Annotated in this window: 50 protein-coding genes, 9 tRNA genes, 3 rRNA genes and 1 other annotated feature (1 of these 63 cut by a window edge); of the genes, 59 read left to right on the top strand and 3 right to left on the bottom strand. The window is 47.0% G+C overall.

The features are described from left to right. The 43 genes from MHI48_RS24170 to yajC all read left to right on the top strand — a co-directional run. On the top strand, positions 1-157 hold the 3' portion of the coding sequence (locus MHI48_RS24170) for a DUF4321 domain-containing protein (protein ID WP_036605903.1). 86 nt of this gene lie to the left of the window's left edge; 157 of the gene's 243 nt are visible here — the last part of the coding sequence; its start codon lies beyond the left edge, outside the window; its stop codon occupies positions 155-157. 94 nt (positions 158-251) lie between these two features. Further along, a complete protein-coding gene (locus MHI48_RS24165; RefSeq protein WP_036605904.1) occupies positions 252-863 on the top strand; it encodes a nucleoside triphosphate pyrophosphatase in 612 nt (203 codons plus the stop codon). A 37-nt stretch (positions 864-900) separates the two neighbouring features. Further along, complete coding sequence (gene radC / locus MHI48_RS24160) at positions 901-1590, top strand: DNA repair protein RadC (protein WP_017692611.1); 690 nt, start codon at positions 901-903, stop codon at positions 1588-1590. Positions 1591-1772: 182 nt separating this feature from the next. Next, positions 1773-2807 (top strand): rod shape-determining protein, encoded by a 1035-nt coding sequence (locus MHI48_RS24155; protein ID WP_017692612.1) that lies wholly within the window; start codon positions 1773-1775, stop codon positions 2805-2807. A 185-nt stretch (positions 2808-2992) separates the two neighbouring features. Further along, positions 2993-3865 carry a rod shape-determining protein MreC gene (gene mreC / locus MHI48_RS24150; RefSeq protein WP_036605905.1) on the top strand — a complete coding sequence of 291 codons (873 nt, stop codon included), beginning with the start codon at positions 2993-2995 and terminating at the stop codon, positions 3863-3865. After that, a complete protein-coding gene (mreD, locus tag MHI48_RS24145) occupies positions 3865-4398 on the top strand; it encodes a rod shape-determining protein MreD (RefSeq protein WP_036605906.1) in 534 nt (177 codons plus the stop codon). Before mreC ends, mreD begins: the two co-directional genes overlap by 1 nt. 74 nt (positions 4399-4472) lie before the next feature. After that, complete coding sequence (gene minC, locus MHI48_RS24140; RefSeq protein ID WP_036605907.1) at positions 4473-5135, top strand: septum site-determining protein MinC; 663 nt, start codon at positions 4473-4475, stop codon at positions 5133-5135. Positions 5136-5138: 3 nt separating this feature from the next. After that, the gene (gene minD / locus MHI48_RS24135; RefSeq protein ID WP_036605908.1) at positions 5139-5933 is read left to right on the top strand and encodes a septum site-determining protein MinD; all 795 of its coding nucleotides are present in this window, start codon (positions 5139-5141) and stop codon (positions 5931-5933) included. A 149-nt stretch (positions 5934-6082) separates the two neighbouring features. After that, complete coding sequence (locus MHI48_RS24130; protein WP_076320302.1) at positions 6083-6934, top strand: M23 family metallopeptidase; 852 nt, start codon at positions 6083-6085, stop codon at positions 6932-6934. After that, on the top strand, positions 6927-7787 hold the full coding sequence (locus MHI48_RS24125) for a M50 family metallopeptidase (RefSeq protein ID WP_076320301.1): 861 nt from the start codon (positions 6927-6929) through the stop codon (positions 7785-7787). Before MHI48_RS24130 ends, MHI48_RS24125 begins: the two co-directional genes overlap by 8 nt. A 106-nt stretch (positions 7788-7893) precedes the next feature. Then, positions 7894-9144 carry an Rne/Rng family ribonuclease gene (locus MHI48_RS24120; RefSeq protein ID WP_036605911.1) on the top strand — a complete coding sequence of 417 codons (1251 nt, stop codon included), beginning with the start codon at positions 7894-7896 and terminating at the stop codon, positions 9142-9144. A gap of 56 nt (positions 9145-9200) precedes the next feature. Next, positions 9201-9285 (top strand) — a sequence feature (ribosomal protein L21 leader region). Between the two features lie 14 nt (positions 9286-9299). Next, entirely contained in the window at positions 9300-9611 is a 312-nt protein-coding gene (gene rplU / locus MHI48_RS24115) for a 50S ribosomal protein L21 (RefSeq protein WP_017692620.1), read from the top strand. Between the two features lie 14 nt (positions 9612-9625). Then, complete coding sequence (locus tag MHI48_RS24110; protein WP_036605912.1) at positions 9626-9955, top strand: ribosomal-processing cysteine protease Prp; 330 nt, start codon at positions 9626-9628, stop codon at positions 9953-9955. Between the two features lie 23 nt (positions 9956-9978). After that, positions 9979-10290 carry a 50S ribosomal protein L27 gene (rpmA, locus tag MHI48_RS24105; protein ID WP_017692622.1) on the top strand — a complete coding sequence of 104 codons (312 nt, stop codon included), beginning with the start codon at positions 9979-9981 and terminating at the stop codon, positions 10288-10290. A gap of 90 nt (positions 10291-10380) precedes the next feature. Further along, positions 10381-11178, top strand: a complete 798-nt coding sequence (locus tag MHI48_RS24100; RefSeq protein WP_235193928.1) for a Spo0B domain-containing protein — start codon at positions 10381-10383, stop codon at positions 11176-11178. Between the two features lie 17 nt (positions 11179-11195). Continuing rightward, positions 11196-12506, top strand: coding sequence for a GTPase ObgE (gene obgE, locus MHI48_RS24095; RefSeq protein WP_036673545.1), 1311 nt, complete (start codon positions 11196-11198; stop codon positions 12504-12506). A gap of 229 nt (positions 12507-12735) precedes the next feature. Next, positions 12736-13173 carry an ACT domain-containing protein gene (locus MHI48_RS24090; RefSeq protein WP_017692625.1) on the top strand — a complete coding sequence of 146 codons (438 nt, stop codon included), beginning with the start codon at positions 12736-12738 and terminating at the stop codon, positions 13171-13173. Between the two features lie 58 nt (positions 13174-13231). Continuing rightward, positions 13232-14518, top strand: coding sequence for a homoserine dehydrogenase (locus tag MHI48_RS24085; protein WP_017692626.1), 1287 nt, complete (start codon positions 13232-13234; stop codon positions 14516-14518). 115 nt (positions 14519-14633) lie between these two features. Next, the gene (gene thrC / locus MHI48_RS24080; protein WP_036673546.1) at positions 14634-15704 is read left to right on the top strand and encodes a threonine synthase; all 1071 of its coding nucleotides are present in this window, start codon (positions 14634-14636) and stop codon (positions 15702-15704) included. Further along, on the top strand, positions 15701-16669 hold the full coding sequence (gene thrB, locus MHI48_RS24075) for a homoserine kinase (RefSeq protein ID WP_076320300.1): 969 nt from the start codon (positions 15701-15703) through the stop codon (positions 16667-16669). Before thrC ends, thrB begins: the two co-directional genes overlap by 4 nt. Continuing rightward, positions 16666-17538 (top strand): prephenate dehydratase, encoded by an 873-nt coding sequence (pheA, locus tag MHI48_RS24070; RefSeq protein ID WP_076320299.1) that lies wholly within the window; start codon positions 16666-16668, stop codon positions 17536-17538. The genes thrB and pheA overlap by 4 nt, the downstream gene beginning before the upstream one ends. Positions 17539-17686: 148 nt before the next feature. Then, positions 17687-18571, top strand: a complete 885-nt coding sequence (ilvE, locus tag MHI48_RS24065; protein ID WP_017692630.1) for a branched-chain-amino-acid transaminase — start codon at positions 17687-17689, stop codon at positions 18569-18571. A gap of 195 nt (positions 18572-18766) precedes the next feature. Further along, entirely contained in the window at positions 18767-20395 is a 1629-nt protein-coding gene (locus tag MHI48_RS24060) for a LysM domain-containing protein (protein ID WP_076320298.1), read from the top strand. Between the two features lie 546 nt (positions 20396-20941). Further along, positions 20942-22494: ribosomal RNA gene (locus tag MHI48_RS24055) — 16S ribosomal RNA — on the top strand. Between the two features lie 310 nt (positions 22495-22804). Beyond that, positions 22805-25730: ribosomal RNA gene (locus tag MHI48_RS24050) — 23S ribosomal RNA — on the top strand. A gap of 79 nt (positions 25731-25809) precedes the next feature. Beyond that, positions 25810-25926 (top strand): 5S ribosomal RNA (rrf, locus tag MHI48_RS24045). The 16S, 23S and 5S rRNA genes sit together here with 9 tRNA genes alongside, the layout of an rRNA operon. Positions 25927-26009: 83 nt before the next feature. Next, positions 26010-26085, top strand: a tRNA-Asn gene (locus MHI48_RS24040). Between the two features lie 4 nt (positions 26086-26089). After that, positions 26090-26161: transfer RNA gene (locus MHI48_RS24035), tRNA-Glu, on the top strand. A gap of 6 nt (positions 26162-26167) precedes the next feature. Next, a tRNA-Val gene (locus MHI48_RS24030) sits at positions 26168-26243 on the top strand. A 17-nt stretch (positions 26244-26260) separates the two neighbouring features. Continuing rightward, positions 26261-26334 (top strand) — tRNA-Met (locus MHI48_RS24025). A gap of 27 nt (positions 26335-26361) precedes the next feature. Further along, positions 26362-26439, top strand: a tRNA-Asp gene (locus MHI48_RS24020). Positions 26440-26462: 23 nt separating this feature from the next. Continuing rightward, positions 26463-26537: transfer RNA gene (locus MHI48_RS24015), tRNA-Gly, on the top strand. A gap of 6 nt (positions 26538-26543) precedes the next feature. Further along, positions 26544-26620, top strand: a tRNA-Arg gene (locus MHI48_RS24010). A 16-nt stretch (positions 26621-26636) separates the two neighbouring features. Further along, positions 26637-26715, top strand: a tRNA-Leu gene (locus tag MHI48_RS24005). Between the two features lie 7 nt (positions 26716-26722). Continuing rightward, positions 26723-26796: transfer RNA gene (locus tag MHI48_RS24000), tRNA-Pro, on the top strand. 202 nt (positions 26797-26998) lie between these two features. Continuing rightward, a complete protein-coding gene (locus MHI48_RS23995) occupies positions 26999-27691 on the top strand; it encodes a BofC C-terminal domain-containing protein (RefSeq protein WP_076320342.1) in 693 nt (230 codons plus the stop codon). Between the two features lie 308 nt (positions 27692-27999). Then, positions 28000-28503, top strand: a complete 504-nt coding sequence (ruvC, locus tag MHI48_RS23990; RefSeq protein WP_017686765.1) for a crossover junction endodeoxyribonuclease RuvC — start codon at positions 28000-28002, stop codon at positions 28501-28503. Then, on the top strand, positions 28500-29114 hold the full coding sequence (gene ruvA / locus MHI48_RS23985; RefSeq protein ID WP_036616866.1) for a Holliday junction branch migration protein RuvA: 615 nt from the start codon (positions 28500-28502) through the stop codon (positions 29112-29114). The genes ruvC and ruvA overlap by 4 nt, the downstream gene beginning before the upstream one ends. Before the next feature lie 55 nt (positions 29115-29169). Then, complete coding sequence (ruvB, locus tag MHI48_RS23980; protein ID WP_036616868.1) at positions 29170-30180, top strand: Holliday junction branch migration DNA helicase RuvB; 1011 nt, start codon at positions 29170-29172, stop codon at positions 30178-30180. 105 nt (positions 30181-30285) lie between these two features. Further along, positions 30286-32373, top strand: coding sequence for a SpoIID/LytB domain-containing protein (locus MHI48_RS23975; protein WP_143781167.1), 2088 nt, complete (start codon positions 30286-30288; stop codon positions 32371-32373). A 6-nt stretch (positions 32374-32379) separates the two neighbouring features. Then, a complete protein-coding gene (gene queA / locus MHI48_RS23970) occupies positions 32380-33408 on the top strand; it encodes a tRNA preQ1(34) S-adenosylmethionine ribosyltransferase-isomerase QueA (RefSeq protein WP_076252968.1) in 1029 nt (342 codons plus the stop codon). 35 nt (positions 33409-33443) lie between these two features. Beyond that, positions 33444-34580, top strand: coding sequence for a tRNA guanosine(34) transglycosylase Tgt (gene tgt, locus MHI48_RS23965; RefSeq protein ID WP_036616872.1), 1137 nt, complete (start codon positions 33444-33446; stop codon positions 34578-34580). Between the two features lie 67 nt (positions 34581-34647). Continuing rightward, positions 34648-34959, top strand: a complete 312-nt coding sequence (gene yajC / locus MHI48_RS23960; RefSeq protein ID WP_036616875.1) for a preprotein translocase subunit YajC — start codon at positions 34648-34650, stop codon at positions 34957-34959. Positions 34960-35084: 125 nt separating this feature from the next. Here yajC and MHI48_RS23955 read toward each other — a convergent pair whose 3' ends face one another. Continuing rightward, positions 35085-35477 carry a TIGR04086 family membrane protein gene (locus tag MHI48_RS23955; RefSeq protein ID WP_036616878.1) on the bottom strand — a complete coding sequence of 131 codons (393 nt, stop codon included), beginning with the start codon at positions 35475-35477 and terminating at the stop codon, positions 35085-35087. Between the two features lie 228 nt (positions 35478-35705). Between MHI48_RS23955 and MHI48_RS23950 the strand changes: the two genes are divergently transcribed. Then, positions 35706-36419, top strand: a complete 714-nt coding sequence (locus tag MHI48_RS23950; protein WP_076320357.1) for a DUF421 domain-containing protein — start codon at positions 35706-35708, stop codon at positions 36417-36419. A 3-nt stretch (positions 36420-36422) separates the two neighbouring features. Here MHI48_RS23950 and spoVB read toward each other — a convergent pair whose 3' ends face one another. Next, positions 36423-38057, bottom strand: a complete 1635-nt coding sequence (spoVB, locus tag MHI48_RS23945; protein WP_076320344.1) for a stage V sporulation protein B — start codon at positions 38055-38057, stop codon at positions 36423-36425. 227 nt (positions 38058-38284) lie between these two features. Between spoVB and MHI48_RS23940 the strand changes: the two genes are divergently transcribed. From MHI48_RS23940 to MHI48_RS23915, 6 genes are all read left to right on the top strand, one after another. Then, positions 38285-38524: a post-transcriptional regulator gene (locus MHI48_RS23940; protein ID WP_036617497.1), complete on the top strand. Its 240-nt coding sequence runs from the start codon at positions 38285-38287 to the stop codon at positions 38522-38524. Between the two features lie 91 nt (positions 38525-38615). Beyond that, the gene (gene secD / locus MHI48_RS23935) at positions 38616-39866 is read left to right on the top strand and encodes a protein translocase subunit SecD (RefSeq protein WP_076252966.1); all 1251 of its coding nucleotides are present in this window, start codon (positions 38616-38618) and stop codon (positions 39864-39866) included. After that, entirely contained in the window at positions 39856-40764 is a 909-nt protein-coding gene (secF, locus tag MHI48_RS23930; protein WP_076320345.1) for a protein translocase subunit SecF, read from the top strand. Before secD ends, secF begins: the two co-directional genes overlap by 11 nt. A 73-nt stretch (positions 40765-40837) precedes the next feature. After that, positions 40838-41797, top strand: coding sequence for a cation diffusion facilitator family transporter (locus tag MHI48_RS23925; RefSeq protein ID WP_076320346.1), 960 nt, complete (start codon positions 40838-40840; stop codon positions 41795-41797). A 40-nt stretch (positions 41798-41837) separates the two neighbouring features. Then, positions 41838-44246, top strand: a complete 2409-nt coding sequence (gene recJ, locus MHI48_RS23920) for a single-stranded-DNA-specific exonuclease RecJ (protein ID WP_047844085.1) — start codon at positions 41838-41840, stop codon at positions 44244-44246. A 37-nt stretch (positions 44247-44283) separates the two neighbouring features. Then, on the top strand, positions 44284-44796 hold the full coding sequence (locus MHI48_RS23915) for an adenine phosphoribosyltransferase (RefSeq protein WP_017686780.1): 513 nt from the start codon (positions 44284-44286) through the stop codon (positions 44794-44796). Positions 44797-44949: 153 nt separating this feature from the next. Here MHI48_RS23915 and uraA read toward each other — a convergent pair whose 3' ends face one another. After that, entirely contained in the window at positions 44950-46266 is a 1317-nt protein-coding gene (uraA, locus tag MHI48_RS23910) for a uracil permease (RefSeq protein ID WP_076320347.1), read from the bottom strand. Positions 46267-46639: 373 nt separating this feature from the next. Between uraA and MHI48_RS23905 the strand changes: the two genes are divergently transcribed. From MHI48_RS23905 to MHI48_RS23865, 9 genes are all read left to right on the top strand, one after another. Next, positions 46640-48817 (top strand): bifunctional (p)ppGpp synthetase/guanosine-3',5'-bis(diphosphate) 3'-pyrophosphohydrolase, encoded by a 2178-nt coding sequence (locus MHI48_RS23905; protein WP_036616894.1) that lies wholly within the window; start codon positions 46640-46642, stop codon positions 48815-48817. A gap of 12 nt (positions 48818-48829) precedes the next feature. Beyond that, positions 48830-49291: a D-aminoacyl-tRNA deacylase gene (gene dtd, locus MHI48_RS23900; protein ID WP_076320348.1), complete on the top strand. Its 462-nt coding sequence runs from the start codon at positions 48830-48832 to the stop codon at positions 49289-49291. Between the two features lie 76 nt (positions 49292-49367). Beyond that, positions 49368-49535 carry a hypothetical protein gene (locus tag MHI48_RS23895; protein WP_179086564.1) on the top strand — a complete coding sequence of 56 codons (168 nt, stop codon included), beginning with the start codon at positions 49368-49370 and terminating at the stop codon, positions 49533-49535. Positions 49536-49801: 266 nt separating this feature from the next. Continuing rightward, a complete protein-coding gene (locus MHI48_RS23890; RefSeq protein ID WP_036616900.1) occupies positions 49802-50308 on the top strand; it encodes a type 1 glutamine amidotransferase domain-containing protein in 507 nt (168 codons plus the stop codon). Between the two features lie 104 nt (positions 50309-50412). Next, positions 50413-50859, top strand: a complete 447-nt coding sequence (locus MHI48_RS23885; protein ID WP_036616903.1) for a hypothetical protein — start codon at positions 50413-50415, stop codon at positions 50857-50859. Positions 50860-51490: 631 nt separating this feature from the next. Then, positions 51491-52759: a tetratricopeptide repeat protein gene (locus tag MHI48_RS23880; protein WP_076329185.1), complete on the top strand. Its 1269-nt coding sequence runs from the start codon at positions 51491-51493 to the stop codon at positions 52757-52759. Positions 52760-53581: 822 nt separating this feature from the next. Then, the gene (gene hisS, locus MHI48_RS23875; protein WP_036674544.1) at positions 53582-54835 is read left to right on the top strand and encodes a histidine--tRNA ligase; all 1254 of its coding nucleotides are present in this window, start codon (positions 53582-53584) and stop codon (positions 54833-54835) included. A gap of 213 nt (positions 54836-55048) precedes the next feature. Continuing rightward, positions 55049-56827, top strand: coding sequence for an aspartate--tRNA ligase (aspS, locus tag MHI48_RS23870; protein WP_076329184.1), 1779 nt, complete (start codon positions 55049-55051; stop codon positions 56825-56827). Positions 56828-56845: 18 nt separating this feature from the next. Continuing rightward, positions 56846-57604, top strand: coding sequence for a ThiF family adenylyltransferase (locus MHI48_RS23865; protein ID WP_076329183.1), 759 nt, complete (start codon positions 56846-56848; stop codon positions 57602-57604). The last annotated feature ends 67 nt before the right edge of the window (positions 57605-57671 follow it).

Below are 57671 nucleotides of genomic sequence, written 5' to 3'. Positions count from 1 at the left end.
AAAGGCAGTAGCCTTTCTTACGAAAGCCACGACCATACGTTGGTCGCCACAGGCTGATCTGGATATTATCAGTTATAATATTTCACTTCAATTTCAAATGAGCCTTCTGAGTCTGATCGGTATGATTGCCGCTGTGTGGCTGTATCGCAGACTGTAGGAGAATGACGAGTTATGACGAAAAAAATTAAACCAGTGACATCTATTATCGTGATCCGGACAGGATGTTGCCGTGGCATAAGGAGCCGTTCATTTTGGATAACACTCAACAGCGCCCTATTATTCTGGCCTCCACATCGCCTCGGCGCAAAGAACTGATCGCATCACTCCACCTAGCGTTTGATGTAATACCAAGTCATGCCAATGAAGATACACCACCAGAGTGGACACCTGAACAGACGGTACAGGAGCTTGCATTGCGCAAGGCGCTTGCCGTGTATCGCGGGCTTGAAGGCCGCGAGCAGGAAGCCATTATTGTTGGCAGTGACACCGTTGTTGTTCTGGATGGTGAGATTCTAGGCAAACCCTTAGACGAAGCGGATGCTGAACGTATGTTATCCCGGCTGCAGGGCCGCGTACATCGGGTGTTTACGGGCGTCGCTTGTATTGATGCGGGCAATGGACAGTCGTTAGTTCATTACCGCCAGACTGATGTAACGATGAAAGAGCTGTCGGGTGCTACCATCCGTGCTTATGTGCAGACAGGTGAGCCTTCAGACAAGGCAGGATCATATGCCATTCAGGGCATTGGTGCTTCACTGATCGACCGCATTGAAGGATGTTATTTTAATGTGGTTGGCTTGCCGCTATCTTTGCTAAGTGATATGTTGGACGGGTTCGGCGTACATGTGTTGCCACGAACATGAATGAAGCCAAATGTTGTGAAATGAAAAGAGGGAACATATGGAGTCGCCTCAATACATGATGCGCGACATCCCCCAGGAAGAACGCCCGAGAGAACGCATGATGGAATACGGGGCGGGCGCCTTAAGCCATGCTGAATTGCTGGCAATTTTACTTCGAACAGGCACAAGACAGGAGTCCGCAGTGCATATGGCACAGCGGATTCTGGCCGAAACGGGTGGCATTCGCTCGTTGATGGATTTGAGTCTGGAAGAACTGACCGCGATGAAAGGGATCGGCAATGCCAAGGCTGTGCAATTGAAAGCTGGCATTGAGCTGGGTCATCGGATTGCCAAGAGCAGACTCACACAGTCGACTTCAATTCGTACACCGCGTGATGCTGCTGATATCCTGACCGAACAATTGCGTTACTTGCAAAAAGAACATTTTGTGTGTCTCTTTCTGAATAGCAAAAATCATATTATTGCCCAGGAAACACTCTCCATGGGCAGCCTTAACGCTTCGATTGTACATCCACGTGAAGTGTTCCGGGCTGCCATCAAATGCAGCAGCGCATCAATTGTGTGCGCACACAACCATCCGAGTGGTGATCCTACGCCCAGTCCGGAGGATATCCAAATAACCAAGAGACTGATTGAAGCAGGCGCAATTGTCGGCATTGACGTGCTTGATCATATTATTATCGGAGATGGAACGTACGTAAGTTTGAAGGAGAAGGGCTTAGTATAATATAATGGTTGGCGTTGATGTTTTCCTATGAATGTTAACGGCGTTGTCCGTAAAAGATAGGTTCACTCTACAAATGCAAAAAAACAAATGCGAATATTAGCTCCACGTATTGCGTGGGAATATAATTATTACGCTCTGGATCAGATAGAGCGGCTATATGAGGCAGAAAAGGAGATTATGTTATGTTTGGTGGTTTTACGAAAGATTTGGGTATTGACTTGGGGACAGCTAATACGTTGGTTTATGTACGAGGAAAAGGAATTGTGGTGCGAGAACCTTCGGTTGTCGCTATACGGACAGATACAAATAGCATCGAGGCAGTAGGTGAAGCCGCCAAAAAAATGATTGGTCGTACACCAGGCAACATCCGTGCCATCCGTCCAATGAAAGATGGCGTTATTGCCGATTTCGATACAACGGCAACGATGATCAAATATTTCATCCGTGAGGCACAGAAACAACGCTCCATGTTCCAGCGTCATCCAAACGTGATGGTATGTGTACCATCCGGGATCACGGCAGTAGAACAACGCGCGGTTGAAGATGCAACCAAACAGGCTGGGGCACGTGAAGCCTACACAATTGAAGAGCCTTTTGCTGCTGCAATCGGTGCAGATCTGCCTGTATGGGAACCAACGGGTAGTATGGTTGTCGATATTGGTGGCGGTACAACGGAAGTGGCTGTTATCTCTCTTGGTGGTATTGTAACGAGCCGTTCGGTTCGTGTAGCAGGTGACGAGATGGATGAATCCGTTATCCAGTACATCAAACGCCAATACAATCTGATGATCGGTGAGCGTACATCGGAGCAATTGAAGATGGACATCGGATCAGCAATGCCATTGGAGCAAGTAGAAACGATGGAAATTCGTGGACGTGACCTAGTTACAGGTCTGCCGAAGACAATTACGATTACTTCGGACGAGATCAGTGAAGCGCTGGCTGATACCGTGAATGCAATTGTTGAAGCGGTAAAAGTAACACTGGAAAAATGCCCGCCTGAACTTGCTGCTGATATCATGGATCGGGGTATTGTTCTTACAGGTGGTGGGGCGTTACTTCGCAACCTGGACAAGCTTCTCGCTGGTGAGACAGGAATGCCTGTCATTGTGGCTGAGAACCCGCTGGATTGTGTAGCAATCGGAACAGGTAAAGCGCTTGAGAATATTCATTTGTTCAAAAGCAGAAGCAGTTCGGCAGTTCGTTCCAAACGTTAATTGGTATTTGCCTAACTTGGTATAGCGACCAAGTGGCAAGATATCTTTATAGAGGACCCGGTTAACCCCGGGGATGAGCTATTACCCGCTTAACAGGGGAGGATCGGCTGATATTCTCGCAGGGACTACAGGTCTGACAGTCTCCCCGCCGGGCATGGCTCGGAAGAGAATATGGATGTTAGAGGGTGTTCGAACTGTTTAAACTGCTAGGCAACAAAAGACTTTTTGTTTTGCTGGTGGGCCTTGTTACATTTATCGCGTTAATGGGCTTTACGCTCAGTCCGCGAACCACTCTATCCTGGCCGGAGAAATTCCTGAAGGATTCAGTTGGATTTGTACAATACGTATTTTACAAGCCCGCTTCCTATGTAGCGGGCTTTTTCAAAGATGTAGCGAACATGCGTACGGTATATGAAGAGAATGAAGAGCTCCGCATCGCGATGGGTCACTATACCCGGGATCGACTGAAGTACAATGATATGGAGCAAGTGAATGAGCAGCTTCAGAAAGCGCTCAATTTCACAGAAGAACAGAAGAATCGCTATAATTACGGTTCACGAATTGCTCAGGTTATCAGTGCCAATTCGGATCCAAATAGCAGAACCATTAACATTGATATCGGTGAAAATGCGGGAATCAAGCCGGGGATGGCCGTTACCTCCCAGGAAGGGCTGGTCGGCGTGATCAGTCATGTCAGCTCATATACATCAACGGTTAATCTGTTAACGTCCATGGACGCCAATGATCCGACATCCAATGCCATTGCAGCAACGGCGGTAGGTAAAGAGAAAGTGTTTGGTATGATTGAGAGCTACGATCCGAAGACGGGCATGCTCAAGATGACCAAAATCTCGGAAGATTCTAATATCCAAAAGGGTGATGAGATCATCTCTTCGGGGATCATCAATAACTTTCCCAAGTATATGCGGATTGGTGAAGTGAAGAGTGTCGAGAAAAGTGAGTATGGTTTAACCAAAACAGCTACAATTGAGCCATATGCAAGTTTCCTTGACTGGAAAGAGCTGATTGTCATTATCCCGCCTGAGGTAAAAGAGTAATGGTGACACGCAAGCAAGTTTTGTTCCTGTTACTATTCGTTTTGTTCATTGCGGAAGGCACAATTTTACCGCTGCTCATCCCTTCTGGCTGGCAGATGCGTATTTCTGCCAATCTGGTCTATATCGTAATTTTGTTTATCGCTGTATATCATCATCGACACACGGCACTAGTACTCGGTATATTTTTTGGACTATTGCATGACGTTGTATTCTACGGCGAGATGATTGGACCTTATGGATTCTCGATGGGATTATCGGCATATATGATGGGACTCATTTTTCAAGCACCTCGTGCACCCTTGCCGGTTATGGTATCGGTTGTCATTTTGGGAAGTCTGCTTAATGACACCATGCTATTTTTCCTGTACAAGCTCTTCCAACTTAACCACGTGACCTTTGACTGGGCGTTGATTGAATACATGATTCCTAATTTGTTCATTCATTTTGTGTTTGCCTTGATCATTTATGTCCCCCTTCGGAAACAACTGGAGCGGATCGGCAAGAGACGGAGCAAGACAGAAGAAGCTTCCTAAATACATTTATGGAGCGCAAAGCAGGAACTTGGGGCCCCGGGCACGAAATGTAATGAGATGGGAGGGACAGGCTTATGACGGTAAAATCGAATCACGTAACGATTAAAGGCATCCGAGACGGCCTGGTTTTCCTGTTGGACGATCAATGTGAATTCGAGGAATTGCTCTATGAGCTCCGCTATAAGCTGGAACACAGCCATCAAAATATTTTGACCGGACCGATTGTTCATGTGGATATCAAGTTGGGTGCCCGCGAAGTGACAGAGGAACAGAAAGAAGCAATCCTCGATATATTGAAGCAAAAAGGGAATCTGCTTATTCGATCCATCGACTCACCTGCACTCCAACCGGAGGTTAAAGGACCACCGCCGATTGTAACCATGTGTGGTATGGTGCGTTCAGGTCAGGTGCTTCATCATGAAGGAAATCTCCTGTTTCTTGGGGATATCAATCCGGGGGGCACAGTGACGTGTACCGGAGATATATATGTGTTGGGTTCACTCCGAGGTATGGCTCATGCCGGAATTGGCGGGGACGAGGAAGCAATCATTGCCGCTTCGGTATTTGCACCGACGCAGCTACGGATTGCGGATATCATCAGTCGTCCTCCCGATGAATGGGAGAGCCGAGAGACCGGAATGGAATTTGCTTACTTACAGGACAATCAGATGCAGATAGACAAAATGAGCAATATCGTTCGGTTACGCCGAGATTTTAATGTGTTTAAAGGAGTGTAGCTCATGGGAGAGGCGATCGTGATCACTTCGGGTAAAGGCGGCGTGGGTAAAACAACCACCTCGGCAAACATCGGGACAGCGCTGGCGCTGCTCGGCAAAAAGGTTTGTCTGGTAGATACCGATATCGGCCTTCGTAATTTGGATGTCGTGATGGGACTCGAAAACCGTATTATTTACGATCTGTGCGACGTTGCGGACGGCCGCTGCCGTCTGAATCAGGCTTTGGTCAAAGACAAGCGTTTCGAAGAATTATACATGTTGCCTGCGGCGCAGACGAGAGACAAAAACTCAGTGTCGCCAGAACAGGTCAGAGATATTATCCTTGAATTGAAAAAAGATTTTGAATACGTCATTATTGATTGCCCAGCCGGCATAGAGCAGGGTTTCAAAAATGCGGTAGCAGGAGCAGATCAGGCCATCGTGGTCACTACACCGGAAAATGCTGCAGTACGTGATGCGGATCGTGTCATCGGCCTACTGGAGAGTTCGCACATTCAATCACCAAAGCTGGTGGTGAATCGAATTCGCAATAATATGGTTAAATCGGGTGACATGTTAGATATCGATGGTATTTTACAAGTACTTAATATTGACCTGATTGGCATCGTGCCTGATGATGAACTGGTCATCAAAGCGGCCAATTCAGGAGAACCTACGGTCATGAATCCGGATTCACTTGCGGCAATTGCGTATCGCAACATTGCACGACGCATTCTGGGAGATACGGTCCCATTGATGCAGCTGGAGCAGAAAAAGGGTGCTTTTACTCGTTTCAAAAAGTTCCTCGGAATGGGTTAACTCATTTAAATGGACTTATTCATTATCTGATTACATGACAGCCGTGGCTTATAGCCCGGCTTTTTTTGTTACCTGCGGGCAGGCTTGTTCATATTATCGACCACCTCTTCATAGGATGTAGTAAACAAGCCTCGGCGGGAGGACATTCCATGAACACGAAACTCAGAATCAAGCAGAGACGAGAAGAACGCATTCGGCGACTGATGGATGGTGCCACTGTGGAGGTCTTACAGGAGCAGAAATTAGGTTCACTGTTGGACAAGAATGAGATCATACACCCAAAACCATTTACGCCGCCTAGTGAGGGGACACAGGAAAGAGATCCGGAATGGTTGTGGAAAAAAGAGAATGGTCATTTCGTTCCAGGGGGGCATTCGAGATTTAACCTGTTCAAGTCACTTCTCAAACGGACGGTTATTAGCGCTTTGATATTTGGCGGAGTATGGGGTCTATTTCAGTTGGATACATCGTGGACGACATCACCCAAAACAGTAATTGCGGATGCACTCCATCGGGATATGGATTTTGCCTCAGCAGCGGCTTGGTATGAACGGCATTTTGGAGGAACGCCTTCGTTTCTTCCGGTCCTCGGACATACGACGGATGCTGTGAACGGATTGAAAGTAAGGCAGTTGCTGGGCAAACCGATCTCAGGCACGGTGGTTCAGCCATTTGCGCTGAGCATGAAGGGAATTGAGATCGTTCCGGATGCCGCAGGTGCAGAACTTATACAGGTCGCAAGTTCTGATGCTGGGCGTGTAATGGAGGTTATCGGAGATGCAGCAAGTGGATTCACAGTTGTCATCCAACATACAGGCAATGTCACGGCAATATACGGTCGGCTGAACGAAAGTGAAGTGAGCGTGAATGATTGGGTGGAAGCGGGGAATCCAGTGGGTAGTCTCAAGGCTACGGGTGGTGAACAACCGGCCACGCTCTATTTTGCAGTCAAAGAGGGGGAGGAGTACGTAGACCCGGCGGAAGTTGTTGCCCTTGATTAGGGTGTGGGGAGTCCGTATTACGTTTCATCCGTTTTTTGTAATTATCATGATGGCCTCCCTTCTGACTGGACATTTTATTGAACTTATTACGTTGTTTGCTATCGTATTCATTCATGAATGTGGACATGCTGCGGCAGCGGCACTTCTGGGCTATCGTGTCTTGTCGATCCAGATGCTTCCTTTTGGAGGAGTTGCGGTTATCGAAGATGGAGGTACGATCACGGCCTACCGGGAAATCATGATTGCTCTGGCTGGTCCATTACAAAACATCCTGATGGTTGGCGTGGTTATGCTGTTGCAGTATGGCAATCTGGGCGATCCGGTATTTCTCAACTATATCATTCAGGGGAACCTGCTCATTGCCCTATTTAATCTGCTGCCTGTACTTCCTCTGGACGGAGGTAAAGTTGTTCAGGCACTTGTCAGTCTGTGGGCACCTTACTATACAACATTAATGTGGACTTACAGAATTAGCATTCTGTGTAGCGTAGGGGTTATTTTATATGCTATCAGCCGATGGTTTACTGGAGACTACGGCCTACCGCTCAACATTCTGTTAATCGGCCTTTTTTTGTTCTATTCCAACGTAACGGATTACCGAAATGTGCCCTATCGCTTTATTCGTTTTCTGATGAATCGAGAGGGTGCGTTTGCTCGTCACGCGGCTACTGGCAGTTTGGCGCAGCCAATAATCTCATTCCCGGCGAAACCTTTGGACACTATTTTGCGTCTATTAAAGAGAGAAAGATACCATATGGTATATGTGATGAACAGACAGGGTCGAATTATGGCCGTCTTGCCTGAGCAACGGATTATCGGTTCCTATTTTCAACAAAATGGTAATAAATTGTAGTGTTCTGGTGGACCTGTTCTGAAATGGGTTAATATATGTACAATGAGAATTGAAAAGATACTGAAATGGATGTGGATGATTTGAATTGTCTTCTAGAGGTGAAGCCATGAAACAAATGATAGTACATAATGAACATAACCTCATGCAAATGGCGCTTCTGGAAGAAGGCAAAGCTGTGGAATTTACGGCAGAGCGTACACGCGATCGTGGACTGCTGGGTTCCTTTTTCAAGGGACGGGTCGTGAATGTGTTACCAGGTATGCAGGCTGCTTTTGTGGATATTGGTCAGAAAAAGAATGCGTTCCTCTATGTGGACGATGTGTTGCATCCCCATCTGGAGAAGCAGCCCAAGGTGAAGCCTTCCATCTCGGAGTTGCTTCGTCCGGGTCAGGAAGTCATTGTTCAGGTTCTGAAAGAACCGGTAGGAGGCAAGGGAGCCCGGGTGACGACTCATTATTCACTCCCGGGCCGTTGGCTTGTCTACATGCCTGTTGCTGACTATGTAGCGGTATCCAAGAAAATTGCCCGTGAAGGGGATCGTTCCCGTCTTAAGGCACTTGGGGAGCAACTGAGGCGGGATGAAGAAGGACTTATTATTCGGACCGTATCTGGAGAAGAGCAGCATGAAGCCATTAAGTCGGACTTGGAAACATTACGCGCGCAGTGGTATCTGATTCGTGAAAAAGCGGACAGTTTGCCTTCACCAAGCCTCTTGCATCGGGATCATAGCATGGTACAGCGAATCATCAGAGATGTGTATACGCCAGGGAGTGACGAAGTCATCACTGATAGTGAAGGACAAGCCCGTGAAGTAAAAGCATTGCTCGAAGAGATTAGTCCTGGTCATCAACCTAAAGTACAGGTGTATCGGGGAACAGAATCCATCTTTGCTGCCTATGGTGTGCAGGAACAGTTGAATAAGGATTTTGCCCGGAAAGTGTGGTTGCCCGGAGGCGGATACATTGTTATTGATCATACTGAAGCTCTGACTGTAGTGGATGTGAACACAGGCAAATATACGGGAGCTGGCGGTGACAGTCTGGAAGAGACCGTGACAGAGACCAACATACAGGCAGCAGTGGAGATCGCTCGTCTGATGCGCCTGCGGGATATCGGTGGCATGATTATTGTCGACTTCATTGATATGGAGGAAGCCTCGAATCGGCATGAAGTCGCGGCAACCTTGGAGGGTGAGCTCAAGAAGGATCGGACCAAAGCGTTTGTAATGGGTTGGACCAAGCTTGGATTGCTCGAACTTACCCGTAAGAAAGTGCGGGAAGAGAGTACGTTGCCCTATGTGGAGCCGTGTTCTTCCTGTCATGGTACGGGAAAAAGATATATTTCACCATTGCATTGATTTTTGATATATTGCGTGATATAATCTTCAAGTATGTGTTTAGCCTAATGGTCTTGCACATGCTGTAACCGCACTGGCCGGGTATAAGAACAGTTCCGCAAGGACACTGTCACCTGAGAACGGGCGAGTCTGAGACATGAGGAGGTGCAAGGCAAATGTACGCAATTATTGAAACAGGCGGCAAACAGTACAAAGTCCAAGAGGGCGATGTTCTGTTCATCGAGAAATTGACTGCGAACGATGGCGAAAGCGTAACGTTCGACCGTGTCCTGGCTGTATCTAACGATCAAGGTTTGACAGCAGGTACACCATTGATTTCTGGAGCTACTGTAACGGCTAAAGTGGAGAAACATGGCAAAGGACAAAAGGTTATCGTATACAAATACAAACCTAAAAAGAACTACCATGTGAAGCAAGGTCACCGTCAACCGTACACTAAAGTAACTATCGAAACAATCAAAGCGTAAAGAAGGTGCGATAAGTGATTATCGTTCAAATCTTTCGTGATGAGGACGGGAACATCGAACGTTTTTCCATTGAAGGGCATGCTAATTTTGCCAAGCGGGGAGAAGACATCGTATGTGCCGGGGTATCTGCTGTTACAGTGGGTACGGTGAACTCGATTGAAACATTGACCGGTGTCGAAATGGATGCCAAGATGAAGAATGGCTTTTTAAGCGGTTCTTTACCTTTGTTAGAGAGAGGGGAAACCTGGTCCCAGGTACAATTGTTACTCGAATCCATGGTGGTTATGCTCTCTAATATTGCAGAGTCATACGGGAAGTATATTAAAATACAGCAATTCAAATAAGCAAAGAAGGAGGACAACCAATCATGTTGAAATTAAATCTTCAGTTATTCGCATCGAAAAAAGGTGTAGGTTCCACGAAGAACGGACGTGACAGTAATGCTCAACGTCTGGGTGTTAAACGTGCTGATGGTCAAACTGTAACTGGTGGTAGCATTCTCGTTCGCCAACGCGGAACGAAAATTCACCCAGGAACTAACGTTGGCATCGGTAAAGATGACACTTTGTTCGCGAAAATCGACGGCGTTGTAAAATTCGAACGTTGGGGACGCGATCGCAAAAAAGTAAGCATCTACCCTGTTAATGTTGCTCCTGTAGCAGCAGCAGTAGAAGCGTAATATCGGCATTCCGCCTAAGGAGCCTTCGGCATTTTTGCCGAAGGTTTTTTGTATTCAACGGTTATTCGATAATGAACTGGCAGAAGAGACATGTTATACTTGGTTACGGTGGGTGTAGACCAACCGAGTTTTGTAGAACGGGGAGAAGCCATGAAATCTTGGAAAAGAGTGCCGTGGATTGCGGCATGTTCACTTCTGATTCCTTTGGTTTTCGTTATGTTGTATCCGGCGATGATCTCAAGCGTCGTGTGCGCATTGTGGTCCGTCGCAGTATTGCTCATTTCTGTGAATGCGATGAAGAAACAGGCGGAGGCGGAACGCAGAGCCATCATACAATCCATGGAAAAAACAGCAATTGCTTCATTAAATCATCATCGACACGACTGGATGAACGACCTTCAGGTGTTATATGGATATCTTCGACTGGGCAAACTTGATAAATCCTTGCAATGTGTGGAAAGAATAAAAGAGCGGGTTACAGAAGAAAGCCGAATCTCCAGATTAGGTATTCCTTCCCTCGTATTTTATCTTCAGTCTTTTCGTGCCAGTGGAATTGCGCTGGACTTGCATGTGGAAATAGAAGATGAGTTGCAGCTTAGTGCTCTGGTCTCTCCCGAGGATGGCGAGTCACTTACCGGGGCGATTGCTGATGCAATCAGGGCCTATCAATATGGCGGAGGCCGGTCTTCTTGGGGAGAGGTTCGCAAACTGACCTTAAACTTCGGACAGGATCATGGAGATGTGGTTGTCCGACTGGATGGGGATCAAACACCCGATCCGGAAACACTGCGGCAGCTTACTGCCGTACTCAAAGGAAAAAAAGTCAGAACGGAGCAGTTTCCGTCTGAGGATACGTTTATACAATTCAGAATGCCGTGTGGAATATAGGAAGAAGGGGTTAACCAATGTTTGTAGATAAAGCGAAGATTTATGTAAAAGCCGGAGATGGAGGGGACGGAATTATTTCGTTCCGTCGTGAGAAGTATGTACCAAACGGCGGACCTGCCGGGGGCGATGGAGGCAGAGGAGCTGACATCATTTTCCGCGTGGATGAAGGTTTGCGTACGTTGATGGATTTTCGTTACCAGCGTCACTTTAAGGCCCCACGTGGTGAGAAGGGACGTAACAAAAGTCAGCATGGTGCAAACGCGGAGAACATGATTGTGCGCATTCCACCAGGAACTATCATCTTGGATGAAGACAGTGGAGAAGTACTGGCGGATATGACACGTCACGGTCAACAGGTTGTTATTGCTCGTGGTGGTCGGGGCGGACGAGGGAACATCCGATTTGCTACACCGAACAATCCTGCACCTGAACTTGCTGAGAACGGTGAAGAAGGACAAGAGCGATACATCGTACTCGAACTGAAAGTTATGGCAGATGTTGGTCTGGTTGGTTTCCCGAGTGTCGGGAAATCCACATTGCTTTCTGTCGTTTCGTCAGCCAAGCCAAAGATCGGGGCATACCATTTCACAACCATTACACCGAATCTGGGTGTAGTCGGTGTAGGAGAAGGCCGAAGCTTTGTCATGGCTGATCTGCCTGGACTGATTGAAGGTGCGCATGAAGGAGTCGGACTGGGACATGAGTTCCTGCGTCATGTCGAGCGTACTCGTATTATTGTTCATGTCGTAGATATGTCGGGTTCGGAAGGACGCGATCCTTTTGAAGACTGGCAGAAAATCAATGACGAATTGAAGTTGTACAATCCGCTCCTCGCCGAGAGAACGCAAGTTGTAGCAGCTAACAAGATGGATATGCCAGACTCTGAAGCGAACCTGGAGCAATTTTTACAGCAAGTTCGTGAAGTGCAACCTGATATTGAAGTGATGCCAATTTCATCCTTGACTCGTAAAGGGATTCAAGAACTTCTGTATCGTGCAGCTGATCTGCTGGATCAGGCTCCAGACGAGCGAGTGGTTGAAGAGGTAGCAGATGTATCTGAACGTAAAGTATACAGTCTGGACAAAAAAGAAGACGATGGTTTCAAAATTGTGCGTGAGAACGAAATGTTCGTTGTCGAAAGTGCCAAGATTGACCGCATGATGAAACGGATGCAACTGAACTCGCACGAGGCTATACTGAAACTCGCACGTACACTGCGTTATATGGGTGTGGATGCTGAGTTGCGTAAGCGCGGAGCTGTAGAAGGCACCATCGTTCGTATTGGAGACTTTGAATTCGAATTCGTGGAAGGTAGCAGTTACTACTAAGTAGCCGTCTTCCGTGGAGAGACAGATTGATATAGGAACGCAGAGAAGTGGGAAGTTGACCCGCAACTCTGCGTTTTTTTTGTTTTTTCCTGACATGGGAGAGGGATAAACTTGTATACTGTGAGGAACGTATTTCAAAAAATAGGCGTGTCATGTATTGCCCTTTTGTTATAGATCCTATATAATGTCCACTATATGAATACATGAGTCTTTGAGGAGAGGACGTTCTGTGAACGAACGCTATTACTTAGTACGGGAAGATATTTTACCAGAGGCAGTGGTGAAGACCATGCAGGTAAAAGAACTACTGGCTTCTGGGGATGTTAAAACAGTGCATGAGGCGGTTGAACAGGTCGGATTAAGCCGGAGTGCCTTTTACAAGTACAAGGATGGGATTCATCTGATCAACCAGCTTGAGCGCGAGAGAATTGTAACGATCTCCATTGATCTGGAGCATCAGTCGGGGATCTTGTCTCGTGTGCTTGGACATGTAGCTGGTTATGGAGCTAACGTACTCACGATTAATCAGAGTATCCCGCTTCAAGGAAGAGCCAATGTTGTCATTTCGGTGGAAACGACACATCTTCATGGCGAAATTGGTGAAATGCTGGATCGAATGCAAGATATGCCTGGAGTAAGACGTACACGTATTGTAGGCCAAGGGTAATTAGGCTTTAACATACAGGACTGACGGACAAGAATAGACATTAGGGGGTAGATCGTTAGTGAAACCGGTAAAAGTCGGATTGTTGGGTCTGGGAACTGTCGGAACGGGAGTCGTTCGCATTGTGGAAGGGAATCAGGAGGATCTGAGCAGTCAGGTTGGATCGCCGATTGTCATCGAGAAGATCGCAGTGAAAAATACAGAGAAAGAACGTGTTATTGCTGTAGACCGTGCCAAGCTTACGGAAGATCCTTGGGAAGTCATTCGTCATCCGGATATTGATGTCATCGTTGAAGTTATGGGCGGCATTGATCAGACGAAGGAGTATATTCTTGAAGCGTTGGAACGTGGGAAACATATCGTAACAGCAAACAAAGATCTCATGGCACTACATGGTACAGAGATTTTGGCGAAGGCACAGGAAAAACAATGTGACGTGTTCTATGAGGCGAGTGTTGCTGGAGGGATTCCGATCATTCGTACGCTGATTGAAGGTTTCTCTTCTGATCGGATTACCCGCATTATGGGGATTGTGAACGGAACAACGAACTTTATTCTGACCAAAATGAGTCAGGAAGGTGCATCCTATGAAGAAGTGCTGGCTGAAGCACAGGCTCTGGGATACGCCGAATCCGATCCAACTTCCGATGTGGAGGGACTTGACGCAGCTCGCAAAATGGCGATATTGAGTACACTCGGTTTCCGCACCAATGTGGAGTTGAAGGATGTAACCGTTAAAGGAATATCCTCCGTAACTCGTGAAGACATTATGTATGCCAAAAGATTGGGCTATGAGATGAAGTTACTTGGTATTGCGGACCGTATTGGCGATGAGATCACGATCAGCGTTCAGCCGACAATGGTTAGACAGAATCACCCGATTGCTTCAGTCAACGGTGTGTTCAACGCAGTATATGTACACGGTGAAGCTGTAGGGGAGACGATGTTCTACGGTGCGGGTGCGGGAGAACTCCCAACGGCAACTTCGGTTGTAGCTGACATTGTGGCGGTTACCAAAAACCTTAAACTTGGCGTGAACGGTCTCAAAGCAATTGTGCCTTATAAGATTAAGCGACTACAAAGCGACGAGCAAATCGTGTCGAAAAACTTTATTTTACTACACGTAGACGACAAAGCCGGTGTATTGGCACAAATCACACAAATTTTCGCAGAATATGATGTCAGTCTGGCGTCGGTTGTTCAACAGCCGAATGAGCACAACCCGGATGCCGAGATCATTATCGTTACACATAATGCAAGTAAGGCAAGCATGGATAAAGTGTTAAAACATTTTGAATCACTCAGCGTCATTCGCCGCATTAAGAGTGTCTACCGGGTCGAAGGATAATTGTCCTTATCCCATACGGCATCTCAATTATTTCAGTTATAACGTACAAGTTAATCATATCCGGTTCAACAGGTCATCATTTCAGATTATTAAAACATAAAGGAGTTTACCCACAATGAGATATCAAGGACTTTTGCAAACGTACAGAGAGCACCTTCCAGTTAATGAAAATACACCCCTGCTTACACTTCAGGAAGGAAATACACCGTTGATTCATGCAGAGAATCTGTCTGAGGAGCTAGGTTTGAATGTTTACTTCAAATACGAAGGTTTGAACCCTACGGGATCTTTCAAAGACCGCGGTATGGTTATGGCTGTTGCCAAAGCTATGGAAGAGGGCAGTCGTACGATCATGTGTGCATCCACAGGTAATACGTCAGCAGCAGCAGCGGCCTACGCCGCACGTGGTGGCCTCAATTGTATCGTACTGATTCCGAATAACAACATTGCACTGGGTAAACTAGCCCAAGCCATGATCTATGGAGCCAAAGTGATTGCGATCAATGGTAACTTTGACCGTGCACTGGAGATTGTGCGTGAGATCACAGCCAAACATCCGATCACGCTTGTAAACTCTGTGAATCCGTTCCGGATTGAAGGACAGAAGACAGCGGCGTTTGAAGTGATTGAACAACTTGGCGAAGCGCCTGACGTTCTGGCTATTCCAGTCGGTAATGCGGGTAATATCTCGGCTTATTGGAAAGGTTTCAAAGAATATAAAGAGGCAGGAAAGTCCAGTACACTGCCACGTATGGTTGGTTTCGAAGCTGAAGGTGCGATGGCCATTGTCAAAGGTGAGCCGATCCTTGAACCTGAAACGGTAGCAACAGCAATTCGAATCGGTAATCCTGCGAGCTGGAAAACGGCGGTAGCTGCAGCTGAGGAATCTGGTGGACAGATCAATTATGTAACGGATGAACAAATCCTGACAGCGTATCGTACACTTGCTTCTCGGGAAGGAATTTTTGCTGAACCTGCTTCTGCGGCTTCCCTTGCCGGTGTATACAAACTGAAGAGTGAAGGGTACTTTAAAGGCGGAGAGACTGTAGTTTGTGTACTGACAGGTAATGGCCTGAAAGATCCTAATATTGCGATCAAAACAGTAGCGACTGAGCCACTTGTTGTTGAAGATACGGAAGAAGCGGTAATGGCAGCTATTGCACAACTGGAGCAGCAATCTGTATGAGTTTGCGTGAAAAGGTAACCGTAAAAATACCTGCAAGCACAGCCAATCTCGGTCCGGGGTTTGATACCCTGGGCATGGCATTGTCTTTGTATGCCTGGTTGGAAATGAAACCTGCCGAGCAGACGTCATTTCATCTTCACGGCAATCATTTGACAGGTCTGCCAACAGATAAATCGAATTTGGTTTACGAAGTTGCACAGATGGTATTCAATGAAGCTGGGGTATCCATCCCTGAATTGGAGATTTCCATGTATTCCGATATTCCGCTTACGCGGGGACTTGGGAGCAGTGCATCAGCCATCGTTGGTGCATTGGCAGCAGCGAATGCATTAATTGGTGCTCCTTTATCTGATGCCAAGCTTCTGGATATGGCCACATCCCTCGAGAAACATCCTGATAATGTGGGAGCATCTCTGTATGGCGGTATTATTACGGCTGCATGGAATGGTCAACAGGTAGATCATATACGTATTGAACCACACCAGGATATGCAGGCTTTGGTTATTGTACCTGAATTCCAGCTGTCTACTTCAAAAGCAAGGAATGTAATTCCAGAGCAATTTGGCATGTCTGATGTGGTGCATAACATTAGCAGATCTTCACTGCTCGTTGCCGCTTTGGCGAGTGGACGACTGGATATGATTCAGAAGGCGATGTCAGATCGAATTCACCAACCATATCGGGCATCATTGGTGCCAGGCATGGCTGAAATATTGGAACATGCTGTTGATCATGGAGCGTTGGGAGCTGCCCTGAGCGGAGCTGGCCCGACCGTATTGACTTTGGTAGATCGTCATGACACCCGGAAAGCGGGATTGGAACAATATTTGCTGGACACTATGGAGCGGGAGGGCATATCTGCTTCTGCACTGTGGCTCGATCCGGATTTGGACGGTGTAACCGTGCTGCCTGATCAAGACGAACGTCCTTTTCTGGACAGAATCAAAGGGGAAGTTAATGCATGAAACGAATTGCAGTATTACCTGAAGGCTCAGTCTCTCATGAGGCAATTGATTTCCTTTTCAACGGGGAACCATTAGATTTGCTTCATTCCAAGCTGATTTCGGATGTGTTTAGAGCAACGGATAGCGGGAATGCACAATACAGCGTCATTCCGATTGAAAATACCATTGAGGGTTCCGTTAGTCTTCATATGGACTGGCTTGTAAATGAAGTGGACATTCCGATGCAAGCGGAGTGGGTATACCCATCCATCCAGAATGTCATTGGACATGGCTCGGAATTTAAGACGGAGAGCGGCGAGTATGATTTTAGTAAAATTACCAAGATCATGTCTCACCCTGTGGCTATTCCGCAGTGTCAGAATTTTATTCGGCTGCATTCACCCGGGGCCGATCTTGAAGGTGTGAACAGTACAGCCGAGGCTGTAGAAATTGTGAAAAAAAATCCAGGTAAGGGCTGGGTAGCGATTGGTACCAAGCTTGCTGCTCAGAAGCATGGTCTGGACATTATGGCTGAACGGGTTACAGATCATGACAACAACTACACCCGTTTTGTGCTCATCGGCCATGAACCTGTGAACATTCCACGTGAATCGGATCATGTAAAAACCAGCTTGCTGGTGACGTTGCCAGAAGATGCACCGGGTGCGTTGCATCAGGTACTGTCAGCTTTTGCTTGGCGGAAGCTGAACTTGACCCGTCTCGAATCTCGTCCAACGAAGAAACGATTGGGCAGTTACTATTTTTACATTGATGTTGTGGAAACGGTCGATTCGGTATTGCTTACCGCAGCCATGGCAGAGATTGAAGCGTTGAATTGTCAGGTGCGTGTTCTGGGTAGCTATCCTTGTTATACATATCCTTCGAGATAATTGACCTGATGGTGTTTGGGAATGTTAGAAGGTTGTCATAAGTCGGGGTAGAATGAGCGAGTAATGGCTTGTCATTTGGTGTACAATGGACGGGTTAATAACGTTTCGGAGTACAGGGAATGGATATTTTATGGAGGTGCAGTCATCAGTGGCAGAACAATGGATCTATTTGGATGGTCAGTATGTGACCAAGGAGAACGCAACCGTTTCGGTATATGATCATGGATTTTTGTATGGAGACGGGATTTTCGAAGGTATTCGGATCTATAACGGAAATATTTTCAGATGTAAGGCCCACTTGGATCGTTTGTATGATTCGGCAAAATCCATTAGTTTGAACATTCCGCTGTCCATTGATGAGATGCTGGAAGTCATGGCTGAAACGGTGCGCCGCAATGATATGCGTAATGGTTATATTCGTCTTATTGTATCGCGTGGCCCTGGTAATCTGGGGTTGGACCCGTTACGTTGTCCTAAGGCATCCGTAATCATCATCGTGGAGCAATTAGCGATCTATCCGGAGGAAGCGTATCTTACTGGATTGAAAGCCGTGTCGGTATCCCAACGCCGGAACATTCCAGACGCATTGAATCCAAAAATTAAATCGTTAAACTATCTGAATAACATCCTGGTTAAAATCCAGTCTAACTATTCAGGTGCTGGTGAAGCAATTATGCTGAATTCCCAAGGTTACGTTACTGAGGGTTCAAGTGATAACATCTTCATCATCAAAAATGGTGTAGTGTACACGCCGCCTTGTTATCTCGGAGCACTTGAAGGGATTACACGTCAAGCGATTATCGATCTATGTGGCGAACTGGAGCTTGAATTAAAAGAAGTGCCATTCACCCTGCATGATGTGTATATCGCAGACGAAGTCTTTTTCACCGGGACAGCTGCAGAAGTTATCGCTGCATATGAAGTCGATGGAAGAACAATTGGCACGGGAGTAGCAGGTCCGGTAACGCTGAGACTGCTGGAAGCATTCCGTCAGATTGTTGACAAAGATGGATATAAAGTGTGGGAATCTTAAGTTAGAATTGCATAACATAGGGAACAGGAATCCTCCTTGTCCGATAAAATTTTGCATACCTGGCGTATGGGGATTTTAGAGACAGGAGGATTTTTTTTGTTTAGTTGATGTCATTAGCCCGGTTTCTGCATAGGATGTAGTAACGGTATGGGCGAATGTACTGCCCAAGTATGACGTCTAGGAGGTTAGTTCCCTGTGAAAATACACATGGTGAAAAAAGGCGACACATTATATCTGCTGTCCCAAAAATACAATGTAGCGCTGGACAAATTGATCGCGGCTAATCCGCAAATCACAAATCCTGACAAGTTGGATATTGGCATGAAGGTCAAAATCCCTGCAGAGCCAGTAACACCGAAGCCGGAGGGTGTGCTCCACAGTCACAAGGTGCAGCAAGGAGATTCGTTATGGAAGTTGGCACAAGCCTGGGGAGTTCCTTTAAAAGATATGGTCAATGCCAATCCACAGTTGAAAAATCCGAACGCTCTGCTGGTGGGGGAGACAGTTTATATTCCATCTATGCACGCACAAGGAAACAGCACATCTAATTCGGGTGCCGGCAACATTGCTGCTCAAGAAAAGTTGTCACCTGAGGGTAAGGAATATACGGGAGTCAAAGAACCGGAACCACCGGCTCCAGTAGCGCCAACTCCCCCTGCTCCGGTAGCAGAGGTTCCTGTTCCGGTCCCGGTGCCTGCTCCACCACCAGCCAATACGGAGAAGCCGAATGTGAAGCCTGAACTGGAGGTACTGCCGCAGTTACCGGAGCTTCCTGAAGTGAAACCCGAAAAGGAAACGCATAAAAAAGAAGAGGTTAAACCCGAAGTTTATGTAAAACCGGTAGCAGAATCCAAGAAATACACAATGCCTAATCTATCGCCTGAAATTATGCCTTTGCCTGTAATGCCTAATACAAAGTCTCCAACTGAGGTTGCACCAGCAACGAAAAAACCTTGTGGTTGCGGTAATAAGTTGCATCATGCGCCAGCCGAGCACCCTTATGTTCAAATCCCGGTTCCTGTACAAGAGGTGTATGGTGCTCAGCAAGACATGTACACGGCAGGAGCGAGTAACAATGCGTCGTTTCCAGGGATTCCGGAAGTTAGTCCCTATGGTGGCAGTGATCTGCCTAACAGTCTGTGGACTGGCGCGGAGCAGGGTTATAACCACAATAACGTTATGCCGAATCTGTCCGCAGAAATGCAAAACAACTCATTTCCGATTGCGCCAGCTGGCGAAGTGAATAGTCCATTCCCAACGTATGCAGCACCTAGTCATATGAATCATCAGCCGCCTTTCATATCTCCATACTCAATGCTTCCGTACCCTCCATGCGGATGTGGCTCACATACACCTATGCCTCAGTATACTTATCCTTCTCATGGTTATCAGGATCCGGCATGGAATATGTATGGTCCTTCGTACGGTATGCCGCCTGAAATGTCCACATCAACGATGCCAAACCAGCCTATTGAGTATGCTTATCAGAATCCGTACCCTACTCAGAACATGGTTCCCCCGTCCCCGCTTGGAGCATTTGGTGAAATGTATCCTCCTCAGGGGCAAGGGAAGGGTGGCAAAAAAGGGGGGCGTGAAGACGCTAACTTAAGTCAGGTAGCAATTGAAGAGGTTGGATCAGATTCGGAAGGGAAGTCTAAGCAAGCAGGGAATAAGCCGGCCGCTGCAAAACGCAGAACAAGCAAGGCTCCTCTGAAGAATAAATCCAAGGTATCCGTGTCCGGGAAAACATCCAGAGAGGGTGCAGCTACTTCCAACCAACGGAAATCCGATAAAAAGCGTCGTAATCCATGGATACAAAACTAACCTGGGGATTGCGATTGATGAATAAGTGAGGTACCTGTTATATAAGCGGGAAGCCAGCTCTGTAATAGAGAGCTGGCTTCCCGCTTACCTGAGTGAACATTGAGTTGCGCATAACGGAGATATAGTTGCTCAGGAAATAATAGAAAGTATTTTATTAAGAAGTTATTGTAAACCCTTTCATGAATATGTTAAAATATTTGTACCCTATGAGCATGACCTAATATGATAGGACAAGATAGGGTACGGATATTGATAGCTTTAGCTGTTGTAAAACTACTAAAGAAAAGAAATGAAAAAACTGTTGCATTACATTCAGCCGTATGATATATTATTTAAGTCGCCGCTGAAACACAGTGCTGACACGGGAAACACAAGAGATGATGAAACAAGTTTGATCTTTGAAAACTGAACAACGAGTGAGTAAACATTCTGCTTGCAGAATGAACGCGAAAGTTGGAGACAAGCCTTGGCTTGGATCGACTGGAGCACAAATGAGATTTTTAATCTCGTCAGATTCAAAATGAGCTTATCGCTCTTTTCAATACTTTATTGGAGAGTTTGATCCTGGCTCAGGACGAACGCTGGCGGCATGCCTAATACATGCAAGTCGAGCGGACTTGAAGAGAAGCTTGCTTCTCTGATGGTTAGCGGCGGACGGGTGAGTAACACGTAGGCAACCTGCCCTCAAGTTTGGGACAACTACCGGAAACGGTAGCTAATACCGAATAATTGTTTTCTTCGCCTGAAGGAAACTGGAAAGACGGAGCAATCTGTCACTTGGGGATGGGCCTGCGGCGCATTAGCTAGTTGGTGAGGTAACGGCTCACCAAGGCGACGATGCGTAGCCGACCTGAGAGGGTGATCGGCCACACTGGGACTGAGACACGGCCCAGACTCCTACGGGAGGCAGCAGTAGGGAATCTTCCGCAATGGGCGAAAGCCTGACGGAGCAATGCCGCGTGAGTGATGAAGGTTTTCGGATCGTAAAGCTCTGTTGCCAGGGAAGAACGCTTGGGAGAGTAACTGCTCTCAAGGTGACGGTACCTGAGAAGAAAGCCCCGGCTAACTACGTGCCAGCAGCCGCGGTAATACGTAGGGGGCAAGCGTTGTCCGGAATTATTGGGCGTAAAGCGCGCGCAGGCGGTCATTTAAGTCTGGTGTTTAATCCCGGGGCTCAACCCCGGATCGCACTGGAAACTGGGTGACTTGAGTGCAGAAGAGGAGAGTGGAATTCCACGTGTAGCGGTGAAATGCGTAGATATGTGGAGGAACACCAGTGGCGAAGGCGACTCTCTGGGCTGTAACTGACGCTGAGGCGCGAAAGCGTGGGGAGCAAACAGGATTAGATACCCTGGTAGTCCACGCCGTAAACGATGAGTGCTAGGTGTTAGGGGTTTCGATACCCTTGGTGCCGAAGTTAACACATTAAGCACTCCGCCTGGGGAGTACGGTCGCAAGACTGAAACTCAAAGGAATTGACGGGGACCCGCACAAGCAGTGGAGTATGTGGTTTAATTCGAAGCAACGCGAAGAACCTTACCAGGTCTTGACATCCCTCTGATCGATGCAGAGATGTATCTTTCCTTCGGGACAGAGGAGACAGGTGGTGCATGGTTGTCGTCAGCTCGTGTCGTGAGATGTTGGGTTAAGTCCCGCAACGAGCGCAACCCTTATATTTAGTTGCCAGCATTTCGGATGGGCACTCTAGATAGACTGCCGGTGACAAACCGGAGGAAGGTGGGGATGACGTCAAATCATCATGCCCCTTATGACCTGGGCTACACACGTACTACAATGGCCGGTACAACGGGCTGCGAAATCGCGAGATGGAGCCAATCCCAACAAAGCCGGTCTCAGTTCGGATTGCAGGCTGCAACTCGCCTGCATGAAGTCGGAATTGCTAGTAATCGCGGATCAGCATGCCGCGGTGAATACGTTCCCGGGTCTTGTACACACCGCCCGTCACACCACGAGAGTTTATAACACCCGAAGTCGGTGGGGTAACCGCAAGGAGCCAGCCGCCGAAGGTGGGATAGATGATTGGGGTGAAGTCGTAACAAGGTAGCCGTATCGGAAGGTGCGGCTGGATCACCTCCTTTCTATGGAGAATCGTTTCCTGCAACGGAAACATTCAAATACGCAGCTTAGCTGCAAAACACTCACTCGTTGTTCGGTTTTGAGAGCTCAAACTCTCAAACAGCTTGCTTTTGCATGGAGCTTGTTCTTTGAAAACTAGATATCGAAACGAAACAAACGCGAATTAGAACATTCCTTTTTAGCTGAACTTGTGCAAACAAGTCAAGTGTATAAAGGTAGTTAAATTGCTTTTGTGATGGTATCGGGTGAGAGCGACTTTTGGCTTTGCGCAAGCAAAACAAGGGAAGCGAGCGACCGAAACCGGAACAAAATGGTTAAGCTACTAAGAGCACACGGAGGATGCCTAGGCGCTAGGAGCCGATGAAGGACGTGGCGAACAACGAAACTGCCTCGGGGAGCTGTAAGCAAGCTTTGATCCGGGGGTGTCCGAATGGGGAAACCCAGCTGGGGTAATTTCCAGTTACTCATAACTGAATACATAGGTTATGTAGAGGCATACCAGGGGAACTGAAACATCTAAGTACCCTGAGGAAGAGAAAACAATAGTGATTCCGTCAGTAGCGGCGAGCGAACGCGGAGAAGCCCAAACCAGAGAGCTTGCTCTTTGGGGTTGTGGGACGTCTCACATGGAGTTACAAAGGAACCGGTTAAGCGAAGAGGTCTGGAAAGGCCCGCCAAAGAAGGTAAAAGCCCTGTAGTTGAAAGTCTGTTCCCTCCGAGACGGATCCCGAGTAGTGCGGGGCACGTGAAACCCCGTATGAATCCGGCAGGACCATCTGCCAAGGCTAAATACTTCCTAGCGACCGATAGTGAAGCAGTACCGTGAGGGAAAGGTGAAAAGCACCCCGGAAGGGGAGTGAAATAGAACCTGAAACCGTGTGCTTACAAAAAGTCAGAGCCCGTTTTAGGGGTGATGGCGTGCCTTTTGTAGAATGAACCGGCGAGTTACGTTCCCGTGCAAGGTTAAGGTGAAGAGCCGGAGCCGCAGCGAAAGCGAGTCTGAATAGGGCGATGTAGTACGTGGACGTAGACCCGAAACCGGGTGATCTACCCCTGTCCAGGGTGAAGGTGCGGTAACACGCACTGGAGGCCCGAACCCACGCATGTTGAAAAATGCGGGGATGAGGTGGGGGTAGCGGAGAAATTCCAATCGAACTCGGAGATAGCTGGTTCTCCCCGAAATAGCTTTAGGGCTAGCCTCGGAAAACAGAGTCGTGGAGGTAGAGCACTGATTGGGTGCGGGGCCCGCAAGGGTTACCAAGCTCAGTCAAACTCCGAATGCCATAGACTTACTTCCGGGAGTCAGACAGTGAGTGCTAAGATCCATTGTCAAAAGGGAAACAGCCCAGACCATCAGCTAAGGTCCCCAAGTGTGTGTTAAGTGGGAAAGGATGTGGAGTTGCACAGACAACCAGGATGTTGGCTTAGAAGCAGCCACCATTGAAAGAGTGCGTAATAGCTCACTGGTCGAGTGACTCTGCGCCGAAAATGTAACGGGGCTAAACACACCACCGAAGCTATGGCTTGATGCTTTGCATCAGGGGTAGGGGAGCGTTGTATAAGGGTTGAAGGTGTACCGTAAGGAGCGCTGGACATTATACAAGTGAGAATGCCGGTATGAGTAACGAAAAGATCAGTGAGAATCTGATCCGCCGAAAGCCTAAGGGTTCCTGAGGAAGGCTCGTCCGCTCAGGGTAAGTCGGGACCTAAGGCGAGGCCGAAAGGCGTAGTCGAAGGACAACAGGTCGAAATTCCTGTACCACCGTAAGCCGTTATGAGCAATGGGGGGACGCAGTAGGGTAGTGACGCGGACTGATGGATGTCCGTCTAAGCAGTGAGGCTGATGTGTAGGCAAATCCGCACATTGTAAGGCTGAGCTGTGATGGGGAGCGAAAATTATAGTAGCGAAGGTCATGATCTCACACTGCCAAGAAAAGCCTCTAGCCAGGTGATGGTGCCCGTACCGCAAACCGACACAGGTAGGCGAGAAGAGTATTCTAAGGCGCGCGGAAGAACTCTCGTTAAGGAACTCGGCAAAATGACCCCGTAACTTCGGGAGAAGGGGTGCCCCGGTAGTGTGAATAGCACGAGGGGGCCGCAGTGAAAAGGCCCAAGCGACTGTTTAGCAAAAACACAGGTCTGTGCGAAGCCGTAAGGCGAAGTATACGGGCTGACGCCTGCCCGGTGCTGGAAGGTTAAGGGGAGTGGTTAGGAGCAATCCGAAGCTGTGAACCGAAGCCCCAGTAAACGGCGGCCGTAACTATAACGGTCCTAAGGTAGCGAAATTCCTTGTCAGGTAAATTCTGACCCGCACGAATGGCGTAACGACTTGGGCGCTGTCTCAACGAGAGATCCGGTGAAATTTTAATACCTGTGAAGATGCAGGTTACCCGCGACAAGACGGAAAGACCCCATGGAGCTTTACTGCAGCTTGATATTGAATTTGGGTACGATCTGTACAGGATAGGTGGGAGCCTTTGAAACGTGAGCGCCAGCTTGCGTGGAGGCAACGTTGGGATACCACCCTGATCGTATCTAGGTTCTAACCTGGTACCGTAATCCGGTGCGGGGACAGTGTCAGGTGGGCAGTTTGACTGGGGCGGTCGCCTCCTAAAGAGTAACGGAGGCGCCCAAAGGTTCCCTCAGAATGGTTGGAAATCATTCGAAGAGTGCAAAGGCATAAGGGAGCTTGACTGCGAGACCTACAAGTCGAGCAGGGACGAAAGTCGGGCTTAGTGATCCGGTGGTACCGCATGGAAGGGCCATCGCTCAACGGATAAAAGCTACCCTGGGGATAACAGGCTTATCTCCCCCAAGAGTCCACATCGACGGGGAGGTTTGGCACCTCGATGTCGGCTCATCGCATCCTGGGGCTGAAGTAGGTCCCAAGGGTTGGGCTGTTCGCCCATTAAAGCGGTACGCGAGCTGGGTTCAGAACGTCGTGAGACAGTTCGGTCCCTATCTGTCGTGGGCGTAGGAAATTTGAGAGGAGCTGTCCTTAGTACGAGAGGACCGGGATGGACGTACCGCTGGTGTACCAGTTGTTCCGCCAGGAGCACCGCTGGGTAGCTATGTACGGACGGGATAAACGCTGAAAGCATCTAAGCGTGAAGCCCCCCTCAAGATGAGATTTCCCAGTATGTAAGACCCCTTGAAGACGACGAGGTAGATAGGCTGGGGGTGGAAGTGCAGCAATGCATGGAGCTGACCAGTACTAATCGGTCGAGGGCTTATCCAATAGCAAGTTGTAATTCGCATGTTTCGTTTCGAATCTAGTTTTCAGAGAACGATCTCTGAAATGTAAGCTAAGCTATGCGTTTGGTGGCGATGGCGGAGGGGTTCCACACGTACCCATCCCGAACACGACCGTTAAGCCCTCTAGCGCCGATGGTACTTGGACCGCAGGGTCCTGGGAGAGTAGGACGCCGCCAAGCGAACTCTTTCATCATACATAGAAAACAGGCTCTGCATGTTGATGTTGTACGATGAATTGCATTTGCAGTGCAAATGCATATATTCCCTGATAGCTCAGTTGGTAGAGCACTCGACTGTTAATCGAGTTGTCACAGGTTCGAGCCCTGTTCGGGGAGCCATTAGGGCCCGTTGGTCAAGGGGTTAAGACACCTCCCTTTCACGGAGGTAACAGGGGTTCGAATCCCCTACGGGTCATATTATGGAGGCTTAGCTCAGCTGGGAGAGCATCTGCCTTACAAGCAGAGGGTCGGGGGTTCGATCCCCTCAGCCTCCACCATATAAACTTTATAACGACGCGGGGTGGAGCAGCCCGGTAGCTCGTCGGGCTCATAACCCGAAGGCCGCAGGTTCAAATCCTGCCCCCGCAATTATACTTTCCTTTGAGAAAGTGATCTGGAACCGTGGTGTAGTTGGCCTAACATGCCTGCCTGTCACGCAGGAGATCGCGGGTTCGAATCCCGTCGGTTCCGCCATTTTTATATTAATAATACCGTGTGCGGAAGTGGCTCAGCGGTAGAGCATCGCCTTGCCAAGGCGAGGGTCGCGGGTTCGATTCCCGTCTTCCGCTCCAATATTTGCGCCCTTAGCTCAGCTGGATAGAGCGTTTGACTACGAATCAAAAGGCCGGGAGTTCGAATCTCTCAGGGCGCGCCATTATAACTTCAAATTTGCCGGCGTGGCGGAATGGCAGACGCGCTCGACTCAAAATCGAGTGGGAAACCGTGGAGGTTCGAGTCCTCTCGCCGGTATATATAACGGGATGTAGCTCAGCTTGGTAGAGCACCTGGTTTGGGACCAGGGGGTCGCATGTTCAAATCGTGTCATCCCGATCTCTAAAAACACTATCTATAATTAGATAGTGTTTTTTTATATTTATCTATATAAGATTCTATAAATGCAGGTTCGATATTAACTATGACAAATTCTCTAAGCTAACACATGCGTGTTCCTTCTTCAGACAACAAGTTAATTGTGCATAAAGCCTCAATCTTTAGGTCACAATAGGTTTAAAAAGTGATAGAAGGGGTTCATGTGAACACGTTTAACTTCAGAAAACAATTCAAGAGACGCTGGAGACGGTGGAAACGAACAGTATGGATGACGGCGGCTCTGCTTGCAGTTACGATATTGGCTTACAGCGGGTTGTCTATCTCATCGGCGATAGAGCGTTTGCTGACAACTAATTTTAGTGAGGCAACCAGTGTGATGGGGCCTGTTACGCAGGAAACAAGATCTGAACAGGAGATTCAGGCGTTAGTAGAGCAACTTGATTCTGATCCGGATCATTTAACAAGTGTGGTTTTGGAAACACAGTACATCTGCGGAGTGGAGACAGAGCAGTTAGGCAAGATGGCTAGACCGCAGTTGAAGATGTTACTAGCTCAACATCCGGAATGGGATGCTACCGTTGGAACATCAGATGAGTTGCATCTGAAGCAACGTGTAGATGACCTTTCACCGCTTTGTAAACAGCAGGCTTATATCAGCATAGATGCTGTAGGGAACCTTAATTTGTACGAGGGTAAGCCTGCAGAAGAGAAGGTTATTCGTACGTTCTTTCAATTGGATGTTGGGACGTTGGAAAGTTCTTTGCCTGAAGGGGTGCTCGAGCAATTGCAGCAGGGTATTCGGATTCAGGACAAGGATGAATATGATAGCGTAATCTCTACGTTCAGTGACTATGCCGTGGATGAAGACCATCATTTAATCCGTAATGGCGGGTAATCCAAACGTCTTCACCTACGGTATTAAAATTGTGAAGTACTGAAACGATGCTGGCAATAGCAATAACATTGGTGGTTTACGTAACCAAGCGATTGAATCTAAAATACGTGGAATGTGGTGAAGGACATCGAAGAGATGTCCTTTTTGTCGTTTGAACTGAAATACATGAAAATACGAATAAACATGTAAAAAATCCGCGAATAAAGACGAGTAATCAGTTAGACAAAGTTTTTCCTGCCGCAGGGTCTATCTTTTGTTATAATGAAATGAACGATACATATGTTCGCTTTTGTGAGGGAGAGATGGTTTTGCGTTTTTTGGGAATTGACCCGGGGATTGCGATTGTTGGTTTTGGTTTTGTGGATAAAATCGGCAGTAAGGTGGTACCCGTACAATATGGATGTATTCAGACGGAAGCTCATACCCCTGAAGAGGAACGGTTGCTTCACGTATATGAAGGTATGGTGCAATTGATTGATAAATACAAACCGGACGCAGTAGCGTTGGAGAAACTTTTTTTCAATCGGAACGTTACAACAGCGATGTCTGTCAGTCAGGCGAGAGGCGTCATGGTACTCGCTGCGGCACAGAAGGGTTTGCCTATTGCAGAATATACGCCAATGCAGATCAAGCAGGCTGTTGTGGGGTACGGTAAAGCGGAGAAGAAGCAAGTACAGGAGATGGTCAAAATGTTCTTGCGTCTTCAGGTCGTTCCTAAGCCGGATGACGTAGCGGATGCATTGGCTGTAGCGGTGTGCCACGCACACTCTTATACATTAAATTCCAAGTTGAATGAGGTATTGCGAAAATGATTGATTTTCTAAGAGGACAGTTCATTCATGTAGAGAATGATTATATTGTGCTGGATGTTCATGGTGTAGGGTATCGCGTATTCTGTCCAAATCCATTTGCGTTTGCGAAGCAAGAAGGCGAAATTACCGTGTACACTCACCATCATGTGCGTGAGGATGCGATGTTGCTGTTTGGATTTGTTACACGGGATGAGCAGCGTTTGTTCCGTAAACTGATTGAAGTATCCGGTATTGGGCCAAAAGTAGCTCTGGGCATACTCGCTGGAGGTACACCAGAACATGTGGTTACGGCGATTTATCAGGAGAATCTTACGTTCTTGACCAAATTGCCAGGCATCGGCAAGAAGACTGCACAACGCATGATTCTGGATCTCAAGGATAAGCTGGATAGTTTTGGCGCGGCAGCGTATGCAACAGGGTTGTTCGCTCCTCCATCGGAAGAGTCGGGAAGTGGTTCAGCCTGGGATGAGGCACGTGAAGGTCTCAAGGCACTTGGGTATACTGACAGTGAGCTTGATAAAGTATGGCTCAAATTGAAAAAGGATGTTACTACAGCAGATTCCGTTGATGTGTTGATGAAAAAGGCGCTGCAAATGCTGTTTACGGGATAATACAAATTGCATATTATAATATAGCTGTAGCCTGCAAAAAAAGGTAGGGATGAACATGGATGACCGGATTATTTCCGCGAACCTGATGATGGAGGACCAAAATGTTGAGTTGAGTCTTCGTCCCCGGTATCTGAATGAGTATATCGGGCAGAATCAGGTGAAGGAAAATTTAAAGATATATATTGAAGCTGCCAAATTTCGTAATGAGGCATTGGATCACGTTTTGTTATATGGCCCACCTGGGCTTGGTAAAACAACACTTGCCAACATTATTGCCAACGAATTGGGCGTTAATTTACGAACTACGTCAGGCCCGGCCATTGAACGCCCGGGTGATCTTGCAGCATTGTTAACCAATCTGCAGGAAGGTGATGTCCTGTTTATTGATGAGATTCATCGTTTGCATCGTACGGTTGAAGAAGTCATGTACCCCGCTATGGAAGATTCGGCATTGGATATTATGATTGGTAAAGGTCCAAGTGCACGTTCCGTTCGGCTGGATCTGCCACCATTCACTCTGATTGGGGCTACAACGCGTGCTGGCTTGCTGTCTGCTCCACTTCGAGACCGATTTGGTGTTATCAGTCGATTGGAATTCTACACGGTTGATGAGCTGGCTTATATCGTTTCACGCTCTACCGAAATTTTGGGTGTGGAGATTGTGGGAGATGCTGCGCAAGAGATTGCATTGCGCTCACGTGGGACACCGAGGATTGCGAACCGTTTGTTAAAACGAGTACGCGACTTTGCACAGGTACGTGGTGATGGGATTATAACGCAGACACTGGCGGAAGAAGCGCTGCAACGTCTCCAGATCGATCCACGTGGCTTGGACGACATTGACCATAAGATGCTTAAATCGATGATCAACAGCTTCCGGGGAGGCCCGGTAGGGCTCGATACCATTGCTGCTACGATTGGTGAAGAAAGTCAGACGATCGAGGATGTTTATGAACCGTATCTGCTTCAGATTGGTATGATTCAGCGTACACCAAGGGGCAGGATCGTAACAGATCTCGCCTATCATCATTTGGGTCTGCCTGTTCCACCAAGAGACGGTAAATAGTCGAACCTGTTGAACATGCTCATTTGGATATTCATCATAAACATTGGAATAATCACGGGTTAACCCGATATAAAGTGAAAGAAATGCATGGGGAGGAGTCTGATTGTGGGAAAAGCAATACGAACGAAGAAGTGGAGTCGTCGATTGAAGGTACTGGCGGCAGCTCTTTTGACAGTGGGTTGTCTGCAAGTGCCTGCATATGCAGCAGGAAATGATGGACAGACGATCCGGGTAGCCATGTTTGCGAATCTGGGCAGTACGTATAAATCAACTACACCACTCATTACGCTTGAATCGACGGGACAATGGAGCATCCAATCGGAGAGTGGCGCAAATGTAAGCCTTCCGGCAGGGCAAGTCCGTTTCAGTGCAGATGGATTCCGAGTGAAAGTGTTGGAAACAGCGGATTTCAAGGCAGCATCTGCAGCAGCAAAATTGTTGCAAGCAACAGCGGATAAACCTTTGCTGTTTACAACGTCTGTGAATGGAAATGCCATTTATCAGCTCTACACAGGCAACTATGCAACGGAGGCACTTGCTGGACAAGCTGTTACACGGGTACAAAAGGTAGCAGCAGCTCAATTGGCTGGTCAAAAGCCAGCTGTAACGGGAAGTAAACGCCTGTCTGCTGGAACCTATGGTTCGATTCAGGAAGCAGAGGCAGCACAAGCCAATCTTTTATCAGCAGGAGTTAGTAGTGTCTATCCAGTCCTTCAACTGAGCGGGGGAAGCCAAGCATACGCGGTATGGGTGGGTGAAGCTTCAACGGATGCGGAATTAACCGCATTGAAGAACAGTGTGGAAACCAAAGCTCTGGGGGTAAGCCTTTCACCTGTCAACAATAGTGCAGGACTCATCATCCGCCAGGACGCAGGATTAAGTACGGATGCACTCAAAACAGCTCCGCATTACACCATTGCAGGTACTGAATCCAAAGCATTGGTACAAGGGAATGGCAATGGTATCAAGGTAGTGGAACGTTCTCAGCGAACATATCGTGGAGATATGGAAATCAGTATCGTAAGTGGTGATCTGGCGTTGGTCAACGTCGTTCCACTGGAGCAATACCTGTACTCTGTCGTAGGGGCAGAGGTGTATTCCTCCTGGCCTGCTGAAGCTCTGAAAGTTCAAGCCGTAGCTGCTCGATCCTACGCGCTTCAACAGGGTGAACGTTTCAAAATTGCGAATGTCGTGGATACAACGCTCAGCCAAGCCTACAACGGGATTGGTTCGGAGAACGATAAAGTAACCAGTGCAGTGGATGCAACTGCTGGAGAAGTGGTCAAGAGCGGTGGGAAAATCATCGAAGCTGTATTCTCCTCTAATGCTGGCGGCCAGACGGCTCATCCTTCTGAGGTATGGAACGGCGGAGCAGGTGTGTTCACCAATGTGGTTAGTTCAGGAGATACATCAGCCCAGGCAGGATTACATACGTGGTACCATGTGCTGCTGAGTTCAGGTGTTAGTGGGTACATTCGTGAGGATAACATCAAAGAATTAACGACCAAGACCAATGCGGGACTGGCAAAAGTAACGGTAACGGCTCAGAACACCAATGTGCGTGCCGTTCCGTTAATTCAATCCACCGTTGAACCTGTAGCCAAAATGAATCCAGGCAACGAAGCTGTTGTACTGGCAAAAGTAGCTCAATCCAACGATTATGCTTGGGTGAGAGGACCTTTCACGTCTGCCCAGTTGGTTAAATCCCTTCAGGGTAAAACAACAGCGTCTGTTCCTGCTTCAATCTCAACCTTGGAAGTGACCAAGCGTGGACCTTCCGGAAGAGCACTTGAAGTCACTGCCAACGGACACGCTATGACGGTGAAATATGCCGATACATACCGCTCTGCACTCGGTGGATTACCGAGCACTCTATTTGATATTGCAGGGACCGGAAGTTATACTGTATTAGGCGCTGACGGCAAAACAGCCAGTAAAACCGGCTCAAATGGTGCCTCTGTATTGTCTTCTTCTGGCGCAGGAACATCATCCGGTAATGCACTTGTGGTTATGAGTGGTGATGGTCAAGCGAGAGCGGTAACGCAGGGTCAGACCTTCATGTTCATCGGTCAGGGCAATGGCCACGGATTGGGCTTGTCCCAATGGGGAGCCAAAGGCATGGCAGATGAAGGGTATGATTACCAGGCAATATTGAAACACTATTATCAAAATGCGACTATTGTTAAGGAATGAAAATAAATGAATGTGAACTTATATGATTTTGAATTACCAGAGCAATTGATAGCACAGACACCGTTGCTTGATCGCACGGCATCCCGTTTGCTCACCTTGAACAAAGATAGTGGTGAGATTAATCATCAAACGTTTCCTGATATTATCGATTTTCTGAATCCCGGTGATACATTGATTCTGAATGATACACGTGTTCTACCAGCCCGTCTGTTCGGTACAAAAGAAGATACCGGAGCAAAAGCGGAAGTGTTATTGCTCAAAAATGTGGAAGGCGACAAGTGGGAAGCACTGGTTAAGCCGGGTAAAAAGCTGAAAGCCGGTTCAGTCATCGTATTCGGTGATGAACTCAAGGCAATCATTGAAGAAGAGGGCGAGATGGGGGCACGTACGCTTACGTTTACGTATGATGGAATCTTCCAAGAGATTTTGGACCGTCTGGGTGAGATGCCGTTGCCACCTTATATCAAGGAGACATTGGATGACCGCGAACGGTATCAGACCGTGTATGCCAAGCATGAAGGATCGGCGGCTGCACCTACAGCGGGACTGCACTTTACGGATGAATTGTTGGATCAGATTCGTGCCAAAGGTGTTAATGTGGCCTTCATCACGCTTCATGTAGGACTGGGAACATTCAGACCAATGTCGGTTGACGTTGTTGAAGATCATGTTATGCATGAGGAGTATTACTCCTTGTCACAAGAAACGGCAGATCTGATTAACCAGACTAAAACGAATGGACACCGTGTTTTTGCGGTTGGAACAACGAGCTGTCGGACTTTGGAAACGGTAGGCAGCAAATTTGAAAATGGAATACTGCAAGCGAGCAGCGGATGGACCAGCATTTTCATCTATCCGGGCTATTCCTTCAAAGTGATCGATGGGATGCTTACGAATTTTCATCTCCCGAAATCCACGTTGGTTATGTTGGTTAGTGCACTAGCAGGCAGGGAACATATTATGCAGGCATATGAGGAAGCCATCCAAGAGAAATACCGGTTCTTCAGCTTCGGCGATGCCATGTTGATATATTAGTATAACGATTAACTTTTAGAGGATGATTAAAACCAATGGCAGCAATTACGTATGAACATATCAAAACTTGCAAACAATCCGGTGCACGTCTGGGACGTGTACATACACCTCACGGTATTATTGAGACACCAACCTTTATGCCAGTAGGTACACAGGCGACTGTCAAAACAATGAGCCCTGAAGAGTTGAAAGAAATGGATGCTCAGATTATTTTGAGTAATACCTATCACCTGTTTCTGAGACCAGGACATGAAATCATCCGTGAAGCTGGCGGGTTGCACAAATTCATGAACTGGGATCGTCCAATTCTGACGGACAGCGGCGGATTCCAAGTGTTTTCTCTCAGCGAGATGCGCAAGATTACGGAAGAAGGCGTTAACTTCCGTTCTCATCTGAATGGAGACAAGAAGTTCCTTTCTCCTGAAGTGGCGATGGAAATCCAGAATGCACTTGGCTCCGATATTATGATGGCGTTTGACGAATGCCCACCGTATCCGGCTGAATATGAATATGTAAAAAAATCACTCGAAAGAACGAGCCGCTGGGCAGAACGTTGTCTCGAAAGTCACGCTCGTCCGCATGACCAAGGTCTGTTTGCCATCGTACAGGGAGGCATGCATGAAGATCTTCGCCGTCAAAGCGCCGCAGATTTGACTTCCATGGATTTCCCGGGGTATGCTATTGGTGGACTGAGTGTTGGAGAACCGAAACATTTGATGTATGGTGTATTGGATTATACGTTACCTTTGTTGCCATCCAATAAACCACGTTATTTGATGGGGGTAGGTTCGCCCGATGCGTTGATTGAGGGATCAATTCGTGGAGTGGACATGTTCGACTGTGTTCTGCCAACTCGGATTGCCCGTAACGGAACAACGATGACCAGCCAAGGACGTCTGGTAGTTCGCAATGCCAAGTTTGCAACTGATTTTGGGCCACTTGACCCTGAATGTGATTGCTACACTTGTCGCAACTATTCCAGAGCTTATCTGCGTCATTTGATCAAAGCAGATGAAACATTTGGCCTGCGTTTGACAACGATCCATAATCTTCATTTCTTGCAGAATCTGATGCGTAATGTACGTAAAGCCATTATGGAAGATCGTTTGCTTGATTTCCGGGATGAATTTTTCGATCAATATGGTCTTCATGACAATGACAAAGGTTTCTGATTGAGTTTTTGAGGAAACCGGCGTAACAAGCAATATCTGTATGTATAGTCGATAAGGGGGAGTTTGAATGTTTCAAGGAATGCCTCTAGCAGGAGCGCAAGGCGGTGGGATCGTATCTTTGATTGTACCTTTAGTACTCATGGTTGCGATTTTCTACTTCTTAATGATTCGTCCACAGAACAAAAAGCAAAAGCAACGGAATTCCATGCTAAGCCAATTGAAAAAAGGCGATAAAATTGTAACGATTGGTGGCCTTCACGGTACGATCGCTGAGATTACGGACGATGTGGTTGTATTGCGTGTAAACGATGTAACTAAGCTTACATTTGACCGTAATGCAATCAGCACGGCTGTAGCTCGTGATACGGCTGTTGAATAGTTACTGTAACATAGAATAACGAGGGTGCGTTTGTGGCGTATTCCCTAGTAGAGAACCGGATCTCCTTGGAGACCCGGTTCTCTTTTTTGATTTATGAGGGAAGGTCGATGTTCTTTACCAGTCAGTTAGGAGCGATGCGTATTAACACCGAACATGCCACCGAGAGCTGAAATGAAGAACGCGCTAAGCAGTTGTAAACTATCCTTCCAATTAAACGAAGCATCCAGCGCGAGAAATCCGATCAACAGCACAAGCAGTCCATATACGATTCCGGTAATCCCTCCGTAGTACCATCCTTTTTCACCAGAACGTTTGCCTGCGACAAAACCACCAACCAATAATGACAAGCCATGAACAACATAGGTATACAATGAGAGGTCCTGTTCCCGCATTCCGCTCATCCAGAGAAACAAGGAGAGAATAAATGCCCCGATAAACATCCATACAAAAGCCTGACAGAGGCCTGACAGAATCGGATTGGACACTCGAAACGAAACCAAGCGGCGGATCAATTGCATGAAGCAACCCCCTTGTACAAGTTATAAGTTAATACAGTGTATGGTCAAGCCTTCGGACTTATGAACTGTTTTCCATTAAATGAACGGATTATTTCTGCATGAGCATGTAAGGTTCAGGTCAAAATAGGGATTGCACTACCCAGCTAACTGTTAAAAACTCAGTTTCGAAGGAGGACCCCTGTTGTGAACTTCCCAGATGTCGGATCACATATCTTTCGAACCATTCTCATGTACTTTCTGGTGTACTGTGCAATGAGGGTTATGGGTAAACGTGAGATTGGTAAGCTATCCATGTTTGATCTTGTTGTCTCCATTATGCTTGCTGAAATGGCTGCTTTTGTCATTGAAGATATTGATAAACCGCTCTCTCACGGGATTGCCCCCATGCTTACCTTGATCATTGTACAGATCGGAATGGCCTTTATAGGCCTTAAAAGTCGGCGTCTTCGCCTGATGATTGATGGGAAACCTACTGTTTTGATCTCCAAAGGCGTTCTTCACCGGGATGAGATGCGGAAGCAACGATATAATCTGGATGATCTATTACAACAACTCCGTGAACAGAATGTAGACAGTATCGGTGAGGTTGATTTCGCTATTTTGGAGACCACAGGCAAGCTGACCGTTTTTCCCAAGGATGAGAATACTTCTAACGGCAGCAGTTCTTCCGGCTCTGATTCAGAAGGGGTTTCTTCCGGTAAATCCAAAACAGAGAAAAATCAGATTGACGGATTTCCAAATATCAAATATGAAGGTCTGCCACTCCCCTTAATTATGGACGGAAAGGTCCAGGATCAGAATCTGGAGATCATCCAGAAAACGAGATTTTGGCTGAAAAATCAAATTCAACAGAACGGAATTATGGATTTCAAAGATGTATTTATATGCTCCATTGACCACAATGGGAAGATATATGTCAGTCCAAAAGATGATAAAAAATGAAAATCATTTGCCTGAGCGGCGCTTGAACCATGAACCAATTAAAGGAGCACGGGACAGATCATGAAAGTCAATCATTTTGGTCCAGCCCATGACGATGAAATACACGATAAGCCCGACAAAAGGAGCGAGAAGCATCCTCACCCAAAAAGGCAATATCATGGCAGTCTCTTCGTATACGAGTAGGGTTGCTGCTCCCATAATAAACATTCCTGCACCCGTCTTGACCCAATCCATCATTTTGAAGCGGAACTGTAGCAGACTGCGTACGCTTTGGGCATGTAACAGGGTAACTACCGTAGAATTCGCACAGATGGCGATGACTGCACCGAAGATGCCATATTCAGGCCGGGAAGCAAGCGTTAAAATCAACGTAATTTTGATAACAGCACCGATAAACGTATTTAGCAATGCTTTACCCGGACGGTCAAGAGCTTGTAATGCAGCTTGAAGAGGAGCTTGAATATAAATGAACAAAGCAAAAGGAGCCATTAGCTTCAGCATGCTTCCGATCGATGCATCATTATACAGAACAAGACACATCGGTTCGGCAAGCACATACATAAACACGGAAAACGGAGCACCTGTCACAAGTGCCAAGCGTAATGCCTGATGCATTCTTTTGTGAATCAGTGCGCGATCTCCCTGAGCAGAAGCTTCGGACAGTGAAGGCACAAGTGATGTCGCGAGCGATGAGGTTAGTGCCCCCGGCAGCAGCAGCAAAGGAATAATCATACCTTGTAATGCACCATATTGTGCTGTAGCGAGCCCTTTGGATATGCCTGCCAGAGCCAGACTCTGGGCAGTAACGATGGTTTCGGCCAAATAGGATAAGGAGCCAACCAATCGGCCTGCTGTAACAGGAATAGAGATTGCAAGCAAACGCCGGATTAATCCGGGCTGTGGAGTACCCGCCTCTTTCAGAACTGAAGGTATTGGGTTTAAAGGTATGGCTGAAGGTTTGGTTGTGAGATTGGACATGTTCTGTTGCATAGCGAGCGGTAACTCTTTCTTCTGCCTGTTATACTTCCACAAGAGTACAAGCATACCGCCGAATTCTCCAACGAGCGCTCCCAGCATGGCACCAGCAGCAGCTTGGGCAATACCGTGGGGGAGGAGAAGCCAGGCAAACCAAATGACACAGACGATACGAATGATGGTTTCAACAATGGATGAAATGGCAGTAGGCATCATGTTTTGCTTACCTTGGAAATACCCTCTGTAGACAGCAGATACGGCGATAATGGCAATCATGGGGCTCATACTAACGAACGTATGGTATACCCGCTCATCTGTGAGCACGTACTTGGTAACCCAGGGTGCAAATAGGATGCATAAAAACATGAATACTACACCCAAGGTCAACGTAAAGCTTAAGCTTACTTGCAGGATTCGCTGGGGGGAATAACGATTGGCACCGGTATCAGCTTCGGCTACGAGCTTGGCTACGGCGAGCGGAATACCACCCGTAATTAATGTCACCAGTACGATAAAAAAGGGATAGCTCAATTGGTAGATGCCAACACCTTCTGCACCAATGACTCGTGGCAGCGCAATGCGCGGGATGAAACCAAGTATTCGATTAATTATGCCTGCCGCGAGCAGGATCATGGCCCCCTGAATAAATGTCTGTTTCTTCAAGACTACCCCTCTTTCCCGGTTGAAAGTACAGGCTATCAACATAAACGGGACAAAGCCGTTGTTCTTCATCCTATGCCAGTCCTTTATCTTCTCATGACAACTTGGACACGATTAACAAAAAGAACCATATTCAGCAAGAAGGAATATGATCAGGCGAAGTCGAATCATGTAATATTGATGCCGCATAAAGGCTTGGATGTACGAAGGGAGGCTCCCCGTTGGAAGAAATGAATGATGTGGAGTTGGAACAGTCAATAGAGATGCTCTGCCGTAGCAAAGCGGAAGAATTAAGGCTTGTCGGTTACGAATATGTCACCAGCAAAGATGTCTGGAATTGCGTCAGTCATAAATATGAAAAACAGGGCATTCCACCGCTTCACCAGCTGGTGAACGACATTTTGTCACTGAAAGCAACAAGCTTTATGAACTTTATGACCGTGTCTGCATACCGGGGGTCCTCTTTCTAGACGAAAGGGATCTTTTTTGTTGAAAATTGACTGCTTTTTACGGCATCGCTATAATAGGAATATTGAGAACGAAAGGGGATCTAGGAACGGCATGAAAAGAATTATCAGTTTCATTCTGGTCGTGCTTGTCACCACAGGGGTAATGGTGGGAACAAGCCCGGAACTGCTCAAAAATATACGCTTGGGCCTTGATTTAAAGGGAGGCTACGAGATCTTATATGAAGCAGAGCCGCTCGAAGCAGGTCAACAAGTCACCAAAGCATCTTTGGTGCAAACGGCCAAAAGTCTTGAAAGCCGCGCCAATGCGCTCGGAACAAGCGAACCGGAGGTAACCACTGAAGGAAGCAACCGGATTCGATTGAAGTTGGCAGGGGTTACGGATGAGGCTGAAGTTAGAGCCAAAATGAAAGAACCGGCTGTTTTGACCTTCCGTAGTAAAGCTGAGAACGACAAGGAAGGCGAATACACCAAAATTGAGCTTCGCGGAAATGAATTTGTTGAGAATGCAGCCAAAGTTGTGTTCACTCAATTGAATGAGCCGATGATTGACATTCAAGTGAAAGACAAAGCCAAATTTTCCGAGATTACCAAACGTTTGATCGGACAACCTCTCGCGATTTATTTGGACGATGAGCTGTTATCTGCTCCAACCGTTAGACAACAGTTGACAGATGGTTCCGCTCAGATTTCGGGTGCTTACACACGTGACGAAGCAAACCAGCTTCGTGACACCATTAACCTGGGTGCATTGCCACTAAAACTTACAGAGAAGTATTCACAAAGTGTTGGTGCAACACTTGGTAAGCTTTCTTTGGATCAGACCATTAAAGCGGGATTGATTGGTTCCGTTATTATTCTAGTGTTCATGATTGGGCTTTATCGCATTCCTGGTATTATTGCGAGTTTTGCCTTGATCACACATACGTGGCTGGTACTTGCAATCTTCTATATGGGAGAATTCGTACTTACCCTTCCAGGTATTGCGGCGTTTATCCTGGGTATAGGGATGGCGGTCGATGCCAATATCATCACGTACGAACGGATTAAGGAAGAGATGCGAAGTGGTAAGTCGATTTTGTCATCGGTTAAAGCGGGGAGCAAACATTCCTTCCGTACAATCATTGACTCCAATGTCACTACCATTATTGCGGCCGCTGTTATGTTCTTCCTGGGTACAGGTGCGGTTAAAGGTTTTGCACTCGTGCTGATCTTTGATATTGTCACCAGTATCATCACGAATATTTTCTTCTCCCGCTTCCTGTTGACCCTGCTCGTACGGGCTAACGTGTTGAAGAAGCCTAAGTACTTCGGAGTGAAGGAGAGTGAAATTCGTGCGCTTTAATTGGAATTATGATTATGTTAAAGGTAGTAAGATTGCCTATATCTTCTCGATTATTCTGACGATTACGGGGATCATCAGCATTCTGGCTTTGGGTTTGAATTATGCCGTTGATTTCCGTGCTGGATCGAATGTGGATATCTCGGTATCCAAAGCAATCACAGCGGAGCAGATTAAACCTATCGTTAAGGACATCGGTGTTGATGAGGGTGATGTTACCATTACACCGGGGGCTGACCGTGTAAATGTTCGTTTCTCCAATGAACTGGATGAGACCCAAGAGAGCAAATTTAAACAGGAATTTAGCAAACTGGATGCATCGGCTTCCTATGAAGTAAATACCGTTGATCCAGAGATGGCCAAAGAATTGGAGCGCAACGCGATCTACGCGGTACTCATTGCAAGTATCGGGATCATGATCTATGTTGCGATCCGGTTTGAGTGGCGCTTTGGTTTGGCTGCGGTTATCGCACTCTTCCATGACGCATTTGTCGTAATAAGTGTGTTCTCCATCTTCCGTTTGGAAGTCGATCTGACCTTTATTACTGCAGTATTGACTATTGTCGGGTTCTCGATCAACGATACGATCGTTATCTTTGACCGGATTCGTGAGAATCTGCGTTTTGCCAAAAAGACAACCAAAGCCGACTTGCGTGAGGTAGTCAATCGCAGTTTGGCTCAAACGATGACACGTTCCCTGAATACAACATTCACCGTGTTTGCAGCTTCAATCTGTTTGTTCATATTTGGTGGAGAATCCATTCGCATGTTCTCGCTTGCGATGGTTATCGGAACACTGTTTGGTGCATATTCTTCAATCTATATCGCCGCTCCACTATGGCTGATGCTCAAAGGTAAACAAGTGGATAAGCCAAAAACAGTAGCTAAAGAATCTAACTAAACATCTTATTGTGAAGCCGCGTCTGCCAGGCGCGGTTTTGCAACTTTATGTACAGAATTAAGGGGGAATATTCATGACCAGAGAACATATCCCATCTGTTCAGGCTGCCACATGGAGCGGTATTGCCGGTAATATGGGACTTGCGGTGATCAAAGCGGGAGTCGGTTATATGGCAAACAGCAAATCATTGCTCGCTGACGGCTTGTATTCTGCTACTGAAGCTGGTTCTGCCCTGGCTGGTCTCTTTCCCTCCAAGTCTGTACGCGATAAGAGCAAGGCTCGCAGGGGACGGTATAAAGAACATTCAAGTGTTGCTAGACCCGGAATCTCAGTATTGTTATCTGTGCTGATTCTAATGGGTGGATTACAGCTTGCGATCTCCGCATTGGGTAGTCTCTCCGGAAGTGAACCGGAAGCACCCGGCAAGTCGGTACTTTTGGTGGCTGTTGCAGCTTTGGCTGTGAAAGAAGCGATTTTTCAATTTCAGTACAGATATTTCCGTAAACGAAACCAGTCTCAGGCGCTGGCCTATGCACAGCAACATCGCCGTGCACTCTATTGTTCGCTCACCGTGTTAATCGGCATTATAGGATCGATGGCTGGTGAAGAGACGGGTTTGAGCATGCTGCTCTACCTGGACCCCACGGCTGCGTTGATTGCTTCCTGTTTTGTGCTTCACAAGGGTTACCGAATGATTGTGGACACAGTCTATGGTTCACTCGTTCAGGAGCTGGAGCAGGAAGAAGCGTCCGATTTTAAAGAGACCGTACAGCGGGTATATGGCATCATTACCATTGAGCATTTGGTTGCACGTGAACAGGAACATGACGTTACGATTGAGCTGGTCATTAGTGTGAATCCGAGGATCTCGATACTGGAAGCACAGGAGATTGCAAATCGTGCCAAGACATTACTGCTCACCCGTTTCAGTCATGTGAAAGAAGTACAGATTCAAGCGATACCTTATGATCCAGGTTATCCCTATAAATCCAATCATGAACTGCCCGATCACGAAGCGACATTAATTCAGTAGTGAAGCGTGGGTCCAGTAGATCAGGAAAGGAGCGTTATCATTGCTTTATTCGCAATACCGGTGGAATACACCGAATATCGATTTGGAGGCGGCTGCGGGACTCTCGCAGGCGCTTTCCGTTTCACCCCTTGTTGGACGTTTGCTTGTGAGTCGAGGAGTGCACAATGAGAAGGAGGCCGAACGTTTTTTGCATCCTGACCTGAATCAGATGCATGATCCCTATCTGCTCCTCGGCATGAATGAAGCTGTGCCACGTATCAAGCTGGCATTGGAGCGGGAAGAACATATTTTGATCTACGGGGATTATGACGCTGATGGCGTATCCAGCACATCGCTCATGATCCATTTGATGCGTCATCTTGGGGCTTCGTACGATATATATATCCCTCATCGCTCGAATGAAGGGTATGGATTGCACAACCATGCGTTGGATTGGGCGCATCAGCAAGGCGTTTCATTGATTATTACCGTGGACACCGGAATCAGTGCTGTTGAACAGATTGCCTATGCGGCCACGCTGGGCATCGAAGTCATTGTGACAGATCACCATGAGCCGCCTGAAATTTTGCCCGAAGCCTTTACACTTATTAATCCAAAACTTCCGGGATGCCCGTATCCTTTTAAAGGTTTGGCAGGAGCGGGAGTAGCCTTGAAGCTCGCTCAGGCATTAATCGGGGAAGTGCCCGGTGAATGGATGGAGATTGCGGCCATCGGCACCGTTGCCGATCTGATGCCTTTGGAAGGGGAGAACCGGGTTATTGTCAGTTATGGAATAGAATCGATGCGTGGTTCACGTCTTCCTGGTGTAAGTGCATTGCTGGAAATCAGTGGTGTGGATCAGAGTCAGGTGACTTCCATTAATATTGCCTTTGCCATGGCACCTCGTATTAATGCCAGTGGACGTTTGGATCATGCCGGGAGAGCGGTATCGCTTCTCACCACCGAGAATCTGGATGAAGCTCATACGCTTGCGGGCCAGCTTGATCTATTGAATCGGGAGCGGCAGCAAGTCGTAGAGGGCATATTACAAGAAGCAACTGCACAGTTGGAACAAAAGATACAGCTTCGTTCAGGATCCGTTCCAGATGTAATCGTATTGGCTGGTGAGGGCTGGAACGTTGGAGTGGTTGGTATTGTGGCTTCCAAATTGCTGGAGCGTTATTACCGACCTACACTTATCCTTGGGATCGATCCAGAGAGCGGTGTCTGCAAGGGCTCTGCGCGCTCCATTGAGGGCTTGGATATCTATCAGGCACTCACAGTCAATAAACACACTATGGACCATTACGGGGGACACCCTGCAGCAGCAGGTATGACCTTGCATCGGGATCAGCTGGAGGAACTTGAGGCTGGTTTGAATGAGTTTGCTGCATCTGTATTAACTGAAGAGGACTTTGTACCTCAACGTCTTGCGGATGATGAATGCAGAATCAGTGATGTTCCGCTGAAAGTGATCCAGGAGATCGACAGATTGCAGCCTTTTGGAATGAGCAATCCTTCGCCACGGTTTGTATTGAGAAGTGTAACTGTGAAGGAAACCAGAACAATGGGACGAGAGAAACGCCATCTGAAACTGGTTCTGGAACAGGATGGTCAGCAACTGGAAACCGTCGCTTTTGGCAAGGGAGCGTTAGCAGATTTTCTTCTCCCAGGTTCCGTTATTGATGTGATGGGAGAACTGTCCATCAATGAATGGAATGGGATGAGAAAACCTCAATTGATGCTTCAGGACATTCATGTTCCTCAGGTCCAAGTGTTTGATTTGCGCGGTAATGCCGAGCCATTAAATGCGATGAAACATTTCTTGAGCTCACTTGAGGTGCATCTGCGATATAAATCTGGTTCTGTTGGTGCTATTGTTCGGAAAGAAACAGATGTTTCCGAGGGAAATTCATTGTATGAACCTTGCCTTTGGGTATATGATAGAAAGGTCGGGTTATTTCCGTGTAATGCTGCTGCACAGCATTATGGACAGGAACAAGTCCGGACGTTATTTGTGTTTGATACGCCGGAAACCCCGGAACAACTTAATGCCATGCTGGCTTTGTTCAGTGGAGCTGAGAATATCATCCTTCTGCACGGATCAGGCAACCGCCGAGATCGCCTTCAGATGCCTTCCAGAGAACTCTTTAAGCGTATTTATATGCAGGTGTTGAAATGGAAAGCTGAACCCGTGGAGGAACAAGAGATTACTCCTGTGCTCAGTCGTCAGTGTGGTTGTTCGCCGCGCATGATTACGATGATGTTGGATGTATTCGAAGAGTTATCCTTCATTACCCGTGATAACGGCAAAATTGCGTTTGTGGATAACCCGCCTAAGCGTGAACTAACCGCTTCACGTCACTATCAGGCGCTCGAAAATATGGCCGAGATAGAACAGGTGATGCTGGATGCAGCCACACCGCAACTGACACAATGGATGATATCCCGGATGAAGGGCGTATCTTAGATGGAAGTTTGTGTATTTATTTTAGGAGGAGATTATTTTGGATTTTAAAGATTATATTCGTGTCATTCCTGACTTTCCACAACCGGGAATCAGCTTTAAGGACATTACAACATTGTTGAAGGATGGAGAAATGTACCGCAATGCGATCAATGAACTGAAAGTGATGGTTTCTGATCTCAAAATTGACGTTATTGCTGGACCTGAAGCACGTGGTTTCGTTGTGGGCGCCCCTCTGGCATACGCTCTTGGTGTCGGTTTTGCTCCGATTCGCAAAAGTGGAAAACTGCCTGGAGAGACGATTGAAGTTGGTTATGATCTCGAGTATGGCAAGGATACACTCGCGATGCACACAGATGCGATTGAAAAAGGTCAAAATGTCCTGATCGCTGATGATCTGCTCGCAACGGGTGGAACGATTGCAACTTCCATCAACTTGATTGAACAATTGGGGGGTAAAGTTGTCGGAGCTGCCTTCCTGATTGAGCTGTCTGATCTGAATGGTCGTGCTAAATTGCCAGAAATCGATGTATTCACATTGATGAATTATTAAGCTGAAAGCTCCACATGTACCGCTGTGACGAAACATGAATTGTTTTTTCCGTTTCCCGGGAAATAATATACAGCATTAATGATTATCAAAAAGCCTGTTCTTCCAACTGTAAGGTTAGGGAGAACAGGCTTTTTGATGTGTATACGATGGAAATTAATCGGGCGTTTTTTCAGTGATAGGCTGTTTACGCGAATCGTCATTCAACCAACCTAGCACTTCAAACAGTTTGAACAACAAGCTCATCAGGATTCCGACGATGGTTGCCAATGCCATCCCTTTCAGATGAACGCCATAGAAGGTAACTTCTGTACCACTCAGTCCAATGACCAATACAAGTGTAGTAAGCAGCAGATTGGTCGGTTTGGCAAAATCGACTTTCTGTTCAACCAGAATACGCAGACCAGATGCTGCAATAACCCCGAACAGAAGCAGGGATACGCCACCCATAACTGGCACAGGAATATTGGCTACAAGCGCCGAGAATGTTCCTGAGAAGGAGAGTACGATTGCAATGACTGCTGCGCCACCAATGACATATGTGGAGTATACGCGAGTCAGGGCCATTACACCGATGTTCTCACCATAGGTTGTATTGGGAGTTGATCCCACAAAACCGGACAGAATGGTGGAGACCCCATTACCAAGCAGGGAACGATGAAGCCCAGGGTCTTTCGAAAGATCTTTGCCTACAATGCTGCTCGTTACAAGCAAATGTCCAATATGTTCAACGATAACCACAAGCGCTACAGGTAAAATGGTGAAAATAACGGACCAGTCAAATGTAGGCGTTGTTACGGTTGGTAGTGAGATGAAATCAGCATTTCCAATAGCCTGTTTATCAACCAGACCCATAGAATAGCCGAGGATATAACCGACTACAATACCGATTAGAATATGAATGATTTTGGGGAATCCACGGAACGTTACGGCCCCAATGACAGTGATACCAAGCGTGGCCATGGATAAAATAATGGGTTTGGCCTGCGGCACCCAGTTCGGGTTGGCAACAGGATCAGAGTTAATCAGACCTGCCATACCGGCAGCCACGGGTACAAGCTCCAGTCCGATCAGAGCAACGATGGCGCCCATAACCGCTGGTGGGAAGACTACGTTAATCCATCCGGTACCCGCAAATTTAATAATGAGGGCCACGAAACAGAAAACAAGTCCTGTTATGATAAAAGCTCCAAGTGCCATGGAGTAGCCATTCTCAGGATGTTGTTTTAATACCATTGTGACAGGAGCAATAAAGGCAAAACTGGACCCGAGATATGCAGGAATCTTTCCTTTACACATCAGTATGTACAACAGTGTTCCAATTCCGTTCATCAGCAGGATCATACTTGGATCAACACCAAACAGGTTTGGTACAAGCACCGTGCTGCCAAACATGGCGAACAAATGCTGAAGGCTAAGCAGTGAACCTGAGCCAAGTGGCATCTTTTGATTAACCTGAATTTCGCGTTGCAATGAATTTCATCTCCTTTTCCGAAACACAAACTTTCAATAGATTACAGAGTTTCTCTTAATTAATCAATAACATTTTTGACGTAACAGAGCGATAGAATTAATATTTTCATGAATTTTCCTTCTATTTCAGCAAATAACGGCAATAATACATAAGAAATAAGAAATACATCCAATCCCCTGTGAGTCATAGGGAAACGAGATAGAAGTAATTCAGATCACCAATATAAAAATTGGATAAGCGCTCTTATTCGTCAGCAGTTGACGGGAAACGGGCGAAGCGTCATAATTATAGGAAATTACTTTTACGGGGAACCTGTGTTGCAGCACTGTCACGGGTTCCATTTGGTATAGAAAGGACACGGAACAGATCAGAATGGGCATAGAGCAATTACTCGAGAAGGCCGGGGCATATATCAAAGAACCCGATTTGGTGCGCATACGAGAAGCTTACGAATTTGCTGATCAGGCCCACCATGGACAGACGCGAAAATCGGGAGAACCGTATATTCTGCATCCGCTTGCGGTTGCCGACATTGTTGTGAACATGCAGATGGACACCATCTCCATAATAGCAGCGCTTCTTCATGATGTAGTAGAGGATACTACGGTCTCACTTGAAGAGATCCGCAATCATTTCGGCAATACGTGTGCCATGCTTGTTGACGGCTTGACGAAGCTGGAACGTATTCAGTTTCGCTCCAAGGAAGAACAGCAGAACGAGAACTACCGCAAAATGTTCATCGCCATGGCGCAGGACATCCGTGTCATCGTGATTAAATTGGCTGACCGTCTGCATAATATGCGGACACTCAAGTTTCAGTCGGAAGAAAGCCAGCGCCGGATTTCATATGAGACGCTGGAAATTTTCTGTCCGATTGCAAACCGTTTGGGTATCTCTGCAATCAAATGGGAAATGGAGGACATCGCCCTCCGTTATTTGAATCCGCAACAGTATTACCGAATTGCTAACCTAATGCACAAAAAACGTGCGGAACGGGAGCAATATATTGATACGGTTATGGATGGAATTACGAACAAGCTCGATGAGATGGGAATTCAGGCAGACCTCTCGGGCCGCCCGAAACATATCTACAGCGTGTTCAAGAAAATGACCACCAAAAACAAGCAGTTTAACGAAATTTATGATCTGCTTGCCATTCGTATTATTGTGGATAATATCAAGGATTGTTATGCTACCTTGGGAATTATACACACGCTATGGAAACCGATGCCTGGACGCTTCAAAGACTACATTGCGATGCCAAAGGCGAATATGTATCAATCGCTGCATACAACGGTAGTTGGTCCCAATGGCGAACCAACGGAAGTACAGATCCGGACATGGGATATGCACCGGACTGCTGAATTTGGTATTGCTGCCCACTGGGCCTACAAAGAAGGCGCTGCGAACGGAAATCATTTTGAAGACAAGATTACGTTCTTCCGTGAAATACTTGAACTTCAAAACGAAGCACAGGATGCATCAGAATTCGTAGAGTCACTCAAAATGGATTTCTTCTCGGATCTGGTATTTGTATTTACGCCAAAAGGAGAAGTCATCGAATTGCCGATCGGCTCTGTTCCTTTGGATTTTGCTTATCGAATCCATACGGAGGTGGGTAATCGGACCATTGGTGCCAAAGTAAACGGTCGGATTGTTCCGCTCGATTATCATCTGAAGACAGGTGATATAATCGAAATTTTGACGTCCAAACATTCTTACGGACCGAGCCAGGACTGGATGAAAATTGCGAAATCTTCTCATGCACGAGCGAAGATCAAGCAATGGTTCAAGAAGGAACGCCGTGAAGAAAACGTTGAAAAAGGTCGGGAGAGCTGTGAGCGCGAACTGAAGCGTATGGGGCTTGACCCTTCTGCGTGGATGACGGATGACAAGTTGATGGAAGCTGCCAAAAAATATGCGTTTAACGATATTGATGACATGCTTGCGGCTGTTGGATTCGGTGGGATTACTGCTGCACAGATTGTAACCAAAGCAACCGAAAAACTGCGTAAAGAGCAGGAAGAGTCCAGTTTGCTGGAATTAAATTCCGAGATGCGCGAGCTGAAACCTGCGCCTGAGCGCAGAAATCGTCCAACCAACGGTATTCGTGTTAAAGGCATCGATAATCTGCTTGTTCGATTCGCACGTTGCTGTAATCCTGTACCTGGGGATGACATTATCGGATACGTTACACGTGGACGCGGCGTTTCCGTACACCGTAGTGACTGTCCGAATATCCCGACAAGTGCAGACGGTGAGGAAGCAGCACGTGTTATTGAGGTCGAGTGGGAAGAGAATATCGAAGCAAGTTACAGTGTGGATATTGAGATTACAGGCCATGATCGGAATGGCTTGCTCAACGAGGTACTTCAGGCTGTATCTGAAAGTAAAACCAATATATCTGCCGTTACAGGACGGACAGATAAAAATAAATTAGCATTGGTGCACGTCACAATTCTGATTCGTAATACGGATCATCTGCAATCCGTTGTAGAACGGATCAAACGTGTGAAAGATGTCTATTCGGTGCATCGGATTATGCAGTAAGGAGCCTGTAAGATGAGGGTGCTTGTACAACGTTGTAAAGAGGCTCAGGTGACTGTGGGAGACGAGCTGACAGGTAAGATCGAATCCGGATTAATGCTACTCGTGGGCATTACCCATGAGGATACCGCGAAGGATGCCCAGTATCTGGCTGACAAAGTTAGTGGGTTGCGGATATTTGAGGATGATCAGGAGAAGATGAATCTCAGTCTGCTTGATGTAGGCAGTGCTGTATTGTCTGTTTCCCAGTTCACCCTATACGGAGATTGTCGCAAAGGAAAGCGTCCGAGCTTTGCGGCTGCGGCCCGACCTGAAGCGGCAGAACTGTTATATGAAACGTTTAATCAACTGCTACGGGATAAAGGTATCCAGGTTGAAACCGGGCGTTTCGGAGCGATGATGGATGTAACATTTACCAACTGGGGACCCGTGACTTTGATGCTTGAAAGTCCGGTTCGTCAGGAACCACGTGCATAATTCCATGGGGTTCAGGCCATAATAAGGGATAATTCGTTGATGACCATTTCATGATCAAAGGAGTATCCATCCAATTATGCGCCAATCTGCGAAAGAAACACGTACCAGTTCAGAACCTTTGTTACTCCCTGGCAACCTGTATGAATCATTGCACCTTGCCCGTTCGGCTGCTGAGTATGTTGCAACGATCTGGGCACTTCAGGATTCGGACAAAGGGAAGCAGAGTCATCTTCCGCGATCTTGAATGTCTACACAGGGATATAAACATCCGATATTTGGATTATACAGATTTTGAAAAAGTCCTGATTCCTTCCCGAATCAGGACTTTTTGTCGTGAGTTGATCTTTTTAACTATTCGTTTGAAGACTTCGTTACAAAATGAAATTACATTGAATTGTTATAAATTGCTCTGGTGAGGGTAATAACAAAACGAGGCACAACGAAGTGCCAATGTACTGCAAGACCCGATTTTATAAAGAAAGTTCGAACACGGAAAGGAGAACATACGTTATGAGTAAAGTTGCTTTTTTATTGGCGAATGACTTTGAAGATTCGGAGATGCAGGTCCCGTATGACGAAGTAAAAAAAGCTGGACATGAAGTGGAGATTATCGGATTAAAAGCCGGTGAGACCCTTAAAGGTAAAGGAGGAAAGGCCTCCTATACCACAGATAAGGCGATTGGTGATGCTTCCGCTTCAGATTATGATGCAGTCGTGATTCCTGGTGGATCATCCCCTGAGAATTTGCGAAGTGATGCGCATATCTTGAAGTTTGTCACCGAGATCAACAGTGCGAAGAAACCAATTGCTGCGATCTGTCATGGTCCGCAAATTTTGGCTAGTGCCGGTCTGTTGAAAGGCCGTACCATTACATCCTATCCACCACTTAAGGATGATATGGTAAACGCAGGAGCAGAGTTCAAGGATCATGAGGCCGTTGTGGATGGAAACTATATTACATCCCGAACACCTGAAGATGAGCCAGCGTTTGTACGTGAACTGCTAAAAGTTATATAACTTCAGTTAGTGCAACTGACATATATTGATGTATCTTAACTTCGTTACATCGTGGGGTTACGAAACTTCACGTTGCATTTCATTCCGAAAAAGGAGGGTTTGACATGACAAAACATATTCAGGCGTATTTTCGAACCGAGGACGAGGCAGAGGGAGCAAGAACTTCACTTCAGACGTTCCGTACAGAGCATTTGGAAGTAGGTCAACTGGACAGTGCGGTAGGTAGAGACACGCGTGTTATGGTGCCACTGGTGCCTTATAATACAGCAGGTGGCGTAGGCACCAACGGAGCAATGGGTGTAGGTGCAGCCCCTGGTGTTCCAGCTAGCGAAAATGTGATCCCTGTAGTAGCCAATGTGGACCGTGATGCAGAACGGGATACTCGTGACAGAGTGAATGAGGATGGAGACCTGCTGAATGCTGCAGATGTGTCTTCGGCCGATTATGATGATCTGCATTATGTTCTGTCTGCCAAAGTAAGAGATGAAGATTATGACGAGATTGTTCATAAGCTTCGTTCCAACCATGCCTATGTGGAAGATTTGAATTAACGTGTAGATACTTCTTGGCCCTTGCACTGCTCGACCACACAGTCGAGTGATGTGCAAGGGCTTTTTGATCATGAGGATATTAAAAAACTAATTTATAAAGCGCTATCATTTTTGTAATATTACTGTAATATTAGATACATAAGCCTTTAACATAGTGGGCTTATAATAACACACATGACCCCCTTTTTTTATATATCCTTTGAGCCTGCACACCGTGTGCAGGCTATTTTTTTTGAGATGTGAATGTGTATGTTTTGGGCAGAGCTTACCCCTTTATTCAATTTTTGCTAGAATAGAGAGATGGGTTTATATATTCTACAGCGAATTGTTTTCATAGTTGGGCTACATTGGACGGTAAATCTAGCTCCAGTGATTGGGTTCAGGCGAATTCAATCCTATGACAGAGAGTATGAGGAACTCATCGCCAGAGTGATCCGTCATATTCCAGATGAACATATACTCGCTGAAACGGCCCCGCCTTTTTTATATAAGTACGGGGCAGCGGTTTCTGCTTGATCGATGGAATTTGAAAGTTATATAGAATGCCTCGTTTGAGAAATGACACCTACAATGCTAAAGCAACAGAGTTCTCATGCGAATGGCTAGAGACAGATTTAAGGGGGAATTAGTTTTGAGTAAGATTGGAAGAAATGATGTATGCCCATGCGGTAGTGGGAAAAAATATAAGAAATGTTGTCTGAACAAGGAGTCCTCTGCAGTAGCATCCATACTGGGGATAATATCAACGGAGCAACCGGTCCGGGAAGCCTCCATTCAGCCTGAGAGCAAACTGACCTTGACCAAGCTGAAAAAGATGGTGGCAAGCGATTTGAGATGGGAGCACCCGGCTCACGAACAGCTGGCCCTGCAGACTATTGAGAACATGAGGAACCAATATGAGCCAGAGGTAATTTTGGAAGCTCTGGTGTTATGGAACGGCTACTCCCGTCAGACCCGCCCTACTGTGAAGAAGACAGGCTCGTTCTCTGCTGCAATTGAGTTTTTGCTGTCCGAGGAATACGGCTTCAATGTCACAAAGGCTGAGCTGGCTGATAAATATGAGGTAACGACAGGCACGATCTCCCGGAAGGTTAAGGAGATGAATAGTTACATCGAAGAATACGGCATGGGCGGTGAAACGGACGAGCTATTGATGCTGAACGGTCCAGGCACATCGAAAGACAAAGCACAGGCTCTGCTGTCTAAGGCGAGGGAAGCGAGCTCTTCCAAACGGAGAGTACATCTGGCGGAAACAGCGCTGGAGATGTATCCTGACAGCTCTGATGCATATCTTATTCTAGCTGAGGAATCGGACAATGAGAATGATGCACGATCTTACCTCAAGGAAGGAATCGCTGCTGGCAAACGTGAACTGGGCGAACTGTTCTTTGAGGAGAACAAAGGGGACTTCTGGGGGCTTCATGAGACTCGTCCCTATATCCGGATATGCAAAAGTTATGCGGAATCCTGCTGGTTTGGTGGAGATACCAAAGAAGCAGCACAGATTCTGGAGCATATGCTAGAGCTTAATACGGAAGACAATACCGGAGCACGTTACCTGCTCGTTGCTGTGTATTTGTACAGCAACCAATTGGATCAGGCAGAGCAATTGCTGGAGGAGTATGGAAGAGGTGACGCCGCAACGGCCTTTGCCTATGACAAGATCATTCTGGAGTATAAGAAAAACGGAATCACCTCCCAGCTCAAAATGCTGTACCGTGTGGCCCGGGGTGTGAACAAACATGTGCCTGATTACCTGTTGGGTTTAAAGCGGTTGCCGCATAACCTCCCTGATTTTGTCGGCATGGGCGACTCCGACGAAGCGATTGAATATGTCATTATGCATTCCCGTTTATGGGCGAGCGCGCCGGATCTGTTGAAGTGGATGCTGCAACAATAGAGGAATTAGAAGCGAATAGAAGTTGGAATTCATATGATGAATCCAGCTTCTATTATCCGTGATTTCTGTGACTTCCCCATCCGGTGTAGCCTGTGAGCAAAATTTTTTAGAGCTATCTTTTCGTGTTAACCCTTGACTTTAGCACTGCGGTTCATTACAATCAGAAAATAATACGTTGACTATAGTCAATACAAGTCGATTTTTGAACTATATTACTGATTTGATGACGGGACCAAGTACTCCGTGCCCACATGACCAGAGAGGAATCCCAAGGCTGTAAGGATTCTCTTGATGAGCGGACGAATGACTTCCCCGAGAACAGACGGCGAACACAGCAGAGATGATCTGGTGACCAGTAGCTGGCCTGCGCAGGACGTGCGTTACACGTAGAGCGGAATATCTGCTTGATCACAGTGCCCTAGGCAATGTTGGATCACCAGAGATCACCTGAACGGCTAAAGTGTCAGGTTTCCGGAATGTGGGTGGTACCACGGGTGAATGTATATTACACAATCTCTCGTCCCTTTGTTTGCTGTATACACAGCGACAGGGCGAGGGGTTTTTTTGTTATATAAGTTGATTTAAAAGAAATACACGAAAACGGAGAGGGCAGAAAAAACCTGTAAAAGCGAAGCGTTCGCCTAAAAGCTTTCTGAAAGAAAGCTACATCGGAAGCATATGCTATCACCAGATTTCCACATTATAAAATTAATTCAAAAAATCTGGGGATAACAGCGATTGTAAGGTTGTTCTGCCCGCGCAGTGATCACGTGTAGAATTTTTTAACTTTTAGAGAAAAAAATCAATGCTGGAGGGATCAAGATGGCTTTTCAAAAACCGACTGGAACGCAGGACTTACTGCCTGGAGTTGTCGAGAAATGGCAGTACGTAGAAGAAAAAGCACGAGATCTGTGTCGACGGTTTAATTACCGTGAGATTCGTACACCGATCTTCGAACAGACTTCTTTATTTGTACGCGGTGTAGGAGAGACTACCGATATCGTTGAAAAAGAAATGTATACCTTTGATGACAAAGGAAATCGTAGCATGACTCTTCGTCCGGAGGGAACAGCGGGTGTTGTCCGTGCGTATGTAGAGAATAAAATCTACGGTGAACCGGATGTGAGCAAGCTCTATTACATCGGTCCAATGTTCCGGTATGAGCGTCCCCAGGCAGGTCGTCAGCGTCAATTTCACCAGTTTGGTGTAGAAGCCATCGGTGCGCTGGACCCTGCGATTGATGCCGAAGTAATCGCACTAGGTTACCAGTTGTGCGTCGAGCTCGGCTTGAAGGATGTCAAAGTGGAGATCAACTCCGTTGGTAACTCAACCAGCCGTGCAGAATACCGCGAGACGTTACTTGGGTTCCTCAGACCGATGAAAGACAGCCTGTGCAAGGACTGCCAGTCCCGCATGGAGCGTAATCCGCTGCGTGTACTCGACTGTAAAGTCGATCAGGACAAATTCGTTGGGGCACCGTCCATACTGGATAGCCTGGATGAAGAGTCTTTGAATCACTTTGCCAAGCTGCAGGCATACCTGGATGATTTCGGTGTGGATTATGCTGTGAACAATCGTCTTGTACGGGGCTTGGATTATTACACACTGACTGCGTTTGAATTAAAAGCCCAAGGTATTGGAGCAATAGATACGGTTGGCGGCGGTGGTCGGTACAATGGTCTCGTTGGAGATATCGGCGGACCTGATCAGCCGGGCATCGGCTTCGGTATTGGTCTGGAGCGTATTCAATTGATTCTGGAGCACCAAAACATTGAGGTTACTACCCTGGCTCCACTGGATGTATACTTTGTTGCTCTGGGAGAGGCTGCTGATCGTGAAGTGAACCGTCTGTTGTTCAAACTTCGTCAGTCTGGACTGTCTGGGGAACGTGATTATCTGGGCCGCAAGATGAAAGCACAGATGAAATCAGCTGACCGTTTCAAATCCCGCTACACTGCCATCCTTGGTGATGACGAGCTGGAGCGTGGTGAGATCGCCCTCAAATCAATGGATACGGGTGAGCAACAAACCGTGAAACTTGATGACCTGGTAGCGACAATTCGCGAAGGTAAATAAGCACGAAGTGTTACATTAAGATCAAAACTTTCGAGTAAAACAATTGATCCGGCAAAAGTACTGAGGTTCACCGACGATTCCAATTAAGCGGAAGTTGGCGAGCCAGAGGTAACATGCCTTTTCGAATACATGGTCTACACGTAACCGGACTGTTGAAGAGCAGGTACTAACTGCCCACACAGAACGGAAATTCACATAATGAGGAGTTTGGTTATGAAAAGAAGTCATCATTGCGGCGCATTAACACCCGCACACATCGGTGAAACAGTAACATTGAACGGTTGGGTTCAGACCCGCCGTGACTTGGGGGGCGTACTCTTCATCGACCTGCGTGATCGCAGCGGGATTGTACAAGTTGTCTTTAACCCGGCTTATTCCGGTGAAGCTCTGCAAATCGCAGATCGCGTACGTAGCGAGTATGTTATCGCTGTAACGGGTAAAGTTGTTAAACGTGATGCAGAAACTGTTAACAAAAACCTGCCTACAGGCGAAATTGAAGTTCAAATTACAGAAATCGAAGTGCTGAACGCAGCTAAAACACCTCCATTCTTCATTGAAGATGGTGTCGAAGTTGATGAATCCCTTCGTTTGAAATATCGTTACCTGGACCTGCGTCGTCCGGAAATGTTCGAAACATTGAAACTGCGTTCCAAAGCATCCAAAGTGTTCCGTGACTACCTGGATGGAGAAGAGTTCGTTGAAGTGGAAACACCAATCCTGACCAAGAGCTCCCCGGAAGGTGCGCGTGATTATCTCGTACCGAGCCGTGTGCATGAAGGTGAATTCTTCGCCTTGCCACAATCCCCACAAATCTACAAACAGTTGCTGATGGTGGGTGGCGTTGAACGTTATTATCAGATCGCTCGTTGTTTCCGGGATGAGGATCTGCGTGCAGACCGTCAACCAGAATTCACTCAAGTCGACATCGAGACTTCTTTCTTGCAACAGGATGACCTGCTGCCAATGATGGAAGAACTGATGGCCAAATTGCTACGTGAAACCAAAGGAATTGAGCTTGAACTGCCTTTCCAACGGATTACGTATGCAGATGCAATGGGTAAATACGGTTCAGACAAACCAGATCTGCGCTTTGGTATGGAACTGGTTGAAATGAACGATATCGTAGCAAACAGTGGTGTGAAAGTATTTGCTTCTGTCATCGAAAAAGGTGGAGAAGTGAAAGTGCTGAACGCTAAAGGCTGTGGTACATGGAGCCGTAAAGAGATCGATGATCTCGGACCATTTGCTGCACGTTACGGTGCGAAAGGTCTGGCTTGGATTCAAGTAAAAGACGGCGAGTTCAAAGGGCCAATCGTGAAGTTCTTCACGCCTGAAGAAATCGAAGCTGTCAAAGAACGTACAGGTGCTGAAGATGGCGACTTGCTGCTCTTCTCCGCGGACACCAAAAAAGTGGTTGCTGACGTTCTGGGCGCTTTGCGTCTGAAAATCGGCCGTCAACTGGGTCTGATTGATGACAGCAAATTCAAATTTGCTTGGGTTGTGGACTTCCCACTCCTCGGATATGATGAAGATGCGAAACGTTATGTGGCAGAACACCATCCGTTCACACGTCCAAAAGACGAAGATGTACATCTCTTCGACACTGATCCGGGTGCAATCCGTGCTCAAGCCTATGACCTTGTTCTCAATGGTTATGAAGTAGGTGGCGGTTCGATGCGTATCTACAAACGTGATGTTCAGGAGAAAATGTTTGCTGCCCTTGGACTCTCACCAGAAGTAGCGAATGAGAAATTCGGCTATCTGTTGGAAGCATTCGAATATGGAACTCCACCGCATGGTGGTATTGCCTTTGGTCTGGACCGTCTCGTGATGTTGCTGGCGGGTCGCACAAATCTGCGTGAAACGATTGCCTTCCCGAAAACGGCAAGTGCAACGGATCTGCTCATGAATGCACCTTCCGAAGTGGATGACTCACAATTGGAACAACTGCATATCCGCGTAGCCCGTAAACCGGTAGCGGAAAAGAAATAAAGGAGGCATCGATTCTCAATGCTCCATCAATTTTCAAGAACAGAACTTGCGATCGGACCTGAAGGTCTGAACACATTGAAGAATAGTACAGTCGCTGTGCTCGGTATTGGCGGCGTAGGTGGAATTGCTGTAGAAGCTCTTGCCCGTAGCGGCGTTGGGCGCATCATCCTGATTGATAAGGACGTCGTGGATATCACCAACATTAACCGCCAGATTCATGCGCTGACCACGACAGTAGGGCAGAAAAAAGCGGACCTGATGGTGGAACGTGTGAAACTGATCAATCCGGAATGTGATGCGATTGCCCTGAATATGTTTTACACGGAAGAAACGTATGAGGAATTGTTTAAATATGAACTGGATTATGTGCTGGATGCATCCGATACGATTATTTATAAAATCCATCTCATTAAAGAGTGCCTGAAACGCAAAATTCCGATGATTTCCAGCATGGGTGCGGCGAATAAAATGGACCCTACGAAATTCCAGGTTGCGGATATTTCGAAAACGACCATGGACCCGATTGCCCGTGTTGTGCGTACGACACTTCGTAAAGACGGCATTAAAAAAGGCGTGAAAGTGGTCTTCTCGACTGAAAAGCCGATGAAACCGCGCGAGGACGTAACACAGAAAATCGTTCCCGAGAATGCTCCGGAAATTCGTAAGGCTAAACAGCCACCTGCGAGTAACTCATTTGTGCCTCCGGTAGCCGGACTGATTATGGTCAGTGTTGCGATCAAGGATTTGTTAGAAATTGCAGAGAACGAGCAGCAGTAACTTGCTGCCAACTGAAGAAGCGTGGATGCTGATAAGGCATCTGCGCTTTTTTTGTGATCATACTTCG

Origin of the sequence: Paenibacillus sp. FSL H7-0942, assembly GCF_045040715.1 — a bacterium.
Classification (GTDB): domain Bacteria; phylum Bacillota; class Bacilli; order Paenibacillales; family Paenibacillaceae; genus Paenibacillus; species Paenibacillus amylolyticus.
This window is presented reverse-complemented; position numbering and strand designations above follow the sequence as displayed.

Bases quoted from the DNA above. Each gene is read 5' to 3' on its own strand.
- minD (WP_036605908.1), top strand. From the start codon at position 5,139: ATGGGAGAGGCGATCGTGATCACTTCGGGTAAAGGCGGCGTGGGTAAA.
- MHI48_RS23895 (WP_179086564.1), top strand. From the start codon at position 49,368: ATGCGCCAATCTGCGAAAGAAACACGTACCAGTTCAGAACCTTTGTTA.
- ruvA (WP_036616866.1), top strand. From the start codon at position 28,500: ATGATTGATTTTCTAAGAGGACAGTTCATTCATGTAGAGAATGATTAT.
- obgE (WP_036673545.1), top strand. From the start codon at position 11,196: ATGTTTGTAGATAAAGCGAAGATTTATGTAAAAGCCGGAGATGGAGGG.
- dtd (WP_076320348.1), top strand. From the start codon at position 48,830: ATGAGGGTGCTTGTACAACGTTGTAAAGAGGCTCAGGTGACTGTGGGA.
- MHI48_RS23955 (WP_036616878.1), bottom strand. From the start codon at position 35,477: ATGCAATTGATCCGCCGCTTGGTTTCGTTTCGAGTGTCCAATCCGATT.
- minC (WP_036605907.1), top strand. From the start codon at position 4,473: ATGACGGTAAAATCGAATCACGTAACGATTAAAGGCATCCGAGACGGC.
- secD (WP_076252966.1), top strand. From the start codon at position 38,616: ATGAAAAGAATTATCAGTTTCATTCTGGTCGTGCTTGTCACCACAGGG.
- aspS (WP_076329184.1), top strand. From the start codon at position 55,049: ATGAAAAGAAGTCATCATTGCGGCGCATTAACACCCGCACACATCGGT.
- MHI48_RS23905 (WP_036616894.1), top strand. From the start codon at position 46,640: ATGGGCATAGAGCAATTACTCGAGAAGGCCGGGGCATATATCAAAGAA.
- MHI48_RS24120 (WP_036605911.1), top strand. From the start codon at position 7,894: ATGAAACAAATGATAGTACATAATGAACATAACCTCATGCAAATGGCG.
- MHI48_RS23890 (WP_036616900.1), top strand. From the start codon at position 49,802: ATGAGTAAAGTTGCTTTTTTATTGGCGAATGACTTTGAAGATTCGGAG.
- MHI48_RS24100 (WP_235193928.1), top strand. From the start codon at position 10,381: ATGTTATACTTGGTTACGGTGGGTGTAGACCAACCGAGTTTTGTAGAA.
- rpmA (WP_017692622.1), top strand. From the start codon at position 9,979: ATGTTGAAATTAAATCTTCAGTTATTCGCATCGAAAAAAGGTGTAGGT.
- MHI48_RS23885 (WP_036616903.1), top strand. From the start codon at position 50,413: ATGACAAAACATATTCAGGCGTATTTTCGAACCGAGGACGAGGCAGAG.
- MHI48_RS23925 (WP_076320346.1), top strand. From the start codon at position 40,838: ATGACCAGAGAACATATCCCATCTGTTCAGGCTGCCACATGGAGCGGT.
- thrC (WP_036673546.1), top strand. From the start codon at position 14,634: ATGAGATATCAAGGACTTTTGCAAACGTACAGAGAGCACCTTCCAGTT.
- radC (WP_017692611.1), top strand. From the start codon at position 901: ATGGAGTCGCCTCAATACATGATGCGCGACATCCCCCAGGAAGAACGC.
- queA (WP_076252968.1), top strand. From the start codon at position 32,380: ATGAATGTGAACTTATATGATTTTGAATTACCAGAGCAATTGATAGCA.
- MHI48_RS23940 (WP_036617497.1), top strand. From the start codon at position 38,285: ATGAATGATGTGGAGTTGGAACAGTCAATAGAGATGCTCTGCCGTAGC.
- yajC (WP_036616875.1), top strand. From the start codon at position 34,648: ATGTTTCAAGGAATGCCTCTAGCAGGAGCGCAAGGCGGTGGGATCGTA.
- hisS (WP_036674544.1), top strand. From the start codon at position 53,582: ATGGCTTTTCAAAAACCGACTGGAACGCAGGACTTACTGCCTGGAGTT.
- MHI48_RS24155 (WP_017692612.1), top strand. From the start codon at position 1,773: ATGTTTGGTGGTTTTACGAAAGATTTGGGTATTGACTTGGGGACAGCT.
- pheA (WP_076320299.1), top strand. From the start codon at position 16,666: ATGAAACGAATTGCAGTATTACCTGAAGGCTCAGTCTCTCATGAGGCA.
- thrB (WP_076320300.1), top strand. From the start codon at position 15,701: ATGAGTTTGCGTGAAAAGGTAACCGTAAAAATACCTGCAAGCACAGCC.
- MHI48_RS23950 (WP_076320357.1), top strand. From the start codon at position 35,706: ATGTACTTTCTGGTGTACTGTGCAATGAGGGTTATGGGTAAACGTGAG.
- mreD (WP_036605906.1), top strand. From the start codon at position 3,865: ATGGTGACACGCAAGCAAGTTTTGTTCCTGTTACTATTCGTTTTGTTC.
- MHI48_RS23865 (WP_076329183.1), top strand. From the start codon at position 56,846: ATGCTCCATCAATTTTCAAGAACAGAACTTGCGATCGGACCTGAAGGT.
- rplU (WP_017692620.1), top strand. From the start codon at position 9,300: ATGTACGCAATTATTGAAACAGGCGGCAAACAGTACAAAGTCCAAGAG.
- MHI48_RS24130 (WP_076320302.1), top strand. From the start codon at position 6,083: ATGAACACGAAACTCAGAATCAAGCAGAGACGAGAAGAACGCATTCGG.
- ruvB (WP_036616868.1), top strand. From the start codon at position 29,170: ATGGATGACCGGATTATTTCCGCGAACCTGATGATGGAGGACCAAAAT.
- tgt (WP_036616872.1), top strand. From the start codon at position 33,444: ATGGCAGCAATTACGTATGAACATATCAAAACTTGCAAACAATCCGGT.